Origin of the sequence: Pseudonocardia sp. ICBG1293, from assembly GCF_020131355.1 — a bacterium.
In the GTDB taxonomy this organism is placed as follows: domain Bacteria; phylum Actinomycetota; class Actinomycetes; order Mycobacteriales; family Pseudonocardiaceae; genus Pseudonocardia.
On the sequence record NZ_JAHLEL010000053.1, the window covers coordinates 169546 to 227216 of the forward strand.

At 75.2% G+C, this 57671-nt stretch carries 50 protein-coding genes (2 of these 50 only partly in view); 19 read left to right on the forward strand and 31 right to left on the reverse strand.

Features of this window, described 5'->3' with window-relative positions:
* Both KPF47_RS29670 and KPF47_RS29675 read left to right on the forward strand, forming a co-directional pair.
* On the forward strand, positions 1 to 668 hold the 3' portion of the coding sequence (locus KPF47_RS29670; RefSeq protein ID WP_224392283.1) for a hypothetical protein. The gene continues 16 nt to the left of window position 1, outside the view; the window shows 668 of its 684 coding nt (coding positions 17–684); the start codon falls outside the window, past its left edge; the stop codon is at positions 666 to 668.
* Positions 661 to 1440, forward strand: coding sequence for an ESX secretion-associated protein EspG (locus KPF47_RS29675; protein WP_224392274.1), 780 nt, complete (start codon positions 661 to 663; stop codon positions 1438 to 1440). The genes KPF47_RS29670 and KPF47_RS29675 overlap by 8 nt, the downstream gene beginning before the upstream one ends.
* Here KPF47_RS29675 and KPF47_RS29680 read toward each other — a convergent pair.
* On the reverse strand, positions 1415 to 2818 hold the full coding sequence (locus tag KPF47_RS29680) for an NAD(P)H-quinone dehydrogenase (protein WP_224392104.1): 1404 nt from the start codon (positions 2816 to 2818) through the stop codon (positions 1415 to 1417). The two genes, KPF47_RS29675 and KPF47_RS29680, sit on opposite strands and share 26 nt — an antisense overlap.
* Positions 2819 to 2961: 143 nt before the next feature.
* On the opposite strand from KPF47_RS29680, the gene KPF47_RS29685 reads away from it, so the two are divergent.
* A complete protein-coding gene (locus tag KPF47_RS29685) occupies positions 2962 to 3426 on the forward strand; it encodes a gamma-glutamylcyclotransferase (protein WP_224392105.1) in 465 nt (154 codons plus the stop codon).
* A gap of 83 nt (positions 3427 to 3509) precedes the next feature.
* Here the strand turns inward: KPF47_RS29685 and KPF47_RS29690 are convergent, their stop codons facing one another.
* Complete coding sequence (locus KPF47_RS29690) at positions 3510 to 4757, reverse strand: amidohydrolase (protein WP_224392275.1); 1248 nt, start codon at positions 4755 to 4757, stop codon at positions 3510 to 3512.
* Positions 4758 to 5228: 471 nt separating this feature from the next.
* Here KPF47_RS29690 and KPF47_RS29695 point away from each other — a divergent pair, with 471 nt between their 5' ends.
* The 4 genes from KPF47_RS29695 to KPF47_RS29710 are packed head-to-tail and all read left to right on the forward strand — an operon-like array spanning position 5229 to position 9829.
* Positions 5229 to 6914 (forward strand): serine/threonine-protein kinase, encoded by a 1686-nt coding sequence (locus tag KPF47_RS29695; RefSeq protein WP_224392106.1) that lies wholly within the window; start codon positions 5229 to 5231, stop codon positions 6912 to 6914.
* 34 nt (positions 6915 to 6948) lie between these two features.
* Positions 6949 to 7752 carry a purine-nucleoside phosphorylase gene (locus KPF47_RS29700; protein ID WP_224392107.1) on the forward strand — a complete coding sequence of 268 codons (804 nt, stop codon included), beginning with the start codon at positions 6949 to 6951 and terminating at the stop codon, positions 7750 to 7752.
* Positions 7752 to 9371 (forward strand): phospho-sugar mutase, encoded by a 1620-nt coding sequence (locus KPF47_RS29705; protein WP_224392108.1) that lies wholly within the window; start codon positions 7752 to 7754, stop codon positions 9369 to 9371. Before KPF47_RS29700 ends, KPF47_RS29705 begins: the two co-directional genes overlap by 1 nt.
* Positions 9368 to 9829, forward strand: a complete 462-nt coding sequence (locus KPF47_RS29710) for a flavodoxin family protein (protein WP_224392109.1) — start codon at positions 9368 to 9370, stop codon at positions 9827 to 9829. The genes KPF47_RS29705 and KPF47_RS29710 overlap by 4 nt, the downstream gene beginning before the upstream one ends.
* Before the next feature lie 3 nt (positions 9830 to 9832).
* Here KPF47_RS29710 and KPF47_RS29715 read toward each other — a convergent pair whose 3' ends face one another.
* Both KPF47_RS29715 and upp read right to left on the reverse strand, forming a co-directional pair.
* Positions 9833 to 10582: an SGNH/GDSL hydrolase family protein gene (locus KPF47_RS29715; RefSeq protein WP_224392110.1), complete on the reverse strand. Its 750-nt coding sequence runs from the start codon at positions 10580 to 10582 to the stop codon at positions 9833 to 9835.
* 7 nt (positions 10583 to 10589) lie between these two features.
* Complete coding sequence (upp, locus tag KPF47_RS29720) at positions 10590 to 11213, reverse strand: uracil phosphoribosyltransferase (protein ID WP_224392111.1); 624 nt, start codon at positions 11211 to 11213, stop codon at positions 10590 to 10592.
* 524 nt (positions 11214 to 11737) lie between these two features.
* Here upp and KPF47_RS29725 point away from each other — a divergent pair.
* A complete protein-coding gene (locus KPF47_RS29725; RefSeq protein ID WP_010230125.1) occupies positions 11738 to 11974 on the forward strand; it encodes a hypothetical protein in 237 nt (78 codons plus the stop codon).
* An 85-nt stretch (positions 11975 to 12059) separates the two neighbouring features.
* Positions 12060 to 13322, forward strand: coding sequence for a primosomal protein (locus KPF47_RS29730; RefSeq protein WP_224392112.1), 1263 nt, complete (start codon positions 12060 to 12062; stop codon positions 13320 to 13322).
* Here KPF47_RS29730 and KPF47_RS29735 read toward each other — a convergent pair.
* Positions 13319 to 14425: an adenosine deaminase gene (locus KPF47_RS29735; RefSeq protein WP_224392113.1), complete on the reverse strand. Its 1107-nt coding sequence runs from the start codon at positions 14423 to 14425 to the stop codon at positions 13319 to 13321. The two genes, KPF47_RS29730 and KPF47_RS29735, sit on opposite strands and share 4 nt — an antisense overlap.
* 184 nt (positions 14426 to 14609) lie before the next feature.
* Between KPF47_RS29735 and KPF47_RS29740 the strand changes: the two genes are divergently transcribed.
* Positions 14610 to 15935, forward strand: a complete 1326-nt coding sequence (locus tag KPF47_RS29740) for a hypothetical protein (protein WP_224392114.1) — start codon at positions 14610 to 14612, stop codon at positions 15933 to 15935.
* A gap of 392 nt (positions 15936 to 16327) precedes the next feature.
* On the opposite strand, the gene murJ is transcribed toward KPF47_RS29740, so the two are convergent.
* On the reverse strand, positions 16328 to 18271 hold the full coding sequence (gene murJ / locus KPF47_RS29745) for a murein biosynthesis integral membrane protein MurJ (RefSeq protein ID WP_224392115.1): 1944 nt from the start codon (positions 18269 to 18271) through the stop codon (positions 16328 to 16330).
* A gap of 372 nt (positions 18272 to 18643) precedes the next feature.
* Here murJ and KPF47_RS29750 point away from each other — a divergent pair, with 372 nt between their 5' ends.
* From KPF47_RS29750 to KPF47_RS29765, 4 genes are read left to right on the forward strand one after another with little or no spacing between them, the layout of a single operon-like run.
* Positions 18644 to 19510 (forward strand): hypothetical protein, encoded by an 867-nt coding sequence (locus KPF47_RS29750; RefSeq protein ID WP_224392284.1) that lies wholly within the window; start codon positions 18644 to 18646, stop codon positions 19508 to 19510.
* On the forward strand, positions 19507 to 19986 hold the full coding sequence (locus KPF47_RS29755) for a phage holin family protein (RefSeq protein ID WP_224392116.1): 480 nt from the start codon (positions 19507 to 19509) through the stop codon (positions 19984 to 19986). Before KPF47_RS29750 ends, KPF47_RS29755 begins: the two co-directional genes overlap by 4 nt.
* Before the next feature lie 10 nt (positions 19987 to 19996).
* Complete coding sequence (locus KPF47_RS29760; RefSeq protein WP_224392117.1) at positions 19997 to 20440, forward strand: DUF3618 domain-containing protein; 444 nt, start codon at positions 19997 to 19999, stop codon at positions 20438 to 20440.
* A gap of 36 nt (positions 20441 to 20476) precedes the next feature.
* Positions 20477 to 20692, forward strand: a complete 216-nt coding sequence (locus KPF47_RS29765; protein ID WP_224392118.1) for a hypothetical protein — start codon at positions 20477 to 20479, stop codon at positions 20690 to 20692.
* A 76-nt stretch (positions 20693 to 20768) separates the two neighbouring features.
* On the opposite strand, the gene KPF47_RS29770 is transcribed toward KPF47_RS29765, so the two are convergent.
* From KPF47_RS29770 to KPF47_RS29795, 6 genes are read right to left on the reverse strand one after another with little or no spacing between them, the layout of a single operon-like run.
* Complete coding sequence (locus tag KPF47_RS29770) at positions 20769 to 22055, reverse strand: thymidine phosphorylase (RefSeq protein ID WP_224392119.1); 1287 nt, start codon at positions 22053 to 22055, stop codon at positions 20769 to 20771.
* The gene (locus tag KPF47_RS29775) at positions 22052 to 22456 is read right to left on the reverse strand and encodes a cytidine deaminase (protein ID WP_224392120.1); all 405 of its coding nucleotides are present in this window, start codon (positions 22454 to 22456) and stop codon (positions 22052 to 22054) included. Before KPF47_RS29775 ends, KPF47_RS29770 begins: the two co-directional genes overlap by 4 nt.
* A gap of 36 nt (positions 22457 to 22492) precedes the next feature.
* Entirely contained in the window at positions 22493 to 23728 is a 1236-nt protein-coding gene (locus KPF47_RS29780) for an ABC transporter permease (RefSeq protein WP_224392121.1), read from the reverse strand.
* The gene (locus KPF47_RS29785; protein WP_224392122.1) at positions 23725 to 24804 is read right to left on the reverse strand and encodes an ABC transporter permease; all 1080 of its coding nucleotides are present in this window, start codon (positions 24802 to 24804) and stop codon (positions 23725 to 23727) included. Before KPF47_RS29785 ends, KPF47_RS29780 begins: the two co-directional genes overlap by 4 nt.
* Positions 24801 to 26312, reverse strand: a complete 1512-nt coding sequence (locus KPF47_RS29790; RefSeq protein ID WP_224392123.1) for an ABC transporter ATP-binding protein — start codon at positions 26310 to 26312, stop codon at positions 24801 to 24803. Before KPF47_RS29790 ends, KPF47_RS29785 begins: the two co-directional genes overlap by 4 nt.
* Positions 26309 to 27457 (reverse strand): BMP family protein, encoded by a 1149-nt coding sequence (locus tag KPF47_RS29795; RefSeq protein WP_224392124.1) that lies wholly within the window; start codon positions 27455 to 27457, stop codon positions 26309 to 26311. Before KPF47_RS29795 ends, KPF47_RS29790 begins: the two co-directional genes overlap by 4 nt.
* A gap of 194 nt (positions 27458 to 27651) precedes the next feature.
* Between KPF47_RS29795 and KPF47_RS29800 the strand changes: the two genes are divergently transcribed.
* On the forward strand, positions 27652 to 28101 hold the full coding sequence (locus KPF47_RS29800; protein ID WP_224392125.1) for an SRPBCC family protein: 450 nt from the start codon (positions 27652 to 27654) through the stop codon (positions 28099 to 28101).
* Between the two features lie 325 nt (positions 28102 to 28426).
* Positions 28427 to 29524 (forward strand): D-alanyl-D-alanine carboxypeptidase family protein, encoded by a 1098-nt coding sequence (locus KPF47_RS29805; protein WP_224392126.1) that lies wholly within the window; start codon positions 28427 to 28429, stop codon positions 29522 to 29524.
* A 425-nt stretch (positions 29525 to 29949) separates the two neighbouring features.
* Here KPF47_RS29805 and yhjD read toward each other — a convergent pair whose 3' ends face one another.
* From yhjD to KPF47_RS29855, 10 genes are all read right to left on the reverse strand, one after another.
* Positions 29950 to 31014: an inner membrane protein YhjD gene (gene yhjD / locus KPF47_RS29810; protein WP_224392127.1), complete on the reverse strand. Its 1065-nt coding sequence runs from the start codon at positions 31012 to 31014 to the stop codon at positions 29950 to 29952.
* Between the two features lie 43 nt (positions 31015 to 31057).
* Positions 31058 to 32071, reverse strand: a complete 1014-nt coding sequence (gene trpS / locus KPF47_RS29815) for a tryptophan--tRNA ligase (protein WP_224392128.1) — start codon at positions 32069 to 32071, stop codon at positions 31058 to 31060.
* Between the two features lie 25 nt (positions 32072 to 32096).
* A complete protein-coding gene (locus KPF47_RS29820; protein WP_224392129.1) occupies positions 32097 to 32999 on the reverse strand; it encodes a helix-turn-helix domain-containing protein in 903 nt (300 codons plus the stop codon).
* A 196-nt stretch (positions 33000 to 33195) separates the two neighbouring features.
* Complete coding sequence (locus KPF47_RS29825) at positions 33196 to 33375, reverse strand: hypothetical protein (protein ID WP_224392130.1); 180 nt, start codon at positions 33373 to 33375, stop codon at positions 33196 to 33198.
* Between the two features lie 72 nt (positions 33376 to 33447).
* Positions 33448 to 36102 carry a bifunctional FO biosynthesis protein CofGH gene (locus KPF47_RS29830; RefSeq protein WP_224392131.1) on the reverse strand — a complete coding sequence of 885 codons (2655 nt, stop codon included), beginning with the start codon at positions 36100 to 36102 and terminating at the stop codon, positions 33448 to 33450.
* A 10-nt stretch (positions 36103 to 36112) separates the two neighbouring features.
* Complete coding sequence (locus tag KPF47_RS29835) at positions 36113 to 37177, reverse strand: IS630 family transposase (protein WP_255658826.1); 1065 nt, start codon at positions 37175 to 37177, stop codon at positions 36113 to 36115.
* A gap of 131 nt (positions 37178 to 37308) precedes the next feature.
* Positions 37309 to 37812, reverse strand: a complete 504-nt coding sequence (locus KPF47_RS29840; RefSeq protein WP_224392132.1) for a YbaK/EbsC family protein — start codon at positions 37810 to 37812, stop codon at positions 37309 to 37311.
* A gap of 46 nt (positions 37813 to 37858) precedes the next feature.
* On the reverse strand, positions 37859 to 38671 hold the full coding sequence (locus tag KPF47_RS29845; protein WP_224392133.1) for a hypothetical protein: 813 nt from the start codon (positions 38669 to 38671) through the stop codon (positions 37859 to 37861).
* Complete coding sequence (locus KPF47_RS29850) at positions 38668 to 39480, reverse strand: exodeoxyribonuclease III (protein WP_224392134.1); 813 nt, start codon at positions 39478 to 39480, stop codon at positions 38668 to 38670. Before KPF47_RS29850 ends, KPF47_RS29845 begins: the two co-directional genes overlap by 4 nt.
* Positions 39481 to 39523: 43 nt before the next feature.
* The gene (locus KPF47_RS29855) at positions 39524 to 39853 is read right to left on the reverse strand and encodes a hypothetical protein (protein WP_224392135.1); all 330 of its coding nucleotides are present in this window, start codon (positions 39851 to 39853) and stop codon (positions 39524 to 39526) included.
* A gap of 258 nt (positions 39854 to 40111) precedes the next feature.
* Here KPF47_RS29855 and KPF47_RS29860 point away from each other — a divergent pair, with 258 nt between their 5' ends.
* Positions 40112 to 42340, forward strand: a complete 2229-nt coding sequence (locus KPF47_RS29860) for an NADP-dependent isocitrate dehydrogenase (RefSeq protein WP_224392136.1) — start codon at positions 40112 to 40114, stop codon at positions 42338 to 42340.
* Between the two features lie 55 nt (positions 42341 to 42395).
* On the opposite strand, the gene KPF47_RS29865 is transcribed toward KPF47_RS29860, so the two are convergent.
* From KPF47_RS29865 to KPF47_RS29875, 3 genes are all read right to left on the reverse strand, one after another.
* The gene (locus KPF47_RS29865; RefSeq protein ID WP_224392137.1) at positions 42396 to 43697 is read right to left on the reverse strand and encodes a DUF2252 domain-containing protein; all 1302 of its coding nucleotides are present in this window, start codon (positions 43695 to 43697) and stop codon (positions 42396 to 42398) included.
* Between the two features lie 397 nt (positions 43698 to 44094).
* Complete coding sequence (locus KPF47_RS29870; protein WP_224392138.1) at positions 44095 to 44403, reverse strand: DUF3017 domain-containing protein; 309 nt, start codon at positions 44401 to 44403, stop codon at positions 44095 to 44097.
* A gap of 48 nt (positions 44404 to 44451) precedes the next feature.
* A complete protein-coding gene (locus KPF47_RS29875; protein WP_224392139.1) occupies positions 44452 to 45306 on the reverse strand; it encodes a bifunctional methylenetetrahydrofolate dehydrogenase/methenyltetrahydrofolate cyclohydrolase in 855 nt (284 codons plus the stop codon).
* Between the two features lie 229 nt (positions 45307 to 45535).
* Between KPF47_RS29875 and KPF47_RS29880 the strand changes: the two genes are divergently transcribed.
* Positions 45536 to 46201 (forward strand): GPR1/FUN34/YaaH family transporter, encoded by a 666-nt coding sequence (locus KPF47_RS29880; RefSeq protein ID WP_224392140.1) that lies wholly within the window; start codon positions 45536 to 45538, stop codon positions 46199 to 46201.
* A gap of 151 nt (positions 46202 to 46352) precedes the next feature.
* On the opposite strand, the gene KPF47_RS29885 is transcribed toward KPF47_RS29880, so the two are convergent.
* Entirely contained in the window at positions 46353 to 49688 is a 3336-nt protein-coding gene (locus KPF47_RS29885) for an error-prone DNA polymerase (RefSeq protein WP_224392276.1), read from the reverse strand.
* A gap of 465 nt (positions 49689 to 50153) precedes the next feature.
* Here KPF47_RS29885 and KPF47_RS29890 point away from each other — a divergent pair, with 465 nt between their 5' ends.
* Entirely contained in the window at positions 50154 to 51665 is a 1512-nt protein-coding gene (locus tag KPF47_RS29890; protein WP_224392141.1) for a M28 family peptidase, read from the forward strand.
* Between the two features lie 55 nt (positions 51666 to 51720).
* Here KPF47_RS29890 and KPF47_RS41155 read toward each other — a convergent pair whose 3' ends face one another.
* The 5 genes from KPF47_RS41155 to KPF47_RS29915 all read right to left on the reverse strand — a co-directional run.
* Positions 51721 to 53790: a DNA polymerase Y family protein gene (locus KPF47_RS41155; protein ID WP_374108915.1), complete on the reverse strand. Its 2070-nt coding sequence runs from the start codon at positions 53788 to 53790 to the stop codon at positions 51721 to 51723.
* Positions 53787 to 54842 (reverse strand): hypothetical protein, encoded by a 1056-nt coding sequence (locus KPF47_RS29900; protein WP_224392142.1) that lies wholly within the window; start codon positions 54840 to 54842, stop codon positions 53787 to 53789. The genes KPF47_RS41155 and KPF47_RS29900 overlap by 4 nt, the downstream gene beginning before the upstream one ends.
* Before the next feature lie 273 nt (positions 54843 to 55115).
* Positions 55116 to 56675, reverse strand: coding sequence for a bifunctional phosphoribosylaminoimidazolecarboxamide formyltransferase/IMP cyclohydrolase (purH, locus tag KPF47_RS29905; protein ID WP_224392143.1), 1560 nt, complete (start codon positions 56673 to 56675; stop codon positions 55116 to 55118).
* Positions 56668 to 57276, reverse strand: a complete 609-nt coding sequence (gene purN / locus KPF47_RS29910) for a phosphoribosylglycinamide formyltransferase (RefSeq protein WP_224392277.1) — start codon at positions 57274 to 57276, stop codon at positions 56668 to 56670. Before purN ends, purH begins: the two co-directional genes overlap by 8 nt.
* A gap of 282 nt (positions 57277 to 57558) precedes the next feature.
* On the reverse strand, positions 57559 to 57671 hold the 3' end of the coding sequence (locus tag KPF47_RS29915) for a DUF6350 family protein (protein ID WP_224392144.1). It continues 1441 nt past the right edge of the window; only the last 113 of its 1554 coding nucleotides appear in the window; the start codon falls outside the window, past its right edge; its stop codon occupies positions 57559 to 57561.

The following is a 57671-nucleotide window of genomic DNA, read 5'->3' on the forward strand; positions in this document are numbered from 1 at the left end:
CGACGACGCACGACGTACCGGACGGGGCCACGACACCCCGCGAACCGGTTCCCGGACCCGCCGCACCCGGGCCGACCGGCGACGAGCCCACCGGCACCGAGCCCACCGGCACCGAGCCCACCGGCACCGAGCCCACCGGCACCGAGCCCACCGGCACCGAGCCCACCGGCACCGAGCCCACCGGCACCGAGCCCACCGGCACCGAGCCCACCGGCACCGAGCCCACCGGCACCGAGCCCACCGGCACCGAGCCCACCGGCGACGAGCCCACCGGCGACGGCACCGCGCCGCACCGTCCCGCCGCCGAGGGCCCCGACGGCCCCCGGGATCCGGCCCACCTCGCCGTCACCACCGGCGACGTGGCCGTCCCCGCCGCCGAGGGCACGGCACCCCACGGCGCACCCACGCCCGGCAGACACACCCCACCGGCGGCCGCGCCGGTCGAGCACGCCGTCGCCCCGGCCGGGACGGCGGTGGGTGGGGCGGGACCGGTCCCGGCCGGCCCACCGGTGGGCGCGGCGGCCGTCGCCGCGCCCGCCGACCCGAGGCCCCCCGCCTGGCGACTCGTCGCCGGCGGCCACACCGACCCCGACCCACCGGAGCAGCCCGATGCCCGACCCGACCCGGGCGTCCTGCGCCCCGACACCCGCTGGCGGGGCCGTGGCTGAGCCCGCGCCCTGGACCCCGTCGACGTCGTTCGTGCTCACCGGGGCCGAGTTCGACGTCGTCTGGGAGCACCTCGGGCTGGGCGCCACCCCGGTGGCCCTGCGGCTGCCCTCCCCCGGGCGCACCCTGCAGGAACGCCGCCGGGTCGTGACGGCCGGCGTGGCGGGGCTGCGCGCACGCGGTCTCGCCGGCCCGGCCGGACCCGACCCCGCACTCGTCCGGCTGCTGGTCCTGCTCGCCCGTCCCGACCGGCACCTGGAGGTCCGCGGCCGGTTCGGCGACGGCCCGCTGCGCGCGGTCACCGCCGAGCGCGACGGCGACGGCGTCCTCGCCGTCCACACCGGCGGCACCGTCACCGTGACCGCGGCGGGCTCACCGGAGTTCGCCGCGGTGTCGGCCCTGCCGCGGCGCGCACCGGGCCCCGGGCCCGCCCTGCGGCTGCCCACCGCCGAGCTGGCCCGTCTGCTCGAGGGGGGATCGGCCGCGGACGCCGGCGCCGAGGGCGAGGACCCACAGTGGGCCCGGCCGGCGTGGCTGGTGGCCGGGCCCGCGCACCGTGCGCAGATCTGTGCCGTCCGGCACGACCGATGGGGCAGCCCGGCGCGGCTCCCCGGGTACGTCACCGTCGTCGACACGCCGCGGGGGCGCTACCGGCTGACCCGCGGGACCGGCGCGCACGGCGGACCCGAGTGGTCCACCCTCGCCCCCGCGGGCGACGGCGAGCTGCGCGACCGGCTCGCGGAGCTGTTCAGTCCAGGTCGGAGTGCTGCATGAGCTGGCGGCCCGCCTCGGTGATCGACCCGGACAGCGACGGGTACACCGAGAAGGTGTGCGCCAGGTCGTCCACGCCGAGCCCGTTCTGGACCGCCATCGCGATCGGCAGGATCAGCTCGCTCGCGACCGGGGCGACCACGACACCCCCGATGACCACGCCGGACGCCGGGCGGCAGAACAGCTTCACGAAACCGCGGCGCAGCCCGCGCATCTTGGCGCGCGGGTTGGTCGACAGCGGCAGCATCACGGTCCGGGCCGGGACCTCGCCGGAGTCGATCGCGTTCTGGCTGATCCCCACGGTCGCGATCTCGGGGCGGGTGAACACGTTGGCCGCCACGGTCCGCAGCCGGATCGGGGAGACACCCTCGCCGAGCGCGTGCCACATCGCGATCCGGCCCTGCATCGCCGCGACCGAGGCGAGCATCAGCACACCGGTGCAGTCACCGGCCGCGTAGACACCCGGCTCGGAGGTGCGGGAGACCTTGTCGACCGGGACGAACCCGCCGCGGTCGGTCTCGATACCGATCTTCTCCAGACCGAGGTCGGCGGTGTTCGGGATCGACCCGACCGTCATCAGGGCGTGCGACCCCTCGACGACGCGGCCGTCGGACAACGTGACGCGGACGCCGTCACCGGTGTTCTCCACGGAGTCGGCGCGGGCGTGGGCGAGGATCTCGACACCGCGCTCGGCAAAGACCTCCTCGAGCACGGCGGCGGCGTCGGCGTCCTCGTGCGGCAGGACCCGGTCACGGCTGGAGACCAGGCTGACCCGGCAGCCGAGCTCGACGTAGGCGGAGCAGAACTCCGCGCCGGTCACGCCGGACCCGATCACTACCAGGTGCTCGGGCAGCTCGTCGAGGTCGTAGAGCTGGCGCCAGTCGAGGATCCGGTCGCCGTCCGGACGGGCGGAGTCGAGCACCCGCGGGGTGGCGCCGGTGGCGACGAGGACGACGTCGGCGACCAGGTCCTCGACGGTCCCGTCGGTGTGGGTGGCGGTCACCTCGTGTGCGGCGCGGGCCGCGGCGGGCCCGGCGAACTGCGCGGTGCCGGCGATGATCCGGACGCCCTCGTTCTCCAGCCGGGCCCGCACGTCGGCGGACTGGGCGAGCGCGAGGGACTTGACCCGCTCGTTGACGGCGGGCAGGTCGACCGCGGAGTTGCCGCGGTCCACCAGCACCCCGAGGTCCTCGGCGCGGTGCAGGTCGACCCGGACGGCCGCCGAGGAGATGAAGGTCTTCGAGGGGACACAGTCGTAGACGACGCAGGCGCCGCCCATCCCGTCCCGCTCGACGACGGTCACCTCGCTGCCGTGCTGTGCCGCGACGAGCGCGGCCTCGTACCCGGCCGGTCCGCCGCCCATGATGACGATGCGGGTCACGGGAGATCCCCCTGGAGAAGTCGGTGGTGGTGGACCGGCAGGCGGTCCCGCCCGCCGGCGTCGACGGGGCTCACAGTACGCGTGTCCCATCGTTCCGACCGGGCGGGTCGAGGCCCCGCCGGGCTCCCCACTACCCTGCACGCGTGCCGCTGTATGCCGCGTACGGGTCGAACATGGACCCCGAGCAGATGAAGGAGCGTGCCCCGCACTCGCCGATGGCCGGGACCGGGTGGCTCCAGGGCTGGCGGCTGACGTTCGGCGGTGAGGACTACACCTGGGAGGGCGCGCTCTCCACCGTGGTGGAGGAGCCGGGCTCGCAGGTGTTCGTCGTGCTCTACGACGTCCCCGAGCACGACGAACGTCAGCTCGACCGCTGGGAGGGCGGCGAGCTCGGCATGCACAAGAAGCTCCGGCTGCGCGTCGCGACGCTCGACGGCAGCGTCCTGGCCTGGATCTACGTGCTCAACGCCTACGAGGGCGGCGACCCGTCGGCCCGCTACCTGGGCGTGATCGCCGACGCCGCGGAGACCGCGGGCGCCCCGGACGACTACGTCAACGAGCTGCGCAGCAGGCCCAGCCGCAAGTCCTCCCCCGGCAACCAGTCCTGACCGACCGTACCGGCTGACGACGACGGCCCGGCCCCGCGCGAGCGGGGACCGGGCCGACGTCGTGCACCGCGGGAGACGGTGGGTCAGGAGGCCGCCTGCGCCAGCGCGGACAGCGCGGCCTGCACCAGCACCCGCGTCCCGAACGGCAGGGCCCGCTCGTCGAGGTCGAAGGTCGGCTGGTGGATGTCGCGCTGCTTGCCGGTGCCCGACCACACCCCGAGCCGGGCCATGGCGCCCGCCGAGTGCTCCAGGTACCAGGCGAAGTCCTCGCCACCGGAGGACTGCTCGGTGGACGCGTCGGCGCTCTCCCCGCCGACGGTCACCGCGGCGTCGCGCAGCATGCCGGTGGACACCTCGTCGTTGACGACGGGCGGGACGCCGCGGACGTGGTCGAGCACGTAGCCGACACCGGTCGGGGCCAGCACGGACGCGACGAGCGCGCGCAGCTTCTCCTCGAGCTCGGTCCAGGTGGCGTGGTCGGCCGTGCGCAGGGTGCCGCGCAGCAGCCCGGACTGCGGGATCGCGTTCGCCGCGTCCCCGGCGTGCACCGCACCCCAGGTCAGGACGGTGCCCGAACGCGGGTCGACGTGGCGGGTCAGCAGCAGCGGCACCTGGGTGGCCAGCAGACCCAGGGCCTGCACCAGGTCGGCGGTCAGGTGCGGCCGGGAGGTGTGCCCGCCCGGGGAGGTCAGGCGCACCTCGATCAGGTCGCAGGCGGAGGTGATCGGGCCGACCCGGGTACCGAGCCGTCCGACCTCCAGGCGCGGGTCGCAGTGCAGCGCGAAGATCCGCTGCACGTCCTGCATCACACCCTGCTCGACGGCGTCGAGCGCGCCGCCCGGCTGCACCTCCTCGGCCGGCTGGAACACCAGCCGCACCCGGCCGGGCAGCGCCGGCGCGGACTGCAGGGCCAGCGCCGCCCCCAGCAGCATCGCGGTGTGCGCGTCGTGCCCGCAGGCGTGCATCGCGCCGGGCACCTCGGAGGCGAAGGCCAGCCCGGTCTGCTCCTGCAGCGGCAGCGCGTCCATGTCCGCGCGCAGCGCGACCAGCGGCTCGCCGTGCCCCACCTCGCAGACGACGCCCGTACCACCGCGCAGCGTGCGCGGCTCCAGCCCCGCCCGCAGCAGGGTCTCCGCGACCCGCGCGGTCGTGAGGTGCTCGCGACGGGCCAGCTCGGGCTGGGCGTGGATCGCCCGGCGCCAGCCGACGATCTCGCCCCGGTGCGCCAGCATCCACGACTCCAGCCAGGCCGGACCCGTGCCGGCGCCGAGGTCGTCGACCGGGAAATCGGCGATCTCCGGGAGCTCGGTGCGGGTCTGCAGCGCAGTCACCTTGTCCTCCTCGTACTGGCCCTCGGCGGGGACGGCCCGCGTGTCCGCGGTCGACACGGACGGCGTTCGGTCGTCTCCCACCACCCATGATGGTACTCACCCGTCCGGCGGTGTTCCAGTCGAAATCGTCCGTTCACGCCTCGGCGCGGCAAGGGGTCGGCGGGGTGCTGCCAGCGGGTTCACCGCTCCAGGTGAACGGCCGCGCGCGACCGCTCCTCCCGTCGGCGAGCGGCCGTCCTCGCCGCTCACCGGCGGTTCGGGGGTCCGCCCCGGGGAACCGCGACCACGGCGACACCGGGTCGCGCCCGGACCGTGACCGTCCGCGCGCCCGGCCCGCCGGGGCGGCCGCCCGGCGTGCCGGGGCGCCCCGCTCGCTCACTCACAGTGAACGCCGGCGACCGTCGGTCACGACCACGGCCGGGAACGGTGTGCGGGGGCGGGCCGCGCGGGCACGATGGAACAATCGGCGGCGTGTCCGTTCCCGAGGGCAAGGTCCAGCGCCGACAGGTCGCCGGGCGGTACCGCGTCGACGGTCCGCTCGGGAGCGGCGCGATGGGCACCGTCTGGTCGGGTTTCGACGAGGTCCTGCACCGCCGTGTTGCGCTCAAGGAGCTCAAGATCCCCGACGGCATCCCGGCCGGGGAGAAGCTGGAGCTGCGGGAGCGCATCATGCGGGAGGCCCGCGCGCTGGCCGGGCTGTCCCACCCCAACGTCGTGACCGTGTTCGACGTGCTCGACTCCGGTGGGGACGAGCCGCTGGTGGTCATGGAGCTGGTGCCGTCGAAGAACCTGGCGGCGGCGATCACCGAGCTGGGCAGGCTCGACGCCGCCCAGGCCGGCGTCGTCGGGCACGGCACCGCGGCGGCGCTGCGGGCGGCGCACCGGGCCGGCATCACCCACCGCGACGTGAAGCCCGGCAATGTCCTGATCTCCGACGACGGCCGGATCAAGCTCACCGACTTCGGGATCGCCCGCAACGAGTCCGACGCACCGATGACCTCCGCGGGCCTGGTCCTGGGCTCGCCCGCCTACATCGCCCCCGAGGTCGCCGCCGGTCAGCCGGTCACCCCCGCCGCGGACCTGTGGGGTCTCGGCGCGACGCTGTGGGCCGCCGTCGAGGGCCGCCCGCCCTACGACGTCGACGGCGACCCGGTCCGCACCATCACCGAGGTCGTCGACGGCCCCGTCCCCACGCCCACGGTCACCGGCCCCGTCGCCGACGTCATCGTCGGGCTGATGGTCAAGGAACCGTCCGGGCGGATGCCGCTCGACGAGGTCCGGGCCCGGCTGCGTCCGCTGCTCGCCGACCCGGACGACCCGATCTTCCCCGGTTCGCCGGACGTGCCGACCGTGATGGCGCGGGTGCCCGCGCCGACCGGGGCGGCCCCGGCACCGCCGCCGCGGGTCGCCGCACCGCCCCCGCCCGGCCCGGTCGGCCCCACCGGCACCGGCACCTACGGCCGCGTCCCGGTCGCCGAGCCCGTGCCCGCACCGGCGCCGCCGCCCGCCGGGCCGCCACGCCCGCGGCGGGCCCGGCCGTCGTCGCGGGGGGCCGCGCCCGCCCGGGCCGCGGCGACCGGCCCGGCCACCGTGCTGGGCGCGGTCCCGCTCGTGCTCGGCGGTGCCCTGCTCGTGCTGCTCGGCGCCCTCGCCGGGTTCGCCGGGGTGCGCGCCCTGGCAGGCCAGGAGCCGCTGTCGACGGTCACCGTGGCCACCGACCGCTCGCTGCGCACCACCTACCCGGACCCGCTCGGCTTCACCGTCCCGGTCCCCGACGGCTGGACGCAGTTCCGCTCGCCGGCCCCCGACGGGTCGGTCGTCGTCCGCTTCGTCAGCCCGGACGGCCGTCAGGAGCTGTCGGTCCGGGCGGCGACCTCGGTGCAGGCCGTGACCGACGCCCTCACCCCGGAGGCGCTGGGCGTCGGGCCGGTCGAGGCCGGGCCGGTCGAGCAGCTGCCCGACGGCTCCAGCCAGGTCGCGCTGACCACCGGCAGCGGCGCCGCGCAGCGCAGCACGCTGATGCGCATCCTGCCCGGCCGCGACCAGCTGGGCGGGGTCTGGGTGCTGCAGCTGACCTCCCCCGCGGGCCGCGCCGAGGAGGCCGTCGCGGGACTGTTCGACGCCGTCGCCTCGGGCTTCCGCGCCACCCCGGGCTGAGCAGGCCACGACGCCGCCCCCTAGGCTGACGCGCATGGCCGACACCGCCGATCCCACCGCTCGCGCCCACGCCGCCGCCGTCGAGCTCGCGCGCCGCACCGGCACCGACAGCCACGACGTGGCGGTGGTCCTGGGCTCGGGCTGGCGGCCGGCCGCCGACGTCCTCGGCACGCCCGACAGCGAGGTCCCGATGGCCGAGCTGCCCGGTTTCGTCGCACCGTCCGCGGTCGGGCACGGCGGCACCGCGCGCTCGCTGCGCATCGGCGACACCCGGGTGCTGGTGCTGCTGGGCCGCACCCACCTCTACGAGGGCCACGGGATGGACCCGGTGGTCCACGGCGTCCGGACCGCCGCGGCGGCCGGGGTGCGCACGGTCGTGCTGACCAACGCCGCGGGCGGCATCACCGAGGGCCTGTCGGTCGGGCAGCCGGTGCTGATCTCCGACCACCTCAACCTCCTGGCGCGCTCGCCGCTGCAGGGCGCGCACTTCGTCGACCTCACCGACGCCTACTCCCCGCGGCTGCGCGCCGCCGCCCGCGAGCTGGACCCCTCGCTGGTCGAGGGGGTCTACGCCGGGCTGCCCGGCCCGCACTTCGAGACCCCGGCCGAGATCCGCATGCTGCGCACGCTGGGCGCGGACCTGGTGGGCATGTCCACCGTCGCCGAGACGATCGCCGCCCGCGCCGCCGGGCTGGAGGTCGCCGGGATCTCGCTGGTCACCAACCTGGCCGCGGGCCTGTCCGGGCAGCCGCTGCACCACCAGGAGGTCCTCGACGCCGGCGCCGCCGCGGCGACCCGGATGGGCTCGCTGCTGCGCGACCTCGTCGGCCGCGTCTGATGGTGCTCCCGGGGCCGCTGCGCGACACGGCGCTGCGCTGGATCGCCGACGACCCCGACCCGGGGACCCGGACCGAGCTGCAGCGCGTGCTGGCCACCGCGATGGCCGGTGGTCCGGCTGCCGCGGCGGCCACCGACGAGCTGGCCGACCGGCTGTCCGGGCCGCTGCGCTTCGGGACCGCGGGCCTGCGCGGGCCGGTGCGGGCCGGGCCGTCAGGCATGAACGTCGCCGTCGTGACCAGGGCGACCGCCGGGCTGGCCGCCCACCTGGCCCGGACCACCGGCACCGGCCGGGTCGTCGTCGGCCGCGACGCCCGCCACGGGTCCGCCGCGTTCGCCGAGGCCACCGCCCGCGTGCTGACCGGCGCCGGGTTCGCCGTGACCCTGCTGGACGGCCCCGTCCCCACCCCGTTGGTCGCCTTCGCCGTGCGGCACCTCGGGGCCGTCGCCGGGATCGCCGTCACCGCCTCGCACAACCCGCCCGCCGACAACGGCTACAAGGTCTACCTGTCCGACGGCGCGCAGCTCGTGGGACCCGACGACGCCGCCATCGAGGCCGCGATCACCGCCGCGCCCGCCGCGGTGTCGGTCCCGCTCGGACCGCTGCCGGACCCGGTCGATGTCACCGGCGCCTACCTGGACCGGGTCGCGACGCTGTCGACGCACACCGGGGCTCCCGCGCCGCGGATCGCGCTGACCCCGATGCACGGGGTCGGCGGCGCGACCGCGGTCGCCGCGCTGGCCCGGGCCGGGGTGCACGACGTCGCCGTCGTCGCGAGCCAGGCCGTGCCCGACCCCGACTTCCCGACCGTCGCCTTCCCGAACCCGGAGGAGCCCGGCGCCACCGACGCGCTGCTCGCGCTGGCCACCCGGTCCGGTGCCGACCTCGCGGTCGCGCTGGACCCGGACGCCGACCGGTGCGCGCTCGGCGTCGAGTTCCCCGACGGGTGGCGGATGCTGTCCGGCGACGAGACCGGTGTGCTGCTCGGCGACCACCTCCTGCGGACCACCACGGCGGCGGACCCGCTGGTCGCCACGACCGTCGTGTCCTCGTCGATGCTCGCCCGGGTCGCCCGGGCCCGCGGTGCCCGGTCCGCCGAGACCCTCACCGGGTTCAAGTGGATCGTGCGGGCCGGCGACGGGCTCGTCTTCGGGTACGAGGAGGCGATCGGGCTCTGCGTCGACCCCGACGGCGTCCGGGACAAGGACGGCATCTCCGCCGCGGTCGTCGCCGCCGACCTGGTGCGCGGGCTCCGCGCGGCCGGGTCCTCGGTGCCGCGGCGCCTCGACGAGCTGGCCGCCGAGTTCGGCGTGCACGTCACCCGGGGCGTGTCGATCCGGATGGCGCCCGCCGAGCGCGACGCCGCCGTGGCGCGGCTGCGCGACGCGCCACCGGCCGGCTGGGAGACCGACCGTCCCGCCCCCGACGTGCTGCGGCTGCGCCGTGCCGGCACCCGCGTGGTCGTCCGGCCGTCGGGGACCGAGCCGAAGCTCAAGGCCTACCTGGAGGTCGTGGAGGCCCCCGCCGGCGACATGACCGCGGTGCCGGGGGCGCGGACCGTGGCCGCGGACCGCCTGGAGGCCCTGCGCGCCGAGGTCGACGGGATGCTCGCCGGATGAGCGCGCGCCTGCTCCTCGTCCACCACACCCCGTCCCCCGCGACCGCGGAGCTGCTCGCCGAGGTCCGCGCGGGTGCGGCCGACCCGGACATCACCGGGGTCGAGGTCGTCGCCCGCGCCGCCCTGGCCGCGACGGCGAGCGACCTGCTCGCCGCCGACGCCGTCGTCCTCGGGACGCCCGCGAACATCGGCTACATGTCCGGCGCGCTCAAGCACTTCCTCGACCAGGTCTTCTACGTGTGCGCCGACGACACCCGCGGGCTGCCCTACGGGCTGTGGGTGCACGGCGGCTCCGACACCTCCGGCGCCGCCCGTTCGGTGCGCACGGTCGCGGAGGCGATGGGCTGGACCGCGGCGGCCGCGCCGGTCGAGGTCACGGGGGCTCCGGACGCCGCCGCCCGCGCCGCCTGTCGCGAGCTGGGCGCGGTCGTGGCCGCGACCGTCATGCCACAGGACTGAGCGCTACCGGCGCCCGGTGGCGGGCCGTACCCCGAGGTGGGCCTCGATCCGGTCTGCCCACACCGTGGCGATCGTGCGGTACGCACCCGGCCCGGCGTGCAGTCCGTCCGCGGTCCGCCCGGCGGGGAACAGGGTCGAGGTGTCGACGTACTCCACCGAGTGCCCGGCCGCCCGGTGTGCCGCGGCGACCCGGGGCAGGTAGTCGGCCAGCCGCGCCCGCTCGGCCCGCTGCTTCGGCAGCGGCGCCCACACCCCGGCCATGATCACGTGGGTGTGCGGCGCGGCGGCGAACACGCGGTCGAGCAACCGGTCGAGGCTCGCCGCCGTCGCCCGTGCGCCGGCGCCCTGCAGCAGGTCGTTGGTGCCGGCGTGCAGCAGCACGACGTCCGGCTGTGCGGCCAGCACCCAGCCGCCCGCCATCGGCACCATCCGGGCCGCGGTCCAGCCCGACCGTCCCTCGTGGTCGGTGTCGGGCAGCGTGTCCGGCCCGGAGCTGCGGGAGCCGACGTAGTCGATGTGCACGCCGTCGGCGGCCAGCCGCTGCCACAGCGGGAGGCGGTAGCCGGCCGTCGCCGGGCTCCCCACGCCCACCGTGGACGACGCGCCGAGCGGCATCACCCGGACCACCCCCGGGTCGTCGACGGCGGGCACCGCCGTGTCCTCCGGCTGGTCGGCCGCGGCCAGCCCGCTGAGCCCGGCCACCGTGACCACCCCGGCCAGGATCACGCCGAGGATGCGCCGGGAGACGGTCACGGCGTGCTCAGACCGCGCCGAGCTGCCGGTCCCCGGCGGCGCCGAGGCCGGGGACGATGAACGCGGAGTCGTTGAGCCGCTCGTCGATGCTGGCGGTCACCATGCGGACCGGCAGGCCGGACGCGCGCAGCCGTTCCACGCCCTCCGGCGCGGACAGCGCACACAGGACGGTGACGTCGTCGGCGCCGCGCCGGGTCAGCAGCTCGACGGTGTGCACCATCGAGCCGCCGGTGGCCAGCATCGGGTCCAGGACGAACACCGGCCGCCCGACGAGGCTGTCGGGCAGCGACTCCATGTAGGGCACCGGCTGGTGGGTCGTCTCGTCCCGGGCCATGCCGACGAAGCCCATCTGCGAGTCCGGGATCAGGTTCAGCGCGGCCTCGGCCATCCCCAGCCCGGCCCGCAGCACCGGGACGAGCACCGGCGGGATCGCGAGCCGGTGGCCGACCGTGCGCGAGACCGGGGTGTGGATCCGCTCCTCGGCCAGCGGGGCCGAGCGGGTCGCCTCGTAGACCAGCATCAGGGTGAGCTCGCGCAACGCCGCCCGGAAGGTGGCGTTGTCGGTGCGGGCGTCCCGCATGGTGCTGAGCCGGGCCCGCGCGAGCGGGTGGTCGACGACGATCGTGTCCACGGGGGAACAGCCTACGGCGGCCGGGCCGCGCGGAGATCCCCCGTGAGGTGGCCCCCGGCCCACCGATCCGGTGCCGTCACCGCGCCGGGCGGCGGGACCCCCTGCGGGGACGCGCCGCGTGTCCTGCGACGATGCGGTCCCGTGACCGGACGGACACCGGGACGTCACCCGCGGACGTTGACACGGATGCGTGTCACGGTTCACGAAGCGTGAGAAGCACGCGCTCACCGACGAGTGACCCCGGCGCCGCCCGGAGGCACCTCCTCGTCCTCCCGGGTGAGGCCTCCGACACGCTCGCAGACCTTGCGTGACAGCGGATCCCCGACCGGATTTGTGATCACCAACGGTGCCCGGTCGGACACGACCGGTTCCCCGGATCGCGTGATCGACCGCGTGGAGTGCCACGAACAGCACTCGCGGTCGCCGATTTCGCGATTCACCTGACCCGAACGGGTGGTATGGCCGAAACGGTGTCACATCGAGGGCGCCACCGACGCTGTACTAGACGACAAGGAGGTGATCCGATGCCGGAGAACACGACTTCCGAGGAGCAGACGTTGATCGCTGCTGCGGAAAAGCTCACGCAGTGCGACGGATACGTTGTTCTGGCGGTGGACCCGCAGACCGGGGAGGTGGACGCGCACGGCCCGTTCGACGGGATGACGGCGACCATCAAGGCCGACCAGCTGCGACGCGACTTCGACCGGGGTGGGCTCGAGGACGTGTCCATCGGAGTGGTCCGACTGCACTCCCAGGCCTGACCCCGCACGACCATGATCCGCCGGGCCGGCGACACCCGAGGTGGTGGGACCGGCCGGCGGAACGACGCGACGATAGGCTCGCCCCGTGGCAAGCGACATCGTCCCGATCCGACTCGCTCTCACCCGGGGCGACGTGGTCACCCTGTGGGCTCCCCCGTGGCGCGAGGACGGCGAGGAGTGGGAGGCCTTCCTCGGCGACGACGAGCACGTGTTCGTCTTCGACGAGGTGGCCGGGCTCGCCGCGTTCGTGCGGACCGCACCCGAGCACGACCTGACCGACCATCCCGCGTGGTCGGCGGTCCCCGGGCTCGCGGTCGCCGAATTGACCCCCGACGACGCCCACCGGTACGACCTGGTCGGCCTGCCGGAGCTGGCCGCCGCCGACCCCGACGCGGTCACCGTGCAGGAGCTGCACGAGACCGTCTCCATCGTCCGGTCGCTGGCCGACGTCTGCGACCTCACCGACGTGGTCGACGCGCTCGACGGTGAGCCCGTGTTCGCGCTGCTGCGCGAGGGCGAGCAGGCCTTCACCGGGCGCGACGGCGCGAAGCGCTGGGCCGCGCTGTCCGAGGCGGTCACGACGCACTGGGACGGCATCGTCGACACCGTCGACGGGCTCGTCGCGACCCCCGGGACCGACGCCGGGGCGCTGGACAAGGCCCGCGCCGAGGAGCAGGAGCTCCGTGACCGGCTCGCCGCGCAGCCCCTCGACGACGACGAGGCCCTCGAGGCCGCCGCGCTCGCCGCGGGCACCGAGGACTCCGGCACCGACGAGGAGGAGCCCACCGGCTTCTGGACCGAGGTCGGCATCGACCCGATCCGCATCGAGGTCGGCGACCGCTCGGTGGTCAGCCTGCGCTGCTACCTCGACGACAAGCCCGTCTTCCTCGGCTCCGACGGACGGATCGACGTGTTCGGCTCCGAGCGCGCGATGTTCCGGGCGCTGGCCGACCGGGAGCACCCCGCCGTCGCCGGGACCGACCTGACCGCGGCCGTCACCTTCGACGAGGTCCTCGACCGGGCCGCCGTCGGCGAGCTCGACGGCGGCGTCGAGGACATGAACACCTACGTGCTGACCGGGATCGGCCCGGACCTCGCCGAGGGCGTGCTCGATCTGGACCCGGTCCAGCTCGACCTGGCCTCGGAGCTGCTGACCGACGTCGGCGAGTGGGCCGGTGACCCCGAGCCCGCCGAGGCGCTCGCCGAGTCCAACAGCCTGGGCTGGCTCGTGTCGTTCGTCGTGCGGCCGGATCCCACGCGGATGGCGCCCAGCCCGCCGTTCACCCAGGAGGCACAGTCCTGGGGCGAGCTCGTCGCCGGGCTCGAGGCCCGGCTCCGCGAGCACTAGGCGCCGGCCGCCAGCGCGTCGTAGCCGGGCTTGACGACGTCCTCGATCAGGGCCAGACGCTCGTCGAAGCCGATGAACGCCGACTTCATCGCGTTCACGGTGAACCAGCGCAGTGTGTCCCAGCCGTAGCCGAAGGTCTCCGCCAGGTCGTACATCTCGCTGGTCATGGTGCAGCCGGACATCAGCCGGTTGTCGGTGTTGACCGTGACCCGGAACCGCAGCTCGGTGAGCAGCCCGATGGGGTGCTCGGCCAGCGACGGCGCGGCGCCGGTGTGCACGTTCGAGGTCGGGCACATCTCCAGCGGGATGCGGCTGTCGCGGACCCAGGCGGCGAGCCGGCCCAGGTGCGGGCCGTCGTCGGTGACGGTGATGTCGTCGACGATCCGGACGCCGTGCCCGAGCCGGTCGGCGCCGCACCACTGCACGGCCTCCCAGATCGACGGCAGCCCGAACGCCTCGCCGGCGTGGATGGTGACGTGCGCGTTCTGCTGGCGGACGTACTCGAACGCGTCGAGGTGGCGGGTGGGCGGGAAGCCCTTCTCCGCGCCCGCGATGTCGAAGCCGACCACGCCGGCGTCGCGGTGGCGCACCGACAGCTCGGCGATCTCGCGGGACCGGGCGGCGTGCCGCATCGCGGTGAGCAGGGTGCCGATCCGGATGGTGTGCCCGGCCGCCGCGGCACGGGCGGTGCCCAGCCGGAACCCCTCCAGGACCGCGTCGACGACGGCGTCGAGGTCGAGGCCGCCCTCGACGTGCAGCTCGGGGGCGAAGCGCACCTCGGCGTAGACCACGCCGTCGGCGGCCAGGTCCTCGGCGGCCTCGGCGGCGACCCTGGTCAGCGCATCACGGGTCTGCAGCACGGCGACGGTGTGTCCGAAGGTCTCGAGGTAGCGGACCAGCGAGCCGGAGTGGGCGGCGCCGAGGAACCAGGCGGCGAGCTCGCCGGGGTCGGTGGTGGGGAGCTTGTCGTAGCCGTACTCGCGGGCCAGCTCGACGACGGTCCCGACCCGCAGGCCGCCGTCGAGGTGGTCGTGCAGCAGCACCTTGGGCGCGCGGCGGACGGAGTCGGGGGTGACCGGGGCGGGATCGGTGGGGTCTGCCACCCGGGCACGGTACCGAGCGGCGTGGCGCGCGACGAGCGACGCGCGGACCTGCCATGATCAACCCGATCCGGGTGCGGAGACATGCCCCGGACGGCTCAATGCAACACCGTCCGTCGACCCTCGAACGGCGGTCGCTACCCTCTGGGCACTCCCCACTTGGCTCAGAGGAAGCGCAGCAGGTGCCATGAGCGACACTTCGAACCTCTCGTTCGACCGGATGCGCGGCATGCTCATGCGAGCGGCCGAGATCCGTGACAGCGAACAGCAGCAGATCTTCGACTCCCTCGACGAGATCCACGCCCGGCTGGCGGCCCTCGACGCCATCGGCACCGTGCGCAAGAAGCTCACCGAGCTCCCCGACCGGACCGAGCTGAACGTCCTGGCCGAGCGCCTCGACGAGACCGTGTCCAAGCTCGACAACACCGAGATCGTGCTCGGCGCGATCACCCGGGCCATCGAGTCCCTCCCGGACAAGCTGGCCAAGCCGATCGCCCAGCTCGACGGGCGGCTCGACGGCATGGGCGGGCGCCTCGAGGGCGTCTCGGGCCGGATGGACGGCCTCGACGACCGCCTGGGCGGCCTGCACAAGCGCCTCGACGACCTCGACAACCGCCTCGACCGGCACGAGATGCGGCTCGACGCGATGCCGAACGCCGTCGCCTCCCCGATCAAGGAGCGCGTCGACGGCGTCGAGCGCCAGGTGCGCGAGCAGCTCGACGCGGCCGTCCACTCGTTCGAGGAGACCGGCGAGGGCCTGCGCAACCTGCTGGGCGACACCTCGGTGGGCCTGCACCGCCGCCTGGAGGACCTGGCCCAGCGCCCGGCCGTCGACCCCACCCCGGCCTTCGACGCCCTCACCGAGCGGCTGGAGGCCCTCTCCGCCCGGCTGGAGGAGGTCGGCACGCGCCTCGACTCGGTCGAGACCGGCCTGGACGGCAAGCTGACCGACCTGGACGGGTCGGTCAAGGAGCGGGTGGGCAAGCTCGGCGGGTCCCTGAAGGACCGTCTGGGCGAGCTCGACGGCTCGGTCACCGACCGGCTGTCCTCGCTGTCGGAGGCCGTGGACGGCCGGTTCGACGCCCTCACCGAGAGCGTCGACGGGAAGCTGGACAAGCTCACCACCGACGTCGACGGCCGCCTCGACACCCTCACCGGGGAGGTCGACACCCGTCTCGAGAAGCTCGCCGGCGACGTCGACAAGCTCTCGACGGGCGTCGACGACCGGCTCTCCGGCCTCGACACCGTGCTGCGCGACCGGCCGGACACCGGGTCGGTCACCGACCTGGTCACCAAGGCCAACGCCGAGTCCGAGCGCCGCAACGCCAGCCAGCTCGACGAGGCGATGGCCACCTTCGCGGAGCTGATCATGGGCCGGGGTGGGCAGTACGCCCAGCAGGCCCCGCCGCCCCCGCCCCGTCCGGCCCAGCGCCGCGGACGGGCGAAGGTCGCGGTGAAGAGCCAGAACGGCGCCTCCGCCGCCGACCTCGTCGGCGACGACCCGGACGACTGAGCCTCCGCGCACGACCAGCACACCGACGCCGCGCCCCACACCAGGGCGCGGCGTCGCTGCATCCGCCCCCGACCTCCCCACCCCCGGTCCGCCCGGCCCCGGTTCCGGCCCGCCGGGCCCCGGTTCGCACGAACGGGCCGCCCGGCCCCCCGGCCGCCCGGCCCACGGGTTCGCACGAACGGGCCGTTCGTACGAAAGGTTCGTACGAACGGCCCGTTCGTGCGACCCCCCCCGGAGCGGGCGCGGGGCGGGGCGTGCGGGGCGGGCACACCGGATGCCTGGACCGACGCCCGGAGCGTGCCGCCCGGGGACACGCCGGCGGGGATGCGCGGGCACACGTGCCCGGGATCGAGGTGCGCGGGGAGGTGGGTACCCCGGGGTCCCGGGAGATGTCAGCGGCGGGCGAAGCGCCGGAAGACCGCGTCGAGCTCGCGGACTCTCAGCAGGCGCATCGCGACCACGGCCAGCGGCAGCGCCACCAGCGTCCCGACGAGCAGCAGGGTCCAGGCGCGGGCGACGTCGGGCCAACCCAGGAGAACGGGTTCCAGGAGCCGGGTGAGCGCCCACCCGATCGCGGCCGCGGTCGCGGACGCCGCGGTCGTCTTGCCCAGACAGGTGAGGACCTCCCCGGTCCGGATCCGCCCGAGACGGCGGCGCAGCAACCACTGGCCCAGCACCGCGCCGCCCACGAACGACAGCGAGTTCGCCGCGGCAAGCCCCAGCACGACCTGCTCGGGCGGGAGCAGCAGCGGGCACGCGAGGAGCAACGGGATCTTCACCCCGACCATCCCGACCTGGATCAGCGTCGGGGTCCGCGAGTCGGTCATCGCGTAGAAGACCCGCATCTGCAGCATCGTCACCGCGTAGGGCAGCAGCCCGAACGCCGAGCACGCCACGGTCGCACCGAGGCGCGCCGCGCCCTCCCCGCTGCCCGCGCCGACCGAGAACAGCGCCGTGCCCAGTGCTCCGCCGAACGCCGTCATGACGGCGGCGATCGGGATCAGCCCGACCGTCGACAGCCGGGCCCCGAGCGAGAGGTCGGTGACGACCTGGTCGACGTCGCCCCGCGCCGCGGCCCGGCTCATCCGCGGCATCAGCGCGGTCAGCAGCGACACCCCGAGCACCCCGTACGGGACCTGGAGGAGCAACCACGCGTTCATGTACGTCGCGACCGAGCCCTCGGAGGCCGTGGCGGCGACCCGGGTGGTGACGATGTAGCCGGCCTGGCCGACGAGGACGTAGGCCACGATCCACAGCGCCATCCCGCCGGCCAGCGACAGCCGCGGGTCCCAGCCCCACACCGGGCGGTAGCGGAACCCGATGCGGCGCATGAACGGGATCAGCACCAGCGCCTGGACGACGATGCCGAGCGTCGTGCCGATCCCCAGGACCAGCAGCTTGGGGTCACCCATGCGCACCGGGTCGACCGAGATCTCCCCCGGCACCAGCACGTAGACGACCAGCACCCCGAGCAGGACGACGTTGTTCAGCACCGGCGCCCAGGCGAACGGCCCGAACACCTGCTTCGAGTTGAGGACCGCGCCGAGCAGCGCGCCGATCCCGTAGAAGAAGATCTGCGGCAGGAGCAGCCAGGCGAACGCCGTGGCCAGCGCCGGGTTGGCCTGGCCGGTGTCACCCGAGCCGAGGTAGAGCCGGGTGAGCAGCGGGGCGGCGGCCATCGCGAGCAACGTCGCCACCAGCAACGCGGCCCCGACCACCGTCAGCAGCCGCCGGGTGAAGCGCTCGCCGCCGTCGGCGTCCTCGGCCTGGGCACGGACCAGCACCGGGATCATCACGCTGGTCAGCACGCCACCGAGCAGCAGCTCGTAGACGATGTTCGGCAGCGTGTTGGAGACAGTGTAGGAGTCGTTGACGACCGCGAAGCCCAGCACCGCGACCAGCGCGAGGTTCCGGACGAACCCGGTGAGCCTGCTGACCAGGCTGGCGATCGCGATCATGCCGGAGGAGCGGACCAGCGACCCGGTGCGCTCGGTGCCGCCGGACGGCGACGCCTCCGTCCCCGACGCGCCGTCGTCGCCGGACCCGGCACCGTCCGACCGCGCACCGTCCGAGCGGGCACCGTCCGAGCGGGCACCGTCCGAGCGGGCACCGTCCGAGCGGGCACCGTCCGAGCGGGCACCGTCCGAGCGGGCACCGTCCGAGCGGGCACCGTCCGAGCGGGCACCGTCCGAGCGGGCGTCGTCCGGGCCGGACGCGGCCCCGGACGGCGCCCCGACGGGCCCCGCCGGCGTCGACGGGTCGGCCACGGGGCCCAGCGGCGTCGTGGGCTCCCCGGGATCGGGGACCCGGCCACCGGAGCCCAGCGGGCGGGTCACCTCGCCCGCCCCCTCCGGCGGCGTCCGCGGGGACCGCCGGGGGGCGGCACCCATCACCGGTCGGGGGTACGGCTGGTGCCGCACCGCCGCGGGGTGGGGCGCCCGCTCCGCCGCTCGTCGGTCCTCACGCATCGTGGTCCATCGTGCCGGATCGGAATCGTCGTCCCGACCCCCGCCCGGTCGTCGTGGCGACGGCGTCCGGCGGACGCACGGGGCCCGCGGCACGGCGCACCGTGGGCCGTGACGCCCGGTGGGCACCCGGGCTCCCCGGTTGCGCCGACCGAGTGGTCCACGTTCGTGGCGGTGACATCCGGCTTCGCCGCACCGGGCGCGGGTATCGGAGCGGATACCACGAGCAGCGAGGGGCGCACCATGACACCGACAGGACCTGCAGGGGGCGACCCGAGCGGCATCGGCGTCGCCCGGGACGAGGGGGCGGCCGTCGGTCGGGCCGCGGTCGACGCCGGGGCACACGTCGCGGGCGCCGCGACCGACGAGGTCCGCCAGGTCGCCCGCGAGACCGGGCGGCAGGCCCGGGACCTGCTCGACGAGGCCCGTCACGCGCTGGGCGAGCAGGCCGGGTCCACCCAGCGCCGGGCCGCGGGCGGCGTCCGGGGCCTGGCCGACGAACTGCGCCGGCTCAGCGGCGACGACGCCGAGGGACCGGTCGCCGACCTGGCGCGGGACGCTGCCGGGCGCGCCGAGCGGCTCGCGGGCTGGCTGGAGGAACGGGAGCCCGGCGACGTCGTCGACCAGGTGCGGGGCGTCGCCCGGCGGCATCCGGGCACGTTCCTGGCGGGCGCGGTGGACGCCGGGGTGCTGGTGGGCCGGCTGACCCGCGGTGCGGTCGACCGGGAGCGGACCCCGCGCCCGGATCCGACGGGCGGGCACGACGTGCCGCCGTCGCGCCCGGTGCGGTCCCCCGCGGAGCACCCGGGGGCGCCGACCCCGGTGGCGGCACCCACCACGGTGGCCGCGCCGGCCCCGGTGGCCGCGCCGGGGACTCCGTGGTCCGCTCCGGCCGCCCAGCGCGGTGAGGACCCGGGGGCGCACCGGGCGCCCGGGTCCTCACCGGACGACCGGCCCGCACCGGCCCCGGCCGCCCCGTTCGCCGACGGGTTGCTGCCCGCACCGCCACCACCCGCACACGCGCCCCGGCCGGGGGCGACGACCGTCGGCGAGTACGTCGACGAGCTGGGCCGCCGCGGCGACCCGCGCATCGACGAGGACCCGCGGTGAGCCGGCCGGGCAGCCCGCCGCCTGCCGAGACCCCCGGTCACCGGCCGCCTGCCCCCGCGCCCGGTCCCGACCGGGGCTCCCGCCCCGCGCCGGAGACGGCCGGTGCGGACCCGTCGCTCGGCGACCTCATGGGCCGGGTGTCGCGTGACCTGTCCACCCTGGTGCGCCAGGAGCTCTCCCTCGCGCAGGCCGAGCTCCGCCACGAGGCCCGTCGCGCCGGTGCGACCGCGGTCGGTTTCGGGACCGCGGGGTACGCCACCTCGATGGTGCTGCTGTTCCTGTCGGTGGCCCTGTGGGCCGGGCTGTCGAACGTGATGGACGGCGGCTGGGCGGGCCTGCTCGTGGCGCTGGTGTGGGCGGTGGTCGCCGCGGCCGCCTACGCGGCCGGGCGCAGCAGCCTGCGCCGGACCCACCCGACACCCACCCGGACCGTCGACACGCTCAGCAGGCTTCCCGATGCCCTCCGCGGCCGGTGAGGAGACCCCGATGACCAGCCCCCACACACCCCCCGAGCCCACCGGCACGGCGCCCGACGACCCGGACGCCATCCGCCGCGACATCGAGCACACCCAGCGCCGGCTCAGCGGCGACGTCGACGCCCTGACCGACCGGGTCGCCCCGAGCCGCATCGTCGGTCGACGTGTCGACCGGGTGCGGGACCGGGTCGGCAGTTGGCGCGACGCCGTCATGGGCGGAGACGACCGCCCCGCCGGAGCCGCCGCCCAGCGGGCGGCCGACCGGGCGGGCGACGTCGCACACGCCGTGTCCGACCGCGCCTCGCAGGCCGCGGCCACCGTCGCCGACACCGCCCGCGAGGCGCCACGGACGGCCCGGCGGCAGACCCGCGGCAACCCGCTCGCGGCCGGGCTGATCGCCTTCGGCGCGGGCTGGCTGGTGTCCTCGCTGCTCCCGGCGAGCGCCCGCGAGTAGGAGCTGGCCGCCCGGGCGACGGACCGGGCCGCCGAGGTGGGCCGACCGCTGGCCCACCGGGCCGCGGAGACCGCGCACGAGCTGCACGACGCGCTGCGCGAGCCCGCGGAGCAGGCCGTCCGGTCGGTCCGCGGGACCGCGGAGGAGGCCGCCGCGAGCGTGCAGGACGAGGGCCGGTCCGCGGCCCTCGACGTGCAGGGCCGGGCGCAGGACGCGGGCCGGACCCTGCAGGAGGAGGTCCGGGAGCGCTGACCGCCCGCGTGGCGGGACCGGCGCGGCCGGTCCCGCCACGCCGCACCGCTCCCGTCGGCGCCGGGCCGGACGTCGCTCAGGCGCCCCGACGGACGTCGAGGACCAGATCCCGCCGGGCGGGCGGATCGGCGGTGATCAGCAGGGCCGCCCCGGCGAGCAGCCGCCGCGCCGCGGGCAGCCGGTCGGCGTCGTCGGTGTGCAGCTCGGCCAGCGGCGTCCCGGCGCGGACCTCGTCGCCCGGGTCGACCAGCAGCCGCACCCCGGCCCCTGCCTGCACCGGGTCCTCCTTGCGGGCGCGGCCGGCGCCGAGCTTCCAGGCCGCGGTGCCGACGGCGAGCGCGTCGGCACCGGCGAAGACCCCGGACCGCTCGGCGACGACCGTCTCGACGTGCGCGGCCACCGGCAGCGGTGCGGTCGGGTCCCCGCCCTGCGCGGCGATCATCCGCTCCCACACCCCGTGGGCGGCACCGGAGGCGAGGACCGCGGCCGGGTCGGCGTCGGGCAGACCGGCCAGCGCGAGCATCTCGGTGGCCAGCGCGACGGTCAGCTCGACCAGGTCGGCCGGTCCCCCGCCGCGCAGCACCTCGACCGACTCGGCGACCTCCAGGGCGTTGCCGACGCAGCGGCCCAGCGGGCGGGACATGTCGGTGAGCAGCGCGGTGGTCGGCAGGCCGTGGGCGGCACCGATCGCCGTCATCGCGTCGGCGAGCTCCCCGGCGCGCGGGCGGGTCTTCATGAACGCACCGGACCCGACCTTCACGTCGAGGACCAGTCCGCCGGTGCCCTCGGCGAGCTTCTTGCTCATGATCGAGCTGGCGATCAGCGGGACGGACTCCACCGTGCCCGTGACGTCGCGCAGCGCGTAGAGCCGCCGGTCGGCGGGGGCGAGCGTCGGCGTCGTCGCACAGACGACCGCGCCGACCTCGCGCAGCTGCGCGGTGATCTCCGCGGTGGTCAGCGAGGCACGCCAGCCGGGGATGGCCTCCAGCTTGTCCAGGGTGCCCCCGGTGTGGCCCAGCCCGCGGCCGGACAGCTGCGGCACCGCCGCCCCGCAGGCGGCGACGAGCGGCGCCAGCGGCAGCGTGATCTTGTCCCCGACGCCGCCGGTGGAGTGCTTGTCGACCAGCGGACGGCCGACGTCGCCGAAGTCCAGGACCTCACCGGAGTCGATCATCGCCTGGGTCCAGTGCGCGATCTCGGTCGGCTCCATGCCGTTGAGCAGGATGGCCATGGCCAGCGCCGCCATCTGCTCGTCGGCGACCTCGCCCCGGGTGTAGGCGTCGACCACCCAGTCGATCTGGGCCCTCGACAGCGTGCGGCAGTCGCGCTTGGCCGCGATGACCTCGACCGCGGAGAAGCTCACGGCAGGTCCTCCGGGCCGAAGGCGTCGGGCAGCACCTCGGTGAACGGCAGCACCCCGCGCGGGGTGTCGCAGAGCAGCGCGGCGCCGCCGAACTCGTGGAGCACCTGGCGGCAGCGGCCGCACGGCATGAGCAGCTCGCCGTCGCCGGAGCGGCAGGCGACCGCGAGCAGCCGCCCGCCGCCGGAGACGCGCAGCTGCCCGGCCAGTGTCACCTCGGCACAGACCCCCAGGCCGTAGGAGGCGTTCTCGACGTTGCAGCCGGTGACGACCCGCCCGTCGTCGACGAGCGCCGCCGCGCCGACGTGCAGCCGGGAGTACGGCGCGTAGGCCCAGTGCGCGGCCTGCACCGCCGCCGCCCGCAGCGCGTCCCAGTCCGGGACGGGGGCGTCGGGGCGCATCATGTCCCGGCCGGCACCCGAAGGCCCCCCGCCCGCCATCTAGCGTCCCTCCCCGCGCCGGTAGGGCTCGCCGAGCCGGGCCGGTGGTCGTAGTCGTTGGGACGCCGCGGCGAGCACGATCAGCGTGACCAGCTGCGGGGCGTAGGAGGCGAACTCGCTGGGCACGGTGTCTACCGACCAGTAGATCGCGTACACCGCGAGCCCCGCGACCAGCGCGACGGCCGCCGAGGTCCACATCCGGCGGATCGCCCACAGCACCGCGACGACGACCGCGACCAGCGTCGCGCCGTAGAGCAGCGCGTGCACGGCCTCGCCGCCGGCCCGCAGCTGCAGGCCGTCGACGTAGCCGAACAGCGCCGAGCCGACGAGCAGCCCGGCCGGACGCCAGTTCCCGAAGATCATCGCAGCGAGGCCGATGTACCCGCGGCCGCCGACCTGGTTCTCCAGGTAGCCGAGCTGGCCGGGGTTGAGCACCAGCGCCGCGCCGCCGAGACCGGCGAGCGCACCGGAGATCGTGACCGCGACGTACTTGTGCAGCACGACGTTCACCCCGAGCGACTCGGCCGCGACCGGCGACTCGCCCGCGCTGCGCAGCCGCAGCCCGAACGCCGTCCGCCACAGGATCCAGTAGCTCAGCGGGACCAGCGCGACCCCGATGACGAGGATCGGCGTCAGCCCGGTGACCAGACCGGACAGCAGCCCGGCGAGGTCGGAGACGAAGACCCGCTGCTGGGACTCCAGGGCCGTGAGGCCCTCGGACACCCCGGGGACCGAGTACTCGGTGAACCCCTCCAGCCGCGGGGACTGGCGCGGGTTCTGGGAGACCGGGGTGAACACCAGCGTCGCCAGGTACTTCGTCAGCCCGGTGCCGAGCAGGGTGATCGCGACGCCGGAGACGATGTGGTTGACGTTGAACGTCACCGTCGCGACGGCGTGCAGCAACCCACCGAGCGCGCCGAACACGAGCCCGCCGAGCATCGCCGCCCACGGACCCCACTGGTAACCGGCCCAGGCCGCACCCCAGGTGCCGAGCACCATCATGCCCTCGAGGCCGATGTTGATGATCCCGGCGCGCTCGGCCCAGAGGCCGCCCAGGCCGGCGAGCAGGATCGGCAGTCCGAGCCGGACCGCGGCGGACGCGGTGCCGCCGGAGGTCAGCTGGGTCTGGCCGGTCAGCGTCACCGTGATCGCCAGGACGGCGACGAGCGCGGCCGCGATCAGCGCCGACCGGGCCCAGCCGGGCAGGGTCCGCGCACGTTCTCCGACCGCGGTCACGACGACACCTCCGCGGGTTGCGGTGCGGGGGCCGCGGCGGCCACCCGCCGTTGCTCGGCCCGGCGCTCGACCCGGCGGACGACCTCGTAGGCGACGACCACCGACAGCACGATCAGACCCTGCATGATCAGCACGATCTCCCGCGGGATGCCGACGACGTCGAGCGCCACCGCGGACTTGTCCAGGAACGCCCACAACAACGCACCGAGCGCGATGCCGACGGGGTGGTTGCGGCCCAGCAGTGCGATCGCGATGCCGGTGAAGCCGTAGCCCTGCGGCGAGGACAGCGTGTAGGCGTGGTCGCGCCCGAGCAGCTCGGGCAGCCCGACCAGTCCCGCGACCGCCCCGGACAGCAGCAGCGCGACGACGATCGTGCGCCGCGCGTTCACCCCGCCGGTCGCGGCGGCCGTCGCCGACTCGCCGGAGGCGCGCAGCTCGAAGCCGAACCGGGTGCGTCCGAGCAGGAACCAGTAGCCGACGCCCAGCGCGGCGGCGACGAACACCATCCCGAAGATCGCGCCGTTGCCGACCGGGATACCGGGGAACCAGCCCGACTCCGGGATCGGCGGGGTGGTGATGTTGTTTCCGCGCAGCTCACCGAAGGTCTCGGCGCGGATCAGGTAGGCGATCAGCCCGGTGGCGATCGCGTTCAGCATGATCGTCGAGATGACCTCGGAGACGCCGCGGTAGGCCTTGAGCAGCGCCGGGATCGCGACCCAGGCCGCCCCGGTCAGCAGGGCCACCACCATGATCAGCACGGTGTGCAGGACCGGCGGCAGCGCGACTGTCCCACCGACGATCGCCGCGACGCAGGCGGCCACCCGGAACTGGCCCTCGACGCCGAGGTTGAACAGCCGCATCTGGAAGCCGATCGCGACGGCCAGCGCGGCGAGGTAGTAGACCGACGCCGAGTTCACCGTGTCCACGACGACCGTGCCCGACCCGACCTGGGAGAGGATCGTCGTGATCGCGGTCCAGGGCGACGCCCCGCTGATCACCAGCGCGATCCCGCACAGCAGGGCGGCGACCGCGATCGCCAGGACGGGCGCGACGACGGCGCCCCGCAACCGGCTCACGTGGTGGCTCCGGTCATCTTGGTCCCCAGCTCGGTGGGCGTCACCGTAGCGGGATCGGCGGTGCCGACCAGCCGCCCGCCGGAGATGACGGCGAGGGTGTCGGACAGGCCGATCAGCTCGTCGAGGTCGGCCGAGACCAGCAGCACCGCGAGCCCGGCGGCCCGGGCGCGGCGCAGCTCGGCCCAGATCCCGGCCTGCGCGCCGACGTCGACGCCACGGGTCGGGTGGGCCGCGATCAGCAGCACCGGGTCACCGGACAGCTCCCGCCCGACGACGAGTTTCTGCTGGTTGCCGCCGGACAGCGCGGCGGCCATGACGTCGATGCCGGGGGTGCGCACGTCGAAGTCACGCACGATCCGCTCGGTGTCGGTACGCGCGGCCGCGGTGTCCAGCAGCCCGCGCCGGGCGATCGGCGCCCGGGACTGGAAGCCGAGGACGCGGTTGGCCCACAGCGGCTGCTCGCCGAGCAGCGCGTGCCGGGACCGGTCCTCGGGGACGTAGCCGATACCGGCCTCACGGCGGCCCATCGTGGAGGTCGCCGAGATGTCGGTGCCGTTCAGCAGCACCCGGCCGCGGGCGTGTCGGCGCATCCCCATGACCGTCTCGACGAGCTCGGTCTGGCCGTTGCCCTCGACGCCGGCGATCCCCAGCACCTCACCCGCGTGCACGACGAGGTCGACGCCGTCCAGCAGGTCGCGGCCGCCGTCGGGGCTGGGCAGCCCGAGGCCCTCGACGCGCAGCACCTCCCGCTCGGTCACGGTGGACTCGCGGGTCTCCGGCGACGGCAGCTCGGACCCGACCATCATCTCGGCCAGCTCGCGGTTGGTGACGGTCCGCGGGTCCGCGGTCCCGACCGTGCGGCCGCGGCGGATCACGGTGATCCGGTCGGCGACGGCACGGACCTCGCCGAGCTTGTGCGAGATGAACAGGAACGTGTAGCCGTCGGCCTGCATCGCGGCGATCGTCGCGAACAGCTCGTCGACCTCCTGCGGGACCAGCACCGCGGTCGGCTCGTCGAGGATCACCGTGCGGGCACCGCGGTAGAGCACCTTGAGGATCTCGATGCGCTGCCGGTCGGCGACGACGAGGTGCTCGACGAGGACGTCCTGCCGGGCGGCCAGCCCGACGGTCGCGGACAGCTCGGTGATCCGCGCGCGGGCCGCCCTCCCGATGCCGTGCAGACGTTCGGCGCCGAGCAGGACGTTCTCCGCGACGGTCAGGTTGTCGGCCAGCATGAAGTGCTGGTGGACCATCCCGATCCCCGCCGCGATCGCGTCCGCGGGGCTGCGGAAGTGGGTGTCCGTGCCGTCGACGACGATCGTGCCCTCGTCGGGTGTCTGCATCCCGTAGAGGATCTTCATCAGGGTCGACTTGCCGGCCCCGTTCTCGCCGCAGAGGGCGTGGACCTCGCCGTGGGTGACGGTGAGGTCCACGCCGTCGTTCGCGACGACGCCGGGGAACCGCTTGGTGATCCCGCGCAGTACGACCGCGTGGCGCTCGTCGGTCACTTGGTGGACGCGACGTCGATCTGTCCGGCGATGATCGCGGCCTTGTACGCCTCGAGCTGCGGGACGATGTCGTCGACCTGACCACCGGAGGTGGAGTAGCCGACGCCGTTGTTGGTCAGGTCGAACCGCGCCGGGAGCTGCGCGACGGTGTTGCCCGCGACCGCGTTGATGTAGTCGTAGACGGCCACGTCCACCCGCTTGATCATCGAGGTCATGATCGTGTCCCGGACCTGGGTCAGCTGCGGCGAGTTGTACTGGTCGGAGTCGACGCCGATGGCCTTGCGCTGTGCGGTCTGCGCCGCGGCGAAGACACCCTGGTTCGACTGGCCCGCCGCGGCGAAGGCGATGTCGGCGCCGCCGTCGTACTGGCCGGACGCGATCTCGGTGGCGCGGGTGGCGTCGTTGAAGCCGGTGAAGTCACCCGCCGGGGAGATGTAGGCCGACTCGACGTCGATGCTCGGTGCGACGGCCTTCGCGCCCTGCTCGTAGCCGGCGTCGAACTTCTGGATCAGCGGGTTGTCGACGCCGCCGATGAACCCGACCTTGCAGGTCGTGGTCTTCAGCGCGGCCGCGGCACCGACCAGGAACGAGCCCTGCTCCTCGGCGAACACCAGCGGCTTGACGTTGGGCAGCTCGACCGTGTCGTCGTCGACGATGGCGAACTGGACGTCCGGGAACTCGGTCGCGACGGCCTGCACACCGGTGGCGTAGTTGAAGCCGACCGCGATGATCGGGTTGAACCCGCCCTGCGCGAGCTGGCGCAGCCGGTTGGTGCCGGCGTCCTCGCTCTCGCCCGCCTGGGCGGTCACCTCGCGCGTGTTGGCCTTCTCCAGCCCCAGCTCGGCGACGGCGCGGTCGAGACCCGCGGCGGCCGCGTCGTTGAACGAGGCGTCGCCCCGGCCGCCGATGTCGTAGGCGAGCCCGACCCTGAGCCGGCTCGCGTCCGCCTTCGGGGCCTCCGGCGCCGGCTGGGCCGACGCGGCCGGGACCGACGGCGGCGCGACGCGCTCGCACTCCCCGGCCTGGGCCCCACCGCCCCCGCCGGTGTCGCGGGCGCAGCCCGCGAGCGTGAGTGCCGCCGCGGCCACGAGCGCGATCGCGGTCGCGTACCGGCCCCTGCCTCCGATGCGCTGGTTGATCCGCACGAGGTGACCTCCCCCTCCGGCGCCACCGGTCGGCGGCGCGTGTCCGGACGGGACGGTAACCGCTGGACATCGGTTTGGGCAGAACTCGAAACACGGCCGTGACGCGGAATCGTCGAGCGGTTGACGGACGGTACCGTCCGGGCACCCGGACGATCTTGTACCGGGACAGGGTGGCAGTCGCCGGAGGAGGATCGATGGATCGCGCGGAACGGACGGTGCAGGCGCCACCGGAGCGGGTGTGGGAGCTGGTCTCCGACATCACCCGGGCCGGTGAGTGGAGCCCGGAGGCGACCGGTGGGCGGTGGCGCGGTGGTGCGACCGGCCCCGCCGTGGGTGCGCGGTTCACCGGCGGCAACCGGCACGGCCGGATCCGCTGGGCGACCCGCTGCCGGGTCACCGAGTGCGAGCCGCCCCACCGGTTCACCTTCGTCGTCGACGAGTCGAGGACGGCGTGGGGCTGGGTCCTGGAGCCCACCGCCGACGGTGCGACGACGGTCGTCGCCTGGCGGGAGAAGACCGGCCGGGCCGCGCTCCCGGTGCGGCTGCTGCAGCGCAGCGGGATCCTCGGCCGGGACCGCGAGGGCATGATGCGCGAGGGCCTGGAACGCAGCCTGGACCGGGTCACGGAGATCGTCGAGCGCTGAGGCGTGGGCGGCGGGGCCGGTCGGCGGGCGCGGAGTGTGCCCGGCGGTGCCCCGCCCCGCGTCCCCTCCCGGTGGCCGTGGTCCGGCGTCGCGGCGGGCGGTGCCGGTACCCGGCGGGCCGGTGCCGGCGCGGGACCGGTGGGTCATGCTGCAACGGTGACCGTCTCCCCCGGACGCCGGCGCCCCACCGGGCCGCTCGCGTTCCTCGTGGTGCTGACGCTGCTCGGGCTGCCGGGGACCGCGCTCGCCGGCACCCCCGCCACCAGCGGGCTGCCCGGGGCAGGCCGTCCCGCCCGGCCCGCCCGCGCGCGAGGAGACGGTGCCGGTGGCGCCGCTGCCCGTCCCGTCTCCGCCGGTCGGCGGGCTCGCCGGCTGCGGCGACGCGCACGCGGGCGCCGTACCGCCGCCCCCGGTCGGGGTGGCGTCCTACGTCGTCGCCGACCTGGACTCCGGGGCGGTGCTCGCCGCCCGTGCCCCGCACGCCCGGCAGCGGCCGGCCTCGACGATCAAGCTGTTGCTCGCGCTGGTGGTCGACGAGCGGCTGCCGATGGACCGGGTGGTGGTGGGCACCGCCGAGGACGCGAACGTCGACGGCAGCCGGGCCGGGCTCGGCCCCGGCGGCCGCTACACGGTCGACCAGCTGCTGCACGGGCTGCTGCTGTCCTCGGGCAACGACGCCGCGAACGCCCTGGCCCGCGAGCTCGGCGGGGTCCCCGCGACGCCGGCCGCGATGCGCGACGAGGCCCGCAGGCTCGGCGCCCTCGACACCCGCCCCGCGACGCCGGCGGGCCTCGACGGCCCGGGGATGTCCGCGTCGGCCTACGACCTGGGCCTGCTGCTGCGCGCCGCCCTGGAGCGGCCGCGGATCGCGGCCACGCTGACGACCCGGAACATCGCCTTCCCCGGGTTCGCCGACAAGCCCGGCTTCCTGCTCGGCAACGACGACCGGCTGCTCGGCACCCCCGGCTTCCTCGGCGGGAAGAACGGCTTCACCGATGCCGCCCGGCACACCTTCGTCGGCGCGATGGAGCGTGACGGGCGGCGGCTGGTCGCCGCCGTGGTACGCGGTGAGCAGCGGCCGGTGCGGATGGTCGGCCAGGCCAGGGCCCTGCTGGACTGGGGTTTCGGCGCCCCGGCCACGGGGATCGGGACGCTGGTCGGGCCGGGCACCACCGGCTCCGGCGCGGGCTCGGACACGCCCCCCGGCGCCGCGGCCCCCGGCGCAGCGGCCCCCGCGGGCGGCGCGACGGCCCCCGGGAGCGCGGACGGGAGCGCGGACGGGAGCACCGGTGAGGTGACGACGACCGGCGCCCCGGATGCCGCGGGCGCCCCGCCGGTCCCGGCCGCGGTGCTGGTCGGCGGGGTCGCCGCGCTCGCCGGCGTCGGGGCGCTGGTGGCCGCGCGGCTGCGCCGGCGTCGCTGACCCGGGCACGGATACCGACGGTGCGGACGCCGACGGTGCGGACGCACGGACCCCGGGGCGGCGCGTGCCCCGGGACTCTCCCCCGGCGCACCGTTCGTCGGGTCGACGTTCGTCGCGACCCCGCCCGGGAACCCGCTCCGGCCGGCCCCGCCACCCCATCGCGGGAACGACGAGGGACACCCCTGTCGGCCATTCGCTTACCGGGTAAGCGAATGTCGTCCCCACAGCCCGGGGACGGGCGGCGGCGTCGGCTCCGCTCGGCGCCCCACGGACCGGCAGGCAGCCGCCGCGGGGCCGTGACCCGGTGCACGGCCCCGCAGTGCGACGACCCGACTCACGCCCCCGCGGAGCGCACTGCTCGTCGCACGATCCCGCGGAGCGCGGCCCGCCACACGGTCCCGCGCGTAGCGCCCGGGTCAGCCCCGTCAGCGCCGCCGGCGCCCCAGGGCCCGCAGGCCGAGTGCGCCGCCGATCAGCCCCGCGGTCACCAGGCCCGCCGAGGCCAGCGCGCCCGGACCGTCCCGGACGACGTACTGCGGCCGGATGATCGCCGGGGCCGGGAGGTCACGCGGGCCCTGGTCGTTCTCCTCGGCGCTCGCCGCCCACGCGGTGACGAACAGCAGGAACCGCGAGGTGAAGAAGATGAAGACCAGCAGACCGAGGATCGAGCCGAAGGCGGCGCCCGCCGCCGAGTTCGTGACCGAGCCGAGGTAGAGCACCATCGCCCGCTGCAGGATCGCGAACCCGATCGCACCGATCAGTGCCGCCCTGGCCGCGCTGCGCAGCGACACGGGTTCACGGGGCAGGCGGGCGATCACCCAGAGGAACACCAGCCAGTTGCCGGCCAGCACGAGCAGGAACGAGGCGATGCTCAGCAGCACCCGGGCCCACGTCGCCTCGCCGAGGCCGACGAGGTCGAGCAGGAACCGGCCCGCCGCGCCACCGATCGAGGAGATCGCGAACGACAGCACCAGGGCCAGCCCCAGCCCCAGCAGGGCGAGCAGGTCGAACGCCAGCCGCTTGATCATCGGCGGGGCGTCGTCGCGCTGCCCCCACTGCTCGGTGAGCGCCTCGCGCAGGTTGCTCATCCAGCCGATGCCCGAGTACAGCGCGCCGACCAGACCGATCAGACCGATGGCCCCGGCCCGGTCGATCGCGGTCTGCACGATCCCGCCGAGCAGCTCGCCGATCTGTCCCGGCGCGGCCGACTGGATCGAGGCCTGGAGCGACCCGAGCAGCTCCTCGTTGCCGCGCAGGACGAACCCGGCGGCGGCGAACGCCACCATCAGCAGCGGTACCAGCGCCAGGATCGAGAAGTAGGTGATCGCCGCGGCGTAGTGGTCACCGTGGTTCTCGGTGTAACGCTCCCCGGCCCGGACCAGGTGGTCCAGCCACGGATGCTTCTCCCGCTGGCGGTCGAGGAAGGTGTCGGTCTCCTCCTCGTCGGTCTCCAGCCGGTGCGCGATCGTGGCGGCGCGGTTCTCGGCCATCATTCCCCCGGTTCGGTGGTGCTCCCCGCCCCGGGCGCACGGCTCAGACGGGCGGGAGGAACCCGATCCTCTCGTGAACCGCGGCCAGTGTCGCGCCGGAGACCTCACGCGCCCGGGTGGCACCGCGGGCGAGCACCCGGTCGAGCTCGGCCGGGTCGGCGAGGTAGCCGTTCACCTTCTCCGCGAACGGCTCCGCGAACGCGGCGACGATCTCGCCGAGGTCCTTCTTCAGGTCGCCGTAGCCGCGGCCGGCGTACTCGGCCTCCACCTCGGCGACCTTCCGGTCGGTCATCGCCGCGTTGATCGTCAGCAGGTTGGCGATGCCCGGCTTGTGCTCCGGGTCGAAGCGGATCTCGCGCTCGTTGTCGGTGACCGCCGAGCGGATCTTCTTGGCCGAGGTCCGCGGCGGGTCGAGCAGCTCGACGATCCCGCTCGGCGACGAGGCCGACTTGCTCATCTTCGCCGTCGGGTCCTGCAGGTCGTAGATCTTCGCCGTGGCCTGCGGGATGTGCGGCTCGGGCACCCGGAACGTCTCGCCGAAGCGGTGGTTGAACCGCTGTGCGAGGTTGCGGGTCAGCTCCAGGTGCTGGCGCTGGTCCTCCCCGACCGGGACCCGGTCGGCCTGGTACAGCAGGATGTCCGCGGCCTGCAGGATCGGGTAGGTGAACAGGCCCACCGTCGCGCGGTCGGTGCCCTGCTTGGCGGACTTGTCCTTGAACTGGGTCATCCGGCCCGCCTCGCCGAAACCGGTGATGCACTCCAGGATCCAGGAGAGCCGGGCGTGCTCCGGGACGTGCGACTGCACGAACAGCGTGCAGCGGTCCGGGTCCAGGCCCAGCCCGAGCAGCTGGGCCGCCGCGACCCGGGTGCGCCGGGCGAGCTCCGCCGGGTCGTGCTCCACCGTGATCGCGTGCAGGTCCACCACGCAGTAGAACGCCTCGTGGTCGTCCTGCAGGTCCACCCACTGCCGCAGCGCACCCAGGTAGTTGCCGAGGTGGAACGAGTCGGCCGTGGGCTGGATCCCGGACAGCACGCGGGGACGGTGGGCGTCGTTCATGCCCGCCATGTTTCCCTACCGGCGCTCACCTCGGGCGCACCGGGGACACCGAGTCCCGGGCGAACGGCTGCCCGCACTGCTCACAGTCCAGGCGCACCCGCAGCGGCTCCCCGCACGCCCGGTGGCGGATCGTGAGATCGATCGGGACGCCCTCCTCGGCGCACCACCGGTGGGACCACTCGACCAGGCAGGCGTGGATCGGGAAGCAGGCGCGCCCCTTGTCGGTGAGGCGGTACTCGCCGTCGCCGCTGCGGCTGAGCACCCCGAGCGCGACGAACCGGCGCAGCCGGTCCGACAGCACCTCCGGGGAGATCGCGAGCTCGTGGGCGAAGCCGGTGAACGCCCGGATCCCGATGAGCGCGGCACCGACGACGGTCGCGCCCCACCGGTCACCGATGATCTCCATCGCGCCGGGCAGGAACGACAGCGGGTCCTCGGGAAGGGTGCCGCGGGTGCGCCGCGGGTGCCTGCGGGCCAGCAGCTCCAGCCCCGGTGCGCACGCCGCACGCTCGACCTCGGTGTCCCGCGGACCGACCGCGCTGCCGCAGGCCGCACAGCACACCCGCACCCGGGTGGGGCGCCCGCAGTCGCGGTGCACGATCTCGGGCAGCGGGACCTCCCGCGGCACCCAGCTCTTCTCCCAGTCCCAGGTGCAGATCAGCAGTTTCCAGATGTCCCCGCCGCGCTCGGTGAGGCCGTAGCCGCGGCGTTCACGGCCGCCGTCGACATAGGTGCGGGGCTCCAGCAGACCGGCCTCGACGAGTCCCCGGAGCCGCGCCGACAGTGTCGCGTCGGAGATGTTCAGGGTCTCCCGCCACCCGGCGTACCGGGTCACCCCGAGGAAGGCGCGCTGCAGGATCAGCAGCGTCCAGGTGTCGGCGAGCAGGCCGAGACCGCGCCCCACGGCGCCCAGCTCCTGCGGCCGCACCTGCTCGCCTCCCTTGACCTCGGACTGCTCAAGATCGTACCGTTGTCCTCACTCTGCCGATCGAAGCCGCGCCCGCGTGTGTGACTGTCGGTGGGGTGGGCCGGACGGGGGGTCGGCCCACCGGCCGGGGCGGGCGTCCTGCGGCAGCGCGGTGAGGGGGCTGCGGCAGCCGCGGGGCGTCGTCCCGGTCAGCTCCTCACCCGCCCGCCGGGTCCTCCTCGTGCGGCTCCGGGTCCGCGGGCTGCGGTGCGGCCTCGACGGTCACCACGCCCTTGTCGAGGTCGATCGGGCCCAGCCGCCACTGCTGCCCGCCCTGCGCGGCGTCCGCGTCCTCGTGCATCCGCTTCCGCGGGAACATCTCTCCGAGCACACCCATACCGCCACCGTACGACGGTCGGCGGAGGTGCCGGTCCCGCGCGGCCCGGGGGCGGCGCGGGACCGGCCGGGATCAGGCCGGGGTCAGCGGCAGCATCCGGGGACCGGTGCCCGTCGCCGGGGTGAGCACCCGGGGCTCGCCGCGGTAGGTCGTCGTCCGCTGCCGGACCGGACGCCCGGCGGCCGCGGCGATCGCGGTGAGCTCGGCGACCGAGCGCTCGGAGCCGTTCTCCGAGCCGGCCATCCGGGAGATGGTCTCCTCCATCAGCGTGCCGCCCATGTCGTCGGCTCCCCCGGCCAGGATGTCCGCGGCGAGGTCGTCGCCGAGCTTGACCCAGGAGCACTGGACGTGGTCGATCCGGCCGTGCAGCGCGAGCCGGGCGAACGCGTGCACCGCCCGGTTGTCGCGCTCCGTGGGGCCCGGCCGGGCGATCCCGGCCAGGTAGATCGGGGCGTTGTGGTGCACGAACGGCAGCGGCACGAACTCGGTGAACGACGCGGCACCCGCCTCCAGCGACCTGTCCTGGATCGACGCCAGCGTGCGCAGGTGCCCGAGCCAGTGCCGGGGCTCGTCGACGTGGCCGTACATCATCGTCGAGCTGCTCGGGATGCCCAGCTCGTGCGCGGTGGAGACGACCTCGATCCACTGCGACGCCGGCAGCTTGCCCTTCGTCAGCACCCAGCGGACCTCGTCGTCGAGGATCTCGGCGGCGGTGCCCGGGATCGAGCCGAGCCCGGCGGCCTTCAGCTCGGACAGCCACTCCCGGATCGACACCCCGGCCTTGGCCGCGGCGGAGACGATCTCCATCGGCGAGAACGCGTGCACGTGCATCCCCGGCACGGCCGTGGTGACCGCGCGGACCAGGTCGGCGTAGAACGACACCGGCAGCTGCGGGTCGATGCCGCCCTGCACGCAGACCTCGGTCGCGCCGTCGGCGGCCGCCTCCGCGGCGCGCTGGGCGACCTCGTCGAGCGAGAGCCGGAAGGCGTCGGCGTCGCGCTCGCGCTGGGCGAACGCGCAGAACCGGCAGCCGACGTAGCAGACGTTCGAGAAGTTGATGTTGCGGTTGACCACGTAGGTGACGTCGTCCCCGTTGACCTGCCTGCGCACGTCGTCGGCGAGGTCGAGCAGGGTGCGCAGCGCGGGCCCGTCGGCGGTCAGCACGGCCATCGCCGCGTCGGCGTGCGCCGGGTCGAGCAGCGCCGCCGGGTCGGACGCGGCCAGGTCGAGCCCGGCGCGGACGTCGGAGTCCAGCCGCTCGGGCACCGCCCCGTGTCCGGCGCGCTGGTGCTCCAGCTCGGCGGCCACCTCGTCCCAGTCGCCGTAGACGTCGCCGAAGTCGCTGCGGCGGTCCTCGGTGCGCCCGGTGGTGTCGATCGTGGAGTTCAGATCGGTGCGCCCGGTCGAGGCGAACCCGCCGTCGGGCTCCTGCCACGACCGCCCCTGCACGACGGCGTCGGGCCGGGCGAGCCCGTCCGGCCCGGACAGCGCGGCGACGTGGCCGTGCAGCCGCGCGTCGATCCACGGCGACCCGGCGCGCACGTACTTCGGGTAGGCGGTGAGCCGCTCCTGCAGCGCGAAGCCCTCCGCCTCGGTGATCGCGGCGAGCTCGTCGACGGCGGGCCAGGGCATCTCCGGGGACACGTGGTCCACCGTCACCGGGGAGACACCGCCCCAGTCGTCGATCCCGGCGCGCAGCATGAGCGCCTGCTCGTCACCGACGAGGTTCGGCGGCGCCTGCAGCCGCACCTTCGGCCCCAGCACCAGCCGGGCGACCGCGATGGTGGCGGCCAGGTCCTCCAGGTCGGCGTCCGGGTCGTTCGCCATCGCGGTGTCCGGCTTCGCCCGGAAGTTCTGGACGATCACCTCCTGCACGTGCCCGTGCGCACGGGCCGCGGAGCGGATCGCGAACAGCGACTCGGCCCGCTCGGTGCGGTTCTCGCCGATGCCGATCAGGATGCCGGTGGTGAACGGGACGCCGACGCGGCCGGCGTCGGTCAGCGTGCGCAGCCGGACCGCGGGCTCCTTGTCGGGGCTGCCGAAGTGCGGGCCGCCCTTCTCGAACAGCCGCTGCGAGGTCGTCTCCAGCATCATCCCCATGCTGGCCGCGACCGGCTTGAGCCGGGTCAGCTCCTCCCAGCTCATGACGCCGGGGTTGAGGTGCGGCAGCAGCCCGGTCTCCTCCAGGACCGCGATCGCGCACGCCCGGACGTAGTCGAGGGTGGAGTCGTAGCCCCGCGCCTCGAGCCACTCGCGGGCCTGCGGCCAGCGGTCCTCGGGGCGGTCGCCGAGGGTGAACAGGGCCTCCTTGCAGCCCTGCGCGGCGCCCTGGCGGGCGATCTCGACGACCTCGTCGCGCTCCAGGTACATGTCCTCGAGCTTGTGCGGGACGGTCGCGAAGGTGCAGTAGTGGCAACGGTCGCGACAGAGCCGGGTCAGGGGGATGAAGACGTTGCGGGAGTAGGTGACGACGCCGGGGCGGCCCTCCTCGACCAGCCCCGCGTCGCGGACCCGGCCGGCGTGGCCGAGCAGCTCGTCGAGGTGCTCGCCGCGGGCGGCGAGCAGCACGGCGGCCTCGGTGACGTCGAGGGTCGCTCCGTCCCGGACCCGGCGCAGGGCCCGGCGGAACGCCGAGGTCGTCGGGACGGGTTCGGCGGGTGCGGGGGTCGGGAGACCGACCGGCGGTACGGCCTCGGCCGGGACAGGGGCGGCAGGAGTATCGGCCATGCCACCCACACTAGTGTCGCGTAAACGATGTTCTTTGACCGGGTCGGCAGTGGTTGAGTAGGTGGTCTGCGGGTTTGGTCCAGATGAACGGGTGGCAGCGTTCGTTCCAGCCGTCGATGAACCGGCCGATCGCGCCGATCAGTTCTCTGACGCTGCCGAAGCTGCCACGGCGAATGGCCTGGCGGGTGATGACCCCGAAAAAGACCTCGACCATGTTCAGCCACGATCCCGAGGTCGGGGTGAAGTGCAGGGTGATCCGCGGGTTGCGGGCCAGCCAGGCCTTCACTGCGGGGTGCTTGTGGGTCGCGTAGTTGTCCACCACCAGGTGCAGCTTGCGCCGCGGGTAGGCCTTCGCGACCTGCTTGAGGAACCGCAGGAACTCCTGATGGCGATGCCGCGGCAGGCACGCCTGCTCGACCCGCCCGGTCGCGACCTCTAACGCCGCGAACAGCGTGGTGGTGCCGTGACGGACGTAGTCATGCGTCCGTTTCTCCGGGATACCGGGCATGATCGGCAGGATCGGCGCTGTCCGGTCCAGGGCCTGGACCTGGGATTTCTCGTCGACGCAGAGCACGACGGCCTTGTCCGGCGGGTTCAGATACAACCCGACGATGTCGCGGACCTTGGCTTCGAGCTCGGGATCGGTGGAGAACTTGAACGTCTCGGACTTCCACGGCTGCAGCCCCCACCGCCGCCAAATCTTGCCGATCCACACGTGGGAGATCCCGAGCTCGGCACCGAGCAGCCGTGACGACCAGTGCGTGACTCCGAGCCGCTCAGGCGGCGGTTCCAGCGTGGCGAGCACGACCGCGACCTCGTCGATCACCGGCGGCCGGCCCGCCTTGGGCCGGTCGGCCAGCCCGGCGATCCCCTCAGCGGCGTAACGCTTCTTCCACCCGATCACCGTCGCCTTCGACGCCCCGACCAGTGTGACGATGTCCTTGACCGCCACCCCGTCCGCGGCCAGCAACACGATCCTGCCCCGTCGGGCCAGTCCCGCCGAAACCGACGAGGAACGCAGCCAGGACTCCAGCACCTCGCGGTCGGCGGCCGGAACGTCCACGGTCACAGTCAACGGCACAGCTCATGATCCCGTAAACCAGCCCGTGAGTAAAGTAACCTAGTTACCGCAACACTAGGTTTCACCGATCACCACAGCGACCGTCGGTTTTCCGGCGATGGATCACCGTGGATCCGGGAATACGCTCAGGCCACCTCGGCGGGCGTGCCACCGGTGACGGCGACGAGCTCGTCGAACGTCGTCGGGAACACCGAACGGGCCACCCCGCCCGCCGCCCAGACCCGGTCGAACTCCCCCAGCGCGACGTCGACCAGGGTGCGCAGCGGCGCCGGGTGCCCGACGGGGGCGACCCCGCCGATGACCTGCCCGGTCGCCTCGCGCACGCGCTCCTTCGACGCCCGGCCGACCTGCTGCGCGCCGACCAGTGCGGCGACCTTCCCGGTGTCGACCCGGTGTGCCCCGGAGGTGAGCACGAGCAGCGGGGCGCCGTCGGCGTCGAAGACCAGCGAGTTCGCGATCTGGCCGACCTCCACCTCCAGCGCGGCGGCCGCCGCGGCCGCGGTGGTCACCGCGTCCGGCAGCAGCACCAGGCCCGCGATCGACGAGGGAGCGGCACCGGCGCGGCGCAGCGCCTCCTTCACGGCGGCGACGCGGGGGTGGTCGGCGGGGTGTTCGACGCTGCGGCTCATCGGGCCCATCCTGCCCCCGTCGCGCCGCACGCGCCGCCGCGATTCCTCAGAGGACGGCGAGGACCAGCAGCACGACGACGACCACGGCCAGCACGCCGGCCACACCCAGCAGGATCCAGCGGTTGCGGCCGAGGTCCCCGCCCGGGGACCGGGGCCGGGCGCCGCGTTCGAACAGCTCGGCGGCCCGGTCGTGGGTCGGCCGCTCGGCCGGGTCGTCGGCGGTGAGGCCGTCCAGGACCGTCGCGAGCGCGCCGCCCACCGGCAGGGGCGGGTCCGCCGCCTCACGCAGGACGGCGCCCAGGCACCAGAGGTCCGCGGCCGGGGTGTCGGCGCCCTCGGGCGCGCCGGGCGCACCGTTCCCGCCGGGGCGCGGCCCCACCGCGCGGGCGAGGCCGACGTCGGTGAGCAGGGCACGGCCGTCGGCGGTCACCAGCACCGCGTCGGCGTCGAGGCCGCCGTGGGTGCCGCCGTCGGCGTGCACCGCGCGCAGTGCGGCCAGCACGTCCTGGCCGACGAGCGCGACCTGCCGGGGCGAGGGTGGCGCCGTCCCGACGACCGCGCCCAGCGGCCGCGCGTCCGGGTGCTCGGTGACCAGGTACTCGCGCATGTCGCCGGCCGAGGACCGGTCGGTGACCAGGTCCAGCACCCCGACGACCGACGGGTGGCGCAGCCGGCCGGCGGCCCGCACCTCGGTCAGCAGGCGTTCCCGCACCCCGGCCACCGCGGGCAGCGCGATCTCGGTGACGGCGACGGTGCGGCCGGTGATCCGGTCCTCGGCGCGGTGGGTCGGCCCGAAGCCGCGCCGGTCCAGCTCGTCGAGCAGCAGGTAGCGGCCGCCGACCATCCGGCCGGCGATCACGCGGCCCCCAGCCGGACGACGACGGGGGCGTGGTCGGAGAAGCGCCGGTCGTGCGCGGGCGCCCGGTCCACGACGGCCTCGTGCGCCGCGTCGGCGAGCCCGGGGGTGGTGAGCAGGTGGTCGATCCGCCACCCGGCGTCGTTGTCGAAGGCCCGCCCGCGGTAGCTCCACCACGAGTACGGCCCGTCGACGCCAGGGTGCCGCTCGCGGACCACGTCGCGCCAGCCGTGCTCGAGCAGCTTCGCGAACCACTCCCGCTCGTGCGGCAGGAACCCGGAGCTGCGCCGGTTCCCGCGCCAGTTGCGCAGGTCCAGCTCGGTGGGGGCGATGTTCCAGTCCCCGCCGACGACCATCTGCCGCCCGGTGGCGGCGCACCGGTCGAACGCGGTGCGCAGGTGGTCGCCGAACGCGGCGCAGAACGCGTCCTTGGCGTCCTGCTTCGGGGTGCCCGCCTCGCCCTTGGGCAGGTACAGCGAGGCCACGGTGAGCCCGCCGGGCAGGTCGACCTCCAGGTAGCGCCCGTCGAGGTCGGTGGTGGGATCGCCGAGGCCGATCCGCACCGCCTCGGGCTCCTCGCGACTCAGCACGGCGACGCCGTTGCGGCCCTTCGCCGTCATCGACGGGGCCAGGCGCAGGTGCCAGCCGCCCTGGTCGAGCGCCGAGCGGAAGGCGTCCGGCAGCTCGTCGGGCCGGGCCCGGACCTCCTGCAGGCAGACCGCCCGCGCGTCGGTCGCCGCCAGCCACTCCAGCAGCCCCTTGGTGGCGGCCGCACGGACGCCGTTGACGTTGACCGTGGCGAGCGCGTTCACGCCACCTACTGTGCCGCACCCATGATCACGCTGCGCGACGGGTTCAGCACCGGCTGCCGGAGGTCGCGGCGACGGAGTCGACCGGGACCCACTGGTTCTGCTCGGTGAGCTTGCGGAAGCCGCCGTCGACGATGGTGTCGGCCGCGATCTCGGTCCCGGCCGGCAGCGTGCGCACCGGCGCCGCCGAGTCACCCGGCGCCGAGCGCACCGTCACCGCCTCGCCCTGCACGACGACGCGGCAGCCGGTCGTCTCCAGGTTGCCGGTCACCCCGCCGTAGGCGAGCGCGACCACGGTCAGGCCGACGCCGATGAGCCCGACCAGCGGCCAGCCCCTCAGGATCGACTTCCGGGTGAGCCCGAAGACCTTCGCCACCGTGGTTTCCTCCCGCCGAGCGCCGCCGCCGTCCACGGTAGCCGGTCCGCGGCCACGACCTCGACCGTCGTGGGGTGTCGGACCGGTTACTCCTGCGGGCGTGCGGGGCCGGTCAACAGATAGCGTGTGGCGCAGTCAGCGGGTCGCCGCGCCGGGGACCCCGGCCCGGTCGTCCCGGGCCCGTCCGCCGGCGCCGTCGCGACCCGCTCGCTGGACACGGCAGCACACACGACGAGCCGAGGCAGGCCTGAGGACGCGATGAAGCTCATCTACACCTACACCGACGAGGCGCCGGCGCTGGCGACCCACTCCTTCCTGCCGGTCATCGAGGCCTTCGCGGGCCAGGCCGGGGTGGACGTGGAGACCCGGGACATCTCGCTCGCGGCGCGCATCCTGGCGCAGTTCCCGGACCGGCTCACCGACGCCCAGCGCGTCCCGGACGCCCTGTCGGAGCTGGGTGAGCTGGCGAAGACCCCGGACGCGAACATCATCAAGCTGCCGAACATCTCGGCGTCGATCCCGCAGCTCAAGGCGGCCATCACCGAGCTGCAGGGCGCCGGCTACGACGTCCCGGACTACCCGGAGAACCCGCAGACCGAGCAGGAGAAGGCCGCCCGCGCCGCCTACGACTCGGTCAAGGGCTCCGCGGTCAACCCGGTGCTGCGGGAGGGCAACTCCGACCGGCGCGCGCCGCTGTCGGTGAAGAACTTCGCCCGCAAGCACCCGCACTCGATGGGCGCCTGGAGCCCCGACTCCACCAGCCACGTCGCGACGATGGACGACGGCGACTTCCGCCACTCCGAGACCTCCTTCACCGCCGCCGGTGACGGAGCGGTCCGCATCGAGCACGTCGGGACCGACGGCACCGTCACGGTGCTCAAGGAGAAGGTCGCGCTGCTGGACGGCGAGGTGTTCGACGGCGCCGTCATGCGTCGCGAGGCCTTGCAGGCGTTCCTCGCCGAGCAGGTCGCCGACGCGAAGGCGAAGGGCGTGCTGTTCTCGGTGCACCTCAAGGCCACGATGATGAAGGTCTCGGACCCGATCATCTTCGGGCACGCCGTACGCGCCTACTTCGCCGACGTCTTCGCCGCCCACGGCGACGACCTCGCCTCGGTCGGCGCCGACCCGGACGACGGCCTCGCCTCGGTGCTCACCGCGCTGGAGAAGCTGCCGGCCGACACGCGCGAGGCGATCGAGAAGGCGATCACCGACGCCTACGCCACCGGCCCGGCCCTGGCCCAGGTCGACTCCGCCCGGGGGATCACCAACCTGCACGTGCCGAGCGACGTCATCATCGACGCCTCGATGCCGGCCGCGATCCGCACCTCGGGCCGGATGTGGAACGCAGACGACGCCTTGCAGGACACCAAGTTCGTCATCCCGGACTCGTCCTACGCCCCGCTCTACGACGAGACCGTCAAGCACTGCCAGGCCAACGGCGCCTTCGACCCGACGACGATGGGCACCGTCCCGAACGTCGGCCTGATGGCGCAGAAGGCCGAGGAGTACGGCAGCCACGACAAGACCGTCGAGGTCCCGGCCGCCGGCACCGTCCGCGTCGTCGACGCCGGCTCCGGCGAGGTCCGGCTCTCCCACGAGGTCGCCGAGGGCGACATCTGGCGCGGCTGCCAGACCAAGGACGCCCCGATCCGCAACTGGGTCGGGCTGGCCGTCGAGCGGGCCCGGGCGACCGGCTCCCCCGCCGTGTTCTGGCTGGACTCCTCGCGCGCCCACGACGCGCAGCTGATCGCCAAGGTCGAGACCTACCTCGGTGAGCACGACACCGACGGGCTGACCATCGAGATCCTCCCGGTCGCCGAGGCCACCCGCTACACCCTGGAGCGGGCCCGCAAGGGCGAGGACACCATCTCGGTCACCGGCAACGTGCTGCGCGACTACCTGACCGACCTGTTCCCGATCATGGAGCTGGGCACGTCGGCGAAGATGCTGTCGATCGTCCCGCTGATGAACGGCGGCGGCCTGTTCGAGACCGGTGCCGGCGGGTCCGCGCCGAAGCACGTCCAGCAGCTGCAGAAGGAGAACCACCTGCGGTGGGACTCCCTCGGCGAGTTCCTCGCGCTGGCCGTCTCGCTGGAGATGCTGGCGTCGAAGACCGAGGAGCCGCTGCGGGCCGAGCTGCTCGGCCGGACCCTCGACGAGGCCACCGGCAAGCTGCTGGAGAACGGGAAGTCCCCGTCGCGCAAGGTGGGGGAGCTCGACAACCGCGGGAGCCACTTCTACATCGCGCTGTACTGGGCGCAGGCCCTCGCCGCCCAGACCGAGGACCCCGAGCTCGCCGCGATCTTCGCCCCGCTGGCCGAGAAGCTGGCCGCGGCCGAGGACACGATCGTCGGTGAGCTGAACGCGGTCCAGGGCGACCCCGTCGACCTGGGCGGCTACTACTACGTCGACCGCGCGAAGACCGACACGGTCATGCGGCCGAGCGCCACGTTCAACGAGGCGATCGACTCCTTCGCCGGCCGGTAGTCCCGCACCGCGACGGCCCGTCCTCCCGATCCCGGGTGGGCGGGCCGTCGTCGTGTCAGGCCGAGCTCACGCCCGGGATGCGCCCGGAGCGGAAGGCCTCCACGAACAGCGCACCGTCCGCGCGCACCGTCCGCGCGTAGTCGTGGGCGAACTCCACCACCCATTCCACGAACGCGTCCTCGGCCCCGGCGGTGCGGGCGGCGACCGCCTCCTCGACGCGGAAGTCGACCAGCGCGTGGTCGGCGTCGGCGTCGGCCACGCAGTGGATCTTCGCGGTGGCCCGGCCCAGGTCCACGACGACCGGCGCGATCTCGTCGGGCTCGGTCAGCTCCGACCAGTCCAGGTCGGCCTCGTAGGGCGAGACCTCGGCGACGACGAACCCGACGCCGTCGAGCTCGGTCCAGCCCAGCATCGGGTCGGCGTGCGCCTGCAGCGCCCGCTGCGACAGCGCGGTCCGGTGTCCGTGGTGGCGGAACGCCGCGGTCACCCGCCCGTCGGTGACCACCCGCGAGGGCGCGGCCACGTTGCCCTGCTTCATCGACACGACGATGTCGTTGTCCAGCGCCTGGTTCAGCCCCTCGACCAGCACCGTGTACGTCGGCAGCCCGGCGCTGCCGATGCCCACGCCGGAGCGCCCGGCGACGTCCTTGACGGTGTAGGCGACGCCGCGGTGGCGCCGGGACTCCGGGATCGTGGCCACGTAGGCCTCGAACGCGGTGGTGACCGCGGCCTTCTCGTCGTCGTCGAGGGTGCGGACACCGGGGCCGGCACGCAGGATCCGGTCGAAGCCCTCGGTCTCGGTGACCGCGTCGAGCAGCCCGACCCGGGTCCGGGTGCGCGCGGTCTGCAGGACCTGGTGGACCGGGCCGTCGGTGGTGTCCAGACGCAGCGAGAACGCGTCGTCGTCGCGGTCGGCGAAGTGCCGCACCTGGGCCAGGTAGCTGCGGCAGTAGTCCTCGACGAGCGCCGACAGCGACCGGTCGGACAGCGCCTTGCGCCAGCCGAGCAGGCACAGACTGGCCGCGAACCGGGTGACGTCCCAGGTCCAGTGGCCGAGATAGGCCTCGTCGAAGTCGTTGACGTCGAAGACGAGCACGCCGTCGCCGTCCATGTAGGTGCCGAAGTTCTCGGCGTGCAGGTCGCCCTGGATCCACACCCGGCTGGTGCGGTCGTCGACCCAGGGGTCCTCGCGACGGGCGACGTCGTCGTAGAACAGGCAGGCGCTGCCCCGGTAGAAGGCGAACGGATCGGCGGCCATCTTGCGGAACTTGGTCCGGAACGCCGACGGGTCGGCCGCCATCAGGTCGTCGACCGCGATGACCAGGGTGTCGACGATGTGGCCGCTGCGGTCGGTCATGGCGGCGATCATGCTCGCGGACGGTGCGCGCGGCGACCCCCGTCCGTGGGGACGCCGCCGCACCCGGCACCGCCGACCGGGTGGCGGCGGGGCCGTCGTTGCGATCAACGGGTGATCAACCGGCTCACCGTGGGCGACATCACGCAACCCGTCCGGAGCAACCCCGGTCCCGTCGCGAACGTACCCACCGGTAGACTCCCGGCAGCGATGATCATTATCACTCCGTCCCGCCGCACCGTGCCGCCCGGCGACCTGCCCGCCCGGCCGGGCCGTTCCGCGCGCGCGACCAGCACCGGCCCCGGGCGACCCGGCAGCAAGCGGCCCGCCGGCCCGCGCAGGCCTCCGACCCGGCGCCCGGCGGGCCCGGAGACGACCGGCGGCTCCCGCAGCCGGGCGCTCAGCTGATCGTCAGCGAGCCCTGGGTGATCGTCAGCGCCAGCAGCAGGACGACGACACCGAACCCGCCGTACACCAGCGCGTCGGCGTAGCGGCCGCGGATCGCGAGCAACCCGACCCGGTCCGGCGGCAGCGCCACCCGCAGGCCCGCGGCGACGAGCATCGCCACCGCCAGCGCCGCCGACCCCTCGCGCCAGTGCTCGGTGACCACCCGCTGCAGGCCGACCAGGGAGATGCCCAGGACGACGAGCAGCGGCCAGTGCGCCCGCAGCCGCGCCCGCAGGCCGTGCCCGGAGCGGGTTGCCACCATCACCGCACCCCGCCGGCCGTCACGCCGGGACGTGCCCGGTCGCGGTGCTCACGCCGACACGCTGCGTTCGCTGGCTTCCACGACGTTGGTCAGCAGCATCCCGCGGGTCATCGGTCCGACGCCGCCCGGCATCGGCGCCAGCAGGCCGGCGACCTCGGCCACCTCGGGCGCCACGTCCCCGACCAGCCCCAGGTCGGTACGCGTGACGCCGACGTCGAGCACCGCGGCACCCGGCTTGATCTGGTCGGCGGTGATGAGCCCGGCCCGCCCCGCCGCCGCGACGACGACGTCGGCCTCTCGCAGGTGCGCCGTCAGGTCCCGGGTGCCGGTGTGGCACAGGGTGACGGTCGCGTTCTCCGAGCGACGGGTCAGCAGCAGCCCCAGCGGGCGCCCGACCGTGACGCCACGACCCACGACGACGACCCGTGCCCCGTCCAGCCCGACGCCGAACCGGCGGCACAGCTCGACGATCCCGCGCGGGGTGCACGGCAGCGGACCCGGCTCGCCCAGCACCAGGCGGCCCAGGTTGGTCGGGTGCAGACCGTCGGCGTCCTTGCCCGGGTCGACCCGCTCCAGTGCGGCACCGGAGTCCAGGCCGTCCGGCAGCGGGAGCTGCACGATGAACCCGGTGCAGGTCGGGTCGGCGTTCAGCTCGTCGATGACGTCCTCGACCTGGGCCTGGCTCGCATCGGCGGGGAGCTCGCGCTGCAGCGAGGTGATCCCGACCTTGGCGCAGTCGCGGTGCTTGCCGCGTACGTAGGCGTGCGAGCCCGGGTCGTCACCGACCAGGACCGTGCCCAGGCCGGGGGTCACCCCGGCGGCGGCCAGCTTCTCGACACGACCCCGCAGGTCGTCGAGCAGCTCCGCCAAGGTCGCCCTGCCGTCCATCACGCGTGCGCTCACCCGGGCATCCTCTCAGGTCCCGCGGGGGCCGGTCGAACCTGACCGAAGGAGGCGTACGTGTCCCGCAGGTAGGGGGCACCGCCCCCGCGACCTGCGACGACGGGCCGGCTGCGTGCGACCGGGGTACAGGTCGGGGTCTGGTCGTACGGAGGGGCGAAAAACGATCTCCGCGAGAGCAGAATCACACCGCCGGTGCACGACCGGTCACGAACTCGACGAGGAGTTTTCCATGAGCGTGGAGAGCGACACCGCGGGGGCGCAGGCCGCTGCTGCCCCGCCCGCCCCGGCCGCGGCCCCGGCGGCCAACCCGGCCCTGATGGGCCTGATCACCTTCCTGCCGTCCGGCATCACGCTGGGCCTGTGGTTCGTGGGCTACCTGGACACCACCGCGCTTCCCGGCGGCATGATCCCGATCGTGACGTTCTCGGCGGGCCTGTTCCTGCTGCTGTCGGCGATGGTCGCGCTGCGCGTCGGGGACAGCGTCACCGCGGCGATCTTCGGTGTCTTCTCCGCGTTCTGGACCAGCTTCGGCGTGCTGCTCATGGCCCTGAACAACGGCTGGATCATCGACGCCGGCACCGGGCAGGCCCTGTCCACCGAACAGGTCGGGTCGATCCAGTCGACCTACCTGCTCTCGTTCACCCTGGTGTTCGTGCTGCTGACCCTGGCCACCCTGCGGCTGCCGCTGATGTTCACGATCGGCTTCGTGCTCGTCGACATCACCTTCGTGCTGGCCTACATCGGCGTGACCGCGGGCAACGCGGGCCTGTTCCCGATCGCCGGGATCACGACGTTCGCGTTCTGCATCGTGTTCGCCTACATCCTGTTCGACGCGTTCGGCCAGACGCTGGGCGGACGTGCGATGTCGATGGGTGGGCCGCTCGTCAAGTCCTGACCCCGTCGCGACCGCCCGCAGGCCCCGCCGGTCCCCGGTGGGGCCTGCGGCGCGCGGTTCTGGTCCGGGGACCTGCCGGTCACGGGGTCGCGGGTCCCCGCGGCCGTGGGGCCCGGCGGGCGTGGACCCGGAGGGGGCGCGGGCGGGACGGTCAGCGGAAGTCCCGGGACGCCACCTTCACCGCGAGCGGCATCCGCTGCAGCCGGTCGGCCAGCAGGTTCAGCACGCCCTCCGGGCTGCGTTCGAGCCTGCCCCGGACCAGCAGCGCCGCGCTGCCCAGCGCCACCGACCGGTAGCGCGCCCACAGCCCCTCCGAGCAGGTCACGTTCAGCATCCCGGACTCGTCCTCGAGGTTCACGAACGTCACCCCGCGCGCCGTCGCGGGTCGCTGGCGGTGGGTGACCAGTCCCCCGACCAGCACCCGGGCCGGAGCGTCCGGGCCGGCGCGACGGCCGACCTCGTCGAGCCGGTCGATCCGGACCGCGCCGAGCGCGTCGAGGTCGGCACGCAGGTGCTGCACCGGGTGGCTGTCCGGGGAGACGCCGGTGGCCCAGACGTCGGAGACGGTCAGCTCCGCCGCGGTCATCCCCGGCAGCGCCGGCGCCTCGAACCCGACGGCGGTCCCCGGCAGGTGCTCGGGTCGCACCCCCGCGACGACCCCCGCCGCCCACAGCGCCTCCCGCCGCTGCACCCCGAAGCAGCCGAACGCACCCGCCGTGGCCAGGGCCTCGGCCTGCGGGCCGGTCAGCCGGACCCGGCGGGCCAGGTCGGGCAGGTCGGCGAACGGGCCCGCCGCCGCGCGCTCGGCGTCGATCGCGGTCGCCAGGTCCTGCCCGACCGTGCGCACCCCCGCCAGACCGAGCCGGACCGCCCAGCCCCCGGTGCTCGGGTCGTCCGGCTCCAGCACGGCGTCGGCCCGGCCGGCGTTGACGTCGGGACGGTGCACCCGCACCCCGTGCCTGCGGGCGTCGGCCACCAGCGACTGCGGCGAGTAGAACCCCATCGGCTGGGCGTTGAGCAGGCCCGCGCAGAACGCCGCCGGGTGGTAGAGCTTGAACCACGCCGAGTAGTAGACGAGCGCGGCGAAGCTGATCGAGTGGCTCTCCGGGAACCCGAAGTTCGCGAAGGCCAGCATCTTGGCGAAGATCCGCTCGGCGAGCTCGCCGGTGATCCCGTTCGCGGCCATCCCGGCGTAGAAGCGCCCGCGCAGCCGTTCCATCCGCTCGGTGGACCGCTTGGAGCCCATCGCCCGGCGCAGCTCGTCGGCCTCCGACGCGGTGAACCCCGCGACGTCGACCGCGATCTGCATCATCTGCTCCTGGAACAGCGGGATGCCCAGCGTCTTGTCCAGCGCGGGTCGCAGCAGGTGGTGGTCGTGCTCCCAGGTCTCCAACCCGTTGCGCCGCCGGATGTAGGGGTGCACCGAGCCACCCTGGATCGGCCCCGGCCGGATCAGCGCCACCTCGACGACGAGGTCGTAGAACTCGCGCGGGCGCAGCCGGGGCAGGGTGGCCATCTGGGCGCGGGACTCCACCTGGAACACCCCGACCGAGTCGGCGCGCGACAGCATCGCGTAGACCTCCGGGTCGGACTCGCCGATCGCGTGCAGCTCGATCCGCTCGCCGGTGACGGTCGCGACCAGGTCCACCATCAGGTGCAGCGCGGTGAGCATGCCCAGGCCGAGCAGGTCGAACTTCACCAGCCCGGCGGCGGCGCAGTCCTCCTTGTCCCACTGCACGACGGTCCGGTCGGCCATCCGCGCCCACTCCACCGGGACGACCTCGGACACCGGCCGGTCACAGATGACCATGCCGCCGGAGTGGATGCCCAGGTGCCGGGGTGCGCCCATCAGCTGCCCGGCCAGGTCCAGCAGCAGCGGCGGCATCTCCTGCGGCAGCTCGCTCGCCTCCAGCGCGTGCCAGCGTTCGACGCGCCGGCTCCAGGCGTCCTGCTGGCCGGGTGAGAACCCGAGCGCGCGGGCGGTGTCGCGGACCGCCGACCGCGGCCGGTAGGTGATGACGTTCGCGACCTGCGCGGCGAACAGCCGCCCGTAGCGGCGGTAGACGTACTGGATCGCCTCCTCGCGGCGGCCGGACTCGATGTCGAGGTCGATGTCGGGGTAGCCGTCGCGGTCCGGGGACAGGAACCGCTCGAACAGCAGCCCGTGCCGGACCGCGTCGACGTTGGTGATCCCCAGCGCGTAGCAGACCGCCGAGTTCGCGGCCGAGCCCCGACCCTGGCAGAAGATGTTCGACCGCCGGCAGAAGTCGACGATGTCGTGGACGATCAGGAAGTAGCCGGGGAAGTTCTTCGCCTCGATGATCTCCAGCTCACGCTGCACGGTGTGCGCCGCGAACGGATTCTCGTCACGGCTGCCATAACGCTCCATCCGGCCGCGTTCGGTCAGGACCCGCAGCCAGGTCGTCTCGGTGTGCCCGGGTGGGACGTCGAACGGCGGCAGGTCCGGCGCCACCAGGTGCAGCTCGAAGGCCAGCTCCCGGCCCAGCTCCGCCGCACGCCGCACCGCACCGGGGTGACGCTCGTCGAACCGCAGGGCCATCTCCCGCCCCGAGCGCAGGTGCGCGGTACCCGCCGCGGGCAGCCAGGGGTCGATCTCGTCGAGGCTGCGCCGGGCCCGCACCGCGGCGACGGTCGCGGCCAGCGGGGCCCGGTCGGGGGTGGCGTAGTGCGCGCCCGTCGTCGCCACCGTCGCGACGCCGGCCCGCTCGGCCAGCACGTCGTTGCGCTCGGTGTCGCCGGGCTCGCCGGACACGGTCAGCTCGACCCGCACGTTCTCCACGCCGAAGCGCGCGACCAGCCGGTCCAGCTCCGCGGCGGCGGCCGCCGGGCCCGACCGCTCCAGGGCGCGGCGCACCGCACCCTTGCGGCAGCCGGTCAGCACGACGACCTTCCCCGCGGTGTCGGCGACGACCTCGTCCGGGTCGTAGACCGGGCGCCCCTTCTCCCCGCCACGCATCTGCGCCGTCGAGATGGTGCGACACAGCGCGCGGTAGCCGTCGGGCCCGCGGGCCAGCAGCAGCAGGTGCTCGCCCTCGGGGTCGGCGACGCCGTTCTGCGGGGCGGTCAGGCCGGTGCTCAGCTCGGCGCCGAACACCGTGCGCATCCCGAGCGCGCGCGCCGCCTCGGCGAACCGCACGACCCCGTACATGCCGTCGTGATCGGTGAGCGCGACCGCCTCCAGACCCAGCTCGGCGCCGCGTTCGACCAGCTCCTCCGGGGAGCTCGCACCGTCGAGGAAGCTGAAGTGCGAGTGGCAGTGCAGCTCGGCGTACGGCACGAGGCCGGGCCCCGCCGGATGGAGCAGGTCCTCGGGCGGCTCGTAGGGACCGCGGTGGGCGGACCAGGCGGGGGCGTCCCCGCCGTCGGCCTCCGGGCCGCCGCGCAGGTTCGCACCGTCGCGCGCGGGACGACCGGACAGCGCGCTCTCCAGCTCCGTCCAGGGGACGTCCGGGTTCTGCCAGCCCACCCGGACAGCGTACTCGAACAAGTGTTCGAACGGGGAGTCGCGGACGGCGTCGCCGTGCGGGCCGGCCGGCTACTCCCCAGCGCCGGTCGGCCCCGCACGGCGGTCCGGGCTCCGGCGCGGCACACCGGCCGCTCCCCAGCGCCGGCCCGCGGGCCACCCGGACGTCTCCCTCCGGTGCCGGCAGGAGGTTCGTGGACCGCCCCGCCGACCTCTCCGAGTCCACCAGCCGAACCTGTGGAACGACTGAGACCCCGGTGTGGATCGACCGAGGATCGCCGCGGACGGGGCCGTACCGTCGTGTTCGTGACGCCGTGTCGTGATCGCCGGTTCACCGCACGGCCACGCCCGATGACGGATGCTGGTCCGACGCCGCGGTGCCCGACCGGTACCGCGCACGCAGGAGGAGCGCCGGGCACCCGGCGCGGACGGGGCCCGGTACCGGGCCGGACGGCAGGGGTGGGCTCCATGGGACGGGCGAGCACGACGGGTGGCCGGCGCCGGCCGCGCCTCGGGAACTGGCTGGTCAGGGTCGCGACGGCCGGGGTGGCCGTCGTCGCGCTGGCGGCCTGCGCGGACGTCCCCGCGGGCCCGGGCACCGCGACGATCGGGAACCCCGGCGGCGGGGGTCAGGGGGCCGCTCAGGGTGACCCCGGCCTGCCGCAGCGGCTCGCGGCCGCGGCCGGTGGCGACGGCGCCTACGCCCACCTGCAGCAGTTCGAGAAGCTCGCCGACGCCAACGACGGCAACCGCGCCGTGGGCACCCCCGGGTACGACGCGGCGGTCGACCTCGTCGCCGGGACGCTGCGCGAGAGCGGGTTCGAGGTGTCGACCCCCTCGTTCGAGGTGCGCACGTTCTCCGCGGGCGACGCCCGGCTGACCGTGGCAGGCGCCCCGGCGCCGACCGAGGTGCTCGGCTTCTCCCCCGCGACCCCGCCCGGTGGGCTGACCGCGCCGCTGTCGCTGCGTCCGCGCACCCCGCAGGACCCGACCCCGGGCTGCGAGGCGGCCGACTACACCGGGATGCCGGCCGGGGCCATCGCCGTCGTCGAGCGTGGGACCTGCGAGTTCGGGCAGAAGTCCCGGCTCGCGGGGGCGGCGGGCGCGGTGGCGGTGATCGTGGTCAACACCGAGGACGCGGCCCTGCCCGCCACCCTCGGGGACACCCCGGGAGTCGTCCCGACCGCGGCGGTGACGCGGAGCGCGGGCGCCGCACTGCGCGACGGACAGCAGGCCTCGCTCGTACTCGACACCACGATCCGGCAGCAGACCTCCCGGAACGTGATCGCCGAGACCACCACCGGCGACCCGGGCCGTGTCGTGGTCGCCGGGGCCCATCTCGACAGCGTCCCCGAGGGGGCGGGCATCAACGACAACGGCAGCGGCAGCGCCGCCCTGCTCGAGATCGCGCAGAAGCTCGGCGGGTCCCCGCCGGTCGGCCAGAAGGTGCGCTTCGCCTGGTGGGGCGCCGAGGAGATCGGCCTGGTCGGCTCGACGAAGTACGTCGAGGGACTGTCGGAGCCCGACCGGGCGCGGATCGCGCTGTACCTGAACTTCGACATGGTCGGCTCGCCGAACCCCGGCTACCTGGTCTACGACGGCGACAACTCCGACGGTCTCGGCGGCGAGGCGGGGCCGCCCGGCTCCGACACCGCCGAGCGCGTCCTGACCGAGGCGCTGGTCGGGGCGGGGGTGAACGGCCCCGAGGGCACGGCGTTCGACGGGCGCTCGGACTACGGCCCCTTCATCGAGGCCGGCATCCCCGCCGGCGGTCTGTTCACCGGCGCCGAGGAGCAGAAGACCCCGGAGCAGGCGCAGAAGTGGGGCGGCACGGCGGGACAGTCCTACGACCCCTGCTACCACACGCCCTGCGACCGGCTGACCAACATCGACCGGACCGCGCTGGACCGGAACGTGACGGCGATGGCGTCGGCGATCGGACGGTTCGCGGTCGACCTCAGCGGCATCCCGCAGCGCTGACCCGCACGTCGCGGGCGCCGGCCCGGCCACGGTGGACCCGGCGACGGGTGACGGCTCAGTCGTACACACCGGTCACCGTCCAGCGTCCGCCGCGGTGCACGAGCAGCAGGGCGGTGCCGTCGGTCAGCACGACCTGCAGCCGCACCGCGGGCCCGGGCCCGTCGGGGGCCCACCAGCGGGTGTGCACCGGCCAGGGCCCGGCCCAACCGGTGACCTCCCGGTCCGGGCCACCGCCCGCGACCCGGTGCGGGACGCCGTCGAGCAGGTCCGGCGCGGCCGGGCACACCTCGGCGCCGTCCGCGGCGAGCAGCCGGACCGGGACCGGGTCCGGGGGCACCGTCGCCGGGGACGGCGCCGGGAGCCTGCCGGGCCAGGTCGCCGGAGGGTCGGCGGGCGGGCGACGGCCGGGGGCACGGCGGGGGTGCACGGTCCCGGCCCGCCCACCGTCCGGGGCCGCAGCGGAGCCGGCGCCTGCGGACCCGGCCGGGGCGGTGGAACCCCCGGCTCCGCGGACCGCGGGCGCCGTCGACACCGGTCCCGCCACCGACCCCGACCCCGACCCCGACCCCGACCCCGACCGGACGGTGCCCGACCCGGCCGCCGTCCCCGGCGCCGCCCCGGGCAGCGCCGCCCCGGGCAGCGCCGTCCCGGGTACGCCGTCGCCCGGGCGGGCCACCGTCAGCCGCCCGGGGACCGGTGCCGCCCCCGCGGGGTCCTCCTGTCCGGCACCCGCGCCTGCCCCCTCGACGCCGTCCGCCGCGGGGGCCGCCGGCCCCGGGCGGGCGGGCACCGCGGTGTCCTCGACGACCCGTTCGTCGCCCCACGGCACCAGCCGCACCCGCTCGCCCGGGTCGCGGCCACCCGTCGGGACCGCGGTGACGACCGCCTCCGGCCCGAGCAACGCCTGCACCCGGACCAGGGCCCGCCCGGCCCGCTCGTCGCTCTCCCCGACATCACCCCACAGACCACGCTGCAGCGCCCCGGCCACCACGGTGTCCTCCGGGGTGAGCCGCAGTGCGACCAACGTCCCGGAGCCCCCGCGCCCGAGCCACGAGTCGAGCTGCCACCGCACCCTGTCGACCGTCCCGGACGGCGTCAGCGGCTCGGCGCACCGCCAGACGCGCAGCAGCTCCTCCCCGCTCTCCGTGCGCGCGTGCACGCCCAGCCGCGTGCAGGCCAGACCGTGCCCGGCGAGCGCGGTGTGCAGCCGGGTCGCGAGACCCCGCGCGGCGAAGGCGGCCGCGTCGACCCGGTCCACCGGCGGGTCCAGCTCGACCGCCGCGGACAGCTCCTCCGGCGGGACCCGGCGCGCGGGCGGACGGGGGTCGAGCCCGCGGGCGAGCCGGTGCGCGACCACCGCGTCGGCGCCGAAGCGCGAGGCCACGTCGGCCGCCGACAACGACGCGAACGCTCCCAGCGACCGCAGCCCCAGCCGGCGCAGCAGGTCCACCAGCGCGGCCCGGTCGACCTCGGGATCCCGGTCCAGCTCGGCGACCTCCAGCGGCGCGAGGAACTCCGCCGACCGCCCCGGCGGCACCCCGCGCCCCCGGCGGGCCGCGAGCTCGGCGGCGAACATCCCGTCCGCGACGCCGATCTGACACTCGGTCCCGGCGTGCAGCGCGACCTGGTCGATCAGCCGCTCCACCGCGGCACGCTCCCCGCCGAACCAGCCGACCGGACCGCGGGCCGGCAGCACCAGCAGCCCCGGCCGCACCACCTCGACGCCGGGGGCGAGCGCCTCCACCGCGGCGGCGACCGGCTCGAACAACCGGGCGTCGCGCCCCGGGTCGGGGGCGAGCACCGCGAGCTCCGGGGCCCTGGCCTGCGCCTCCCGACGGCGTAGCCCCCGGCGGACACCGGCCCGGCGGGCCGTCGCCGAGCAGGCCAGGACCCGGTTGGCGTGCAGGACCGCGGCCGGCCGGTCCGCCGGGACGTGCGCGGCGCGGGCGGCGGCGGTGACCGGCCAGTCCGGGGACCAGACGGCCAGCACCCGCGGGTCGGGCTCCACCCGGCCCGCACCGCCGTCCGCGCCCGGCCCGCCACGCACGGCCGTCCGCCCCGAGCCACCCGTCCCGCCGCCCGTCCCCGTCGTACCGCCCGCATCCGGCGCGTCGGACGTGCTCATCCCGCCACCCGGACCACCGGCCGGGCCACCGGGACCACGCCCCCCGCCGCCGCGGGGACCCCGGGCACCGACGGCACCACGGGGACGGCCGGGGCGGGGACGATCGCACCGCCGGGCCCCGGCAGGAGCACCTCCACCCCCCACCCGGCCGGGCCGATCCCGCGCCCCTCCGCCCGGACCTCGACCCGCCGGGACCGCAGCCGCCCCGTCCCGCGGCCGACGCCCTCCCACCGTGGACGGGTGCAGCGCAGCCGCAGGTCCGCACCCGGCCATCCACCGAGCGCCAGGAGCACCGCACCCCGCTGCCGGGCCCGGGCGGCGAGCCGCTGCCGGTCCCCGGCCCGCAGCCCGGCCCGCTCCGGCCCGGCCACGACGACGAGGTCCAGCCCGTCCAACAAGGCCGCGGTGACCCCGACCAGGTCCGCACCGGGGTCGGGGACCAGCGCCAGCCGGTCCAGCCGCACGCCCGCCTCGGCCGCCGCCGTCGCGCCGAGGCCGGGGCGCCCGACCACACCCGCCCAGGCGCCCTCCGCCGACGCCGCGGCCAGCAGCGCGAACAGCAGCGACGCCGCGCCGGAACCCGCGCCCACCGCCACGGTGGACCCCCGCCGCAGACCGTCGCCGGGCAGCAGACCGGCCAGCGGCCCCGGCACCGGTAGCAGGTCGGCCCCGGCCGCCGGGCGCGCCTCGACCGTCCCCGTGCTGCGGGCCGGGGGCTCCGGCTCCGGGCAGGGCCCCGTGGGCGCCGGCCGGGACCGTTCCAGGCCCGCCCGGGTCTCCGTGCGGTGCAGGACGTGCCGGGCCCGGGCGAGCCGTTCGGCGGCCGAGGCCACCGAGGACCCCGGCCCCCCGGCCGGGCCCCGCGCCCCGGGCAGCGGCTCCCGCCCGCCCCCGGAGACACGTGACCCGGCCCCGATCACCGGCCCGGACCCCTCCGGACCGGTGTCGTCCCCGACGTCGACGCCGGCTCCCCCACCGGCACCGCCGACCACCCGGCCGACCGCCGCCGCTCCCCCGACGACGACCGGCCCCTCGCCCGCACCGACGCGCACCGCAGTACCTCCCCGCCACACACCGCGCCACGGCCGAACGGCCGCGACCACGCCCGGCGCGCCGCGGGGAAGGCGACGCGTGCTCGAACCGATGTTCGAATCATAGGGCCTGTGCCGCCGCTCCGCATCCCCCGGGTGGGGGTGGTGACGACGACGGGAGGACCGTCGCACGCACCCCCGACATTCTCGGCCGGATCACCCTCCGCGCTGCTCCGGACGCCGACGGCCCGGGCCGCGCGAGGCGGTCCCGGGCCGTCGGGGTGGGGCGGTGGGTCAGTGGGCGAAGTGCCGTGTCCCGGTCAGGTACATCGGCACGCCCGCCTTCGCGCAGGCCGCGACGACCTCGTCGTCGCGGACCGAGCCGCCGGGCTGCACGACGGCGGCGACACCGGCGTCGAGCAGCACCTCCAGCCCGTCGGGGAAGGGGAAGAACGCGTCGGAGGCGGCGACCGCGCCGCGGGCCCGGTCACCGGCCCGGGTCACGGCGAGCTTGGCCGCGTCGACCCGGTTGACCTGCCCCATGCCGACACCGACCGCGGCGCCGTCGTGGGCGAGCAGGATCGCGTTGGACTTCACCGCGCGGCAGGCCCGCCAGGCGAACGCGAGGTCGTCGAGAACCTCGGGGGTCACGGCGTCGCCGGTGACGAGCTTCCAGGCGGCCGGGTCGTCGCCGTCGGCGTCGACCAGGTCACGCTGCTGCACCAGCAGCCCGCCGGAGATCGGGCGGAGCTCGGTGCCGGTGCGGGCGGTGCCGTCGGGGATGCGGAGCACGCGGACGTTCTTCTTGCGCTGGAGCACCTCGAGCGCGCCGTCGGCGTAGCCGGGGGCCACGACGACCTCGGTGAAGATCTCGGCGACCTGCTCGGCCAGCGCGACCGAGACCTCACCGTTGACCGCGATGACCCCGCCGAACGCCGACACCGGGTCGGTGGCGTGCGCCTTGCGGTGGGCCTCGGCGACGTCGGTCCCGACCGCGATCCCGCACGGGTTGGCGTGCTTGATCACCGCGACCGTCGGGCGGTCGCCGTGGTCGTGCGCGGCGCGCCATGCGGCGTCGGCGTCGACGTAGTTGTTGTAGGACATCTCCTTGCCGTGCAGCTGCTGCGCGCCGGCGAGACCGGAACCGGTGCCGTCGGTGTAGAGCGCGGCGGACTGGTGCGGGTTCTCGCCGTAGCGCAGCGGGCGCTCGCGGGTCCAGGTGGCGCCGACCCACTCGGCGGACGCGTCGTCGTCGCCCGCGGGGAACTGCTCACCCATCCAGGTCGCGACCGAGACGTCGTAGGCGGCGGTGTGCCGGTAGGCGTCGGCGGCCAGCCGGCGGCGGTCCTCCACGACGAACCCGCCCGCACCGACCTGCTCGAGCACCCAGGGGTAGCGCGAGGGGTCGACGACCACGGCGACGCTCTCGTGGTTCTTGGCCGAGGCCCGCACCATCGCGGGGCCGCCGATGTCGATCTGCTCGACGGCCTCGTCGCGGCTCGCGCCGGACGCGACGGTCTCGCGGAACGGGTACAGGTTCGACACCAGCAGGTCGAACGGCGCGATGTTCAGCTGCTCGAGCTGGGCGAGGTGCTCGGGCTTGCGGGTGTCGGCGAGCAGCCCGGCGTGCACCCGCGGGTGCAGGGTCTTGACCCGGCCGTCGAGGCACTCGGGGAACCCGGTGACCTCCTCGACGGGGGTGACCGGGACGCCGGCGTCGGCGATCCGCTGGGCGGTGGAGCCGGTCGAGACGATCTCCACCCCGGCGGCGTGCAGCCCGGTGGCCAGGTCGAGGAGACCGGCCTTGTCGTAGACGCTGATCAGGGCCCGGCGTACCGGCCTGCGCTCACTCACTGTTCACCTCGTGGGGTTGGGCGGCGGTGGCGAACCGTCGCACGGTCGCGACCAGCAGCCGTCGTTCCTCGGTCTTGATCCGCTCGTGCAGGGAGGTCTCGTCGTCGCCCGGGAGCACGGGGACCTCCGCCTGGGCGAGCACCGGTCCGGTGTCGAGCCCGGCGTCGACCTCGTGCACGGTCGCGCCGGTGACGGGCACCCGGGCGGCCAGCGCGTCCCGGACGGCGTGCGCGCCGGGGAACGCCGGCAGCAGGGCCGGGTGCGTGTTCAGCATCGGGCATCCGAGCGCGTCCAGGAAGGCCGGGGAGACGAGCTTCATGAACCCGGCTCCGACGACCAGATCCGGCCGGTGCGCGAGCACGGCCGCGGCGAGCGCGGTGTTCCAGGCGTCGCGGTCGGCGTGGTCGGCGACCCGCTCGACGAAGGTGGGGACCCCCGCCGCGCGGGCCCGGTCGAGCCCGGTGGCGCCCGCACGGTCGGCCCCCACCGCGACGACGCAATATCCGGCGCCCGCCGTGTCGAGCAGCGCCTGCAGCAGCGTGCCGCTCCCGGAGACGAGGACGACGACCCGCAGCGCCTCGTGCCGCTCCTGCGCGCCCACCGTGTCCCTTCCTCGCCGGTCCGGACCGCTCCACGGCCCCTGGCCAGGGTAGACGCGCCCGCCGACGACGACGCCGCCCGGTGCGGTGGCCCGGGTCACCGCGCCCGCCGGTGAGGCGGGTCGCGGTGGCGGTGGCGGCATGTCGGTCCGGGCCCGCGGCCCGAGCCGGGCCGGGCGGGCAGGCCGGGCCGGGCCGGGCGGGCGAGCCGGGCCGGGCGGGCGAGCGAACCGGGCTGGGCGAGCCGGGCCGGGCGGGCGGGCAGACCGGGCGACCCGGGCGGGTCAGTCGCCCCGGGAGCGGTCGTGGGGGCGGGAGGGGCGGTCGGTCCGGGTGCCGTCGGAGCGGTCGTGCCCGGCCCGGTCATCCCCGGCCCGGTCGCCGACACGGTGGCCGG

Coding starts and splice junctions, on each gene's coding strand:
- KPF47_RS29700 (WP_224392107.1), top strand. CDS start 6,949: ATGGCCGACACCGCCGATCCCACCGCTCGCGCCCACGCCGCCGCCGTC.
- KPF47_RS29705 (WP_224392108.1), top strand. CDS start 7,752: ATGGTGCTCCCGGGGCCGCTGCGCGACACGGCGCTGCGCTGGATCGCC.
- KPF47_RS29710 (WP_224392109.1), top strand. CDS start 9,368: ATGAGCGCGCGCCTGCTCCTCGTCCACCACACCCCGTCCCCCGCGACC.
- KPF47_RS29725 (WP_010230125.1), top strand. CDS start 11,738: ATGCCGGAGAACACGACTTCCGAGGAGCAGACGTTGATCGCTGCTGCG.
- KPF47_RS29740 (WP_224392114.1), top strand. CDS start 14,610: ATGAGCGACACTTCGAACCTCTCGTTCGACCGGATGCGCGGCATGCTC.
- KPF47_RS29750 (WP_224392284.1), top strand. CDS start 18,644: ATGACACCGACAGGACCTGCAGGGGGCGACCCGAGCGGCATCGGCGTC.
- KPF47_RS29760 (WP_224392117.1), top strand. CDS start 19,997: ATGACCAGCCCCCACACACCCCCCGAGCCCACCGGCACGGCGCCCGAC.
- KPF47_RS29775 (WP_224392120.1), bottom strand. CDS start 22,456: ATGATGCGCCCCGACGCCCCCGTCCCGGACTGGGACGCGCTGCGGGCG.
- KPF47_RS29800 (WP_224392125.1), top strand. CDS start 27,652: ATGGATCGCGCGGAACGGACGGTGCAGGCGCCACCGGAGCGGGTGTGG.
- yhjD (WP_224392127.1), bottom strand. CDS start 31,014: ATGGCCGAGAACCGCGCCGCCACGATCGCGCACCGGCTGGAGACCGAC.
- trpS (WP_224392128.1), bottom strand. CDS start 32,071: ATGAACGACGCCCACCGTCCCCGCGTGCTGTCCGGGATCCAGCCCACG.
- KPF47_RS29825 (WP_224392130.1), bottom strand. CDS start 33,375: ATGGGTGTGCTCGGAGAGATGTTCCCGCGGAAGCGGATGCACGAGGAC.
- KPF47_RS29830 (WP_224392131.1), bottom strand. CDS start 36,102: ATGGCCGATACTCCTGCCGCCCCTGTCCCGGCCGAGGCCGTACCGCCG.
- KPF47_RS29840 (WP_224392132.1), bottom strand. CDS start 37,812: ATGAGCCGCAGCGTCGAACACCCCGCCGACCACCCCCGCGTCGCCGCC.
- KPF47_RS29860 (WP_224392136.1), top strand. CDS start 40,112: ATGAAGCTCATCTACACCTACACCGACGAGGCGCCGGCGCTGGCGACC.
- KPF47_RS29865 (WP_224392137.1), bottom strand. CDS start 43,697: ATGACCGACCGCAGCGGCCACATCGTCGACACCCTGGTCATCGCGGTC.
- KPF47_RS29870 (WP_224392138.1), bottom strand. CDS start 44,403: ATGGTGGCAACCCGCTCCGGGCACGGCCTGCGGGCGCGGCTGCGGGCG.
- KPF47_RS29880 (WP_224392140.1), top strand. CDS start 45,536: ATGAGCGTGGAGAGCGACACCGCGGGGGCGCAGGCCGCTGCTGCCCCG.
- KPF47_RS29890 (WP_224392141.1), top strand. CDS start 50,154: ATGGGACGGGCGAGCACGACGGGTGGCCGGCGCCGGCCGCGCCTCGGG.
- KPF47_RS41155 (WP_374108915.1), bottom strand. CDS start 53,790: ATGAGCACGTCCGACGCGCCGGATGCGGGCGGTACGACGGGGACGGGC.